51 protein-coding genes (2 of these 51 cut by a window edge) are annotated in these 57,671 nt (G+C 44.3%); 32 read left to right on the top strand and 19 right to left on the bottom strand.

Annotated elements, in window-relative coordinates; translation table 11 throughout:
* The 3 genes from nrdB to ubiG form a co-directional block, all read right to left on the bottom strand.
* Positions 1 to 236: the start of a class Ia ribonucleoside-diphosphate reductase subunit beta gene (gene nrdB / locus L3V27_RS15660; protein WP_005376818.1), read on the bottom strand. It extends 898 nt beyond the left edge of the window; only the first 236 of its 1,134 coding nucleotides appear in the window; the start codon lies at positions 234 to 236; the stop codon falls past the left edge of the window.
* Positions 237 to 317: 81 nt separating this feature from the next.
* On the bottom strand, positions 318 to 2,600 hold the full coding sequence (gene nrdA, locus L3V27_RS15655; RefSeq protein WP_005394788.1) for a class 1a ribonucleoside-diphosphate reductase subunit alpha: 2,283 nt from the start codon (positions 2,598 to 2,600) through the stop codon (positions 318 to 320).
* A 501-nt stretch (positions 2,601 to 3,101) separates the two neighbouring features.
* Entirely contained in the window at positions 3,102 to 3,809 is a 708-nt protein-coding gene (gene ubiG, locus L3V27_RS15650; protein ID WP_074191519.1) for a bifunctional 2-polyprenyl-6-hydroxyphenol methylase/3-demethylubiquinol 3-O-methyltransferase UbiG, read from the bottom strand.
* A 480-nt stretch (positions 3,810 to 4,289) separates the two neighbouring features.
* On the opposite strand from ubiG, the gene gyrA reads away from it, so the two are divergent.
* The 3 genes from gyrA to L3V27_RS15635 all read left to right on the top strand — a co-directional run bounded on the left by gyrA (position 4,290) and on the right by L3V27_RS15635 (position 8,354).
* Positions 4,290 to 7,010 carry a DNA topoisomerase (ATP-hydrolyzing) subunit A gene (gene gyrA, locus L3V27_RS15645; RefSeq protein WP_005394780.1) on the top strand — a complete coding sequence of 907 codons (2,721 nt, stop codon included), beginning with the start codon at positions 4,290 to 4,292 and terminating at the stop codon, positions 7,008 to 7,010.
* A gap of 123 nt (positions 7,011 to 7,133) precedes the next feature.
* Positions 7,134 to 7,757, top strand: a complete 624-nt coding sequence (locus tag L3V27_RS15640) for a cytochrome c (protein ID WP_006743142.1) — start codon at positions 7,134 to 7,136, stop codon at positions 7,755 to 7,757.
* 42 nt (positions 7,758 to 7,799) lie between these two features.
* Positions 7,800 to 8,354 carry a hypothetical protein gene (locus tag L3V27_RS15635; RefSeq protein WP_012841631.1) on the top strand — a complete coding sequence of 185 codons (555 nt, stop codon included), beginning with the start codon at positions 7,800 to 7,802 and terminating at the stop codon, positions 8,352 to 8,354.
* A gap of 87 nt (positions 8,355 to 8,441) precedes the next feature.
* Here L3V27_RS15635 and nrfA read toward each other — a convergent pair whose 3' ends face one another.
* A complete protein-coding gene (gene nrfA / locus L3V27_RS15630) occupies positions 8,442 to 9,869 on the bottom strand; it encodes an ammonia-forming nitrite reductase cytochrome c552 subunit (protein ID WP_005394777.1) in 1,428 nt (475 codons plus the stop codon).
* A 449-nt stretch (positions 9,870 to 10,318) separates the two neighbouring features.
* On the opposite strand from nrfA, the gene nrfB reads away from it, so the two are divergent.
* The 15 genes from nrfB (at position 10,319) to L3V27_RS15555 (ending at position 24,774) form a co-directional block, all read left to right on the top strand.
* Positions 10,319 to 10,921, top strand: a complete 603-nt coding sequence (nrfB, locus tag L3V27_RS15625; RefSeq protein WP_237312268.1) for a cytochrome c nitrite reductase pentaheme subunit — start codon at positions 10,319 to 10,321, stop codon at positions 10,919 to 10,921.
* 1 nt (position 10,922) lies between these two features.
* The gene (gene nrfC, locus L3V27_RS15620) at positions 10,923 to 11,609 is read left to right on the top strand and encodes a cytochrome c nitrite reductase Fe-S protein (RefSeq protein WP_203343299.1); all 687 of its coding nucleotides are present in this window, start codon (positions 10,923 to 10,925) and stop codon (positions 11,607 to 11,609) included.
* On the top strand, positions 11,606 to 12,577 hold the full coding sequence (nrfD, locus tag L3V27_RS15615) for a cytochrome c nitrite reductase subunit NrfD (RefSeq protein WP_237312266.1): 972 nt from the start codon (positions 11,606 to 11,608) through the stop codon (positions 12,575 to 12,577). The genes nrfC and nrfD overlap by 4 nt, the downstream gene beginning before the upstream one ends.
* Positions 12,578 to 12,586: 9 nt before the next feature.
* Entirely contained in the window at positions 12,587 to 14,491 is a 1,905-nt protein-coding gene (gene nrfE, locus L3V27_RS15610) for a heme lyase NrfEFG subunit NrfE (protein ID WP_237312264.1), read from the top strand.
* Positions 14,469 to 15,002, top strand: a complete 534-nt coding sequence (locus tag L3V27_RS15605) for a DsbE family thiol:disulfide interchange protein (RefSeq protein ID WP_237312262.1) — start codon at positions 14,469 to 14,471, stop codon at positions 15,000 to 15,002. Before nrfE ends, L3V27_RS15605 begins: the two co-directional genes overlap by 23 nt.
* Complete coding sequence (locus L3V27_RS15600; protein WP_237312260.1) at positions 14,989 to 15,399, top strand: cytochrome c-type biogenesis protein CcmH; 411 nt, start codon at positions 14,989 to 14,991, stop codon at positions 15,397 to 15,399. The genes L3V27_RS15605 and L3V27_RS15600 overlap by 14 nt, the downstream gene beginning before the upstream one ends.
* 146 nt (positions 15,400 to 15,545) lie before the next feature.
* The gene (locus tag L3V27_RS15595; protein WP_005394761.1) at positions 15,546 to 15,722 is read left to right on the top strand and encodes a hypothetical protein; all 177 of its coding nucleotides are present in this window, start codon (positions 15,546 to 15,548) and stop codon (positions 15,720 to 15,722) included.
* A 216-nt stretch (positions 15,723 to 15,938) separates the two neighbouring features.
* On the top strand, positions 15,939 to 16,595 hold the full coding sequence (gene ribA / locus L3V27_RS15590) for a GTP cyclohydrolase II (RefSeq protein WP_005394759.1): 657 nt from the start codon (positions 15,939 to 15,941) through the stop codon (positions 16,593 to 16,595).
* A 175-nt stretch (positions 16,596 to 16,770) separates the two neighbouring features.
* Entirely contained in the window at positions 16,771 to 18,033 is a 1,263-nt protein-coding gene (locus L3V27_RS15585) for an imelysin family protein (RefSeq protein ID WP_047009973.1), read from the top strand.
* 97 nt (positions 18,034 to 18,130) lie between these two features.
* Entirely contained in the window at positions 18,131 to 19,513 is a 1,383-nt protein-coding gene (locus L3V27_RS15580) for a di-heme oxidoredictase family protein (RefSeq protein ID WP_237312259.1), read from the top strand.
* 10 nt (positions 19,514 to 19,523) lie between these two features.
* Positions 19,524 to 20,561, top strand: a complete 1,038-nt coding sequence (locus L3V27_RS15575; protein ID WP_237312258.1) for an imelysin family protein — start codon at positions 19,524 to 19,526, stop codon at positions 20,559 to 20,561.
* Positions 20,542 to 21,624: a DUF1513 domain-containing protein gene (locus tag L3V27_RS15570; RefSeq protein WP_237312257.1), complete on the top strand. Its 1,083-nt coding sequence runs from the start codon at positions 20,542 to 20,544 to the stop codon at positions 21,622 to 21,624. The genes L3V27_RS15575 and L3V27_RS15570 overlap by 20 nt, the downstream gene beginning before the upstream one ends.
* A gap of 141 nt (positions 21,625 to 21,765) precedes the next feature.
* Positions 21,766 to 23,307: a L,D-transpeptidase family protein gene (locus L3V27_RS15565; protein ID WP_237312256.1), complete on the top strand. Its 1,542-nt coding sequence runs from the start codon at positions 21,766 to 21,768 to the stop codon at positions 23,305 to 23,307.
* 166 nt (positions 23,308 to 23,473) lie between these two features.
* Complete coding sequence (locus L3V27_RS15560) at positions 23,474 to 24,022, top strand: DUF882 domain-containing protein (RefSeq protein ID WP_031780420.1); 549 nt, start codon at positions 23,474 to 23,476, stop codon at positions 24,020 to 24,022.
* A 95-nt stretch (positions 24,023 to 24,117) separates the two neighbouring features.
* Positions 24,118 to 24,774, top strand: coding sequence for an MBL fold metallo-hydrolase (locus tag L3V27_RS15555; RefSeq protein WP_048625699.1), 657 nt, complete (start codon positions 24,118 to 24,120; stop codon positions 24,772 to 24,774).
* A gap of 18 nt (positions 24,775 to 24,792) precedes the next feature.
* On the opposite strand, the gene L3V27_RS15550 is transcribed toward L3V27_RS15555, so the two are convergent.
* Positions 24,793 to 25,458, bottom strand: coding sequence for a DUF2982 domain-containing protein (locus L3V27_RS15550; protein WP_012841641.1), 666 nt, complete (start codon positions 25,456 to 25,458; stop codon positions 24,793 to 24,795).
* Between the two features lie 273 nt (positions 25,459 to 25,731).
* On the opposite strand from L3V27_RS15550, the gene L3V27_RS15545 reads away from it, so the two are divergent.
* The 6 genes from L3V27_RS15545 to L3V27_RS15520 all read left to right on the top strand — a co-directional run bounded on the left by L3V27_RS15545 (position 25,732) and on the right by L3V27_RS15520 (position 31,734).
* Positions 25,732 to 26,136 (top strand): hypothetical protein, encoded by a 405-nt coding sequence (locus L3V27_RS15545; protein ID WP_005394736.1) that lies wholly within the window; start codon positions 25,732 to 25,734, stop codon positions 26,134 to 26,136.
* Positions 26,137 to 26,550: 414 nt separating this feature from the next.
* Entirely contained in the window at positions 26,551 to 27,642 is a 1,092-nt protein-coding gene (locus L3V27_RS15540; RefSeq protein WP_005394734.1) for a TRAP transporter substrate-binding protein, read from the top strand.
* 115 nt (positions 27,643 to 27,757) lie between these two features.
* On the top strand, positions 27,758 to 28,297 hold the full coding sequence (locus tag L3V27_RS15535; RefSeq protein WP_047009966.1) for a TRAP transporter small permease subunit: 540 nt from the start codon (positions 27,758 to 27,760) through the stop codon (positions 28,295 to 28,297).
* A gap of 12 nt (positions 28,298 to 28,309) precedes the next feature.
* Entirely contained in the window at positions 28,310 to 29,596 is a 1,287-nt protein-coding gene (locus L3V27_RS15530) for a TRAP transporter large permease subunit (RefSeq protein WP_237312255.1), read from the top strand.
* Positions 29,597 to 29,747: 151 nt separating this feature from the next.
* A complete protein-coding gene (locus L3V27_RS15525) occupies positions 29,748 to 31,103 on the top strand; it encodes a cache domain-containing protein (RefSeq protein ID WP_005394729.1) in 1,356 nt (451 codons plus the stop codon).
* Positions 31,096 to 31,734, top strand: coding sequence for a response regulator transcription factor (locus L3V27_RS15520; protein ID WP_161442258.1), 639 nt, complete (start codon positions 31,096 to 31,098; stop codon positions 31,732 to 31,734). Before L3V27_RS15525 ends, L3V27_RS15520 begins: the two co-directional genes overlap by 8 nt.
* A 40-nt stretch (positions 31,735 to 31,774) precedes the next feature.
* Here the strand turns inward: L3V27_RS15520 and L3V27_RS15515 are convergent, their stop codons facing one another.
* Positions 31,775 to 32,251 carry a MarR family transcriptional regulator gene (locus L3V27_RS15515; RefSeq protein WP_031780419.1) on the bottom strand — a complete coding sequence of 159 codons (477 nt, stop codon included), beginning with the start codon at positions 32,249 to 32,251 and terminating at the stop codon, positions 31,775 to 31,777.
* A gap of 387 nt (positions 32,252 to 32,638) precedes the next feature.
* On the opposite strand from L3V27_RS15515, the gene L3V27_RS15510 reads away from it, so the two are divergent.
* Together L3V27_RS15510 and L3V27_RS15505 are read left to right on the top strand one after the other, a co-directional pair.
* Entirely contained in the window at positions 32,639 to 34,210 is a 1,572-nt protein-coding gene (locus L3V27_RS15510; RefSeq protein WP_176319976.1) for a BCCT family transporter, read from the top strand.
* 230 nt (positions 34,211 to 34,440) lie between these two features.
* Positions 34,441 to 36,324, top strand: a complete 1,884-nt coding sequence (locus L3V27_RS15505) for a methyl-accepting chemotaxis protein (RefSeq protein ID WP_012841645.1) — start codon at positions 34,441 to 34,443, stop codon at positions 36,322 to 36,324.
* A 69-nt stretch (positions 36,325 to 36,393) separates the two neighbouring features.
* On the opposite strand, the gene L3V27_RS15500 is transcribed toward L3V27_RS15505, so the two are convergent.
* Positions 36,394 to 37,113, bottom strand: coding sequence for a 3'-5' exonuclease (locus L3V27_RS15500; RefSeq protein ID WP_237312254.1), 720 nt, complete (start codon positions 37,111 to 37,113; stop codon positions 36,394 to 36,396).
* Positions 37,114 to 37,121: 8 nt separating this feature from the next.
* On the bottom strand, positions 37,122 to 39,011 hold the full coding sequence (locus L3V27_RS15495; protein ID WP_005396868.1) for a DUF294 nucleotidyltransferase-like domain-containing protein: 1,890 nt from the start codon (positions 39,009 to 39,011) through the stop codon (positions 37,122 to 37,124).
* 318 nt (positions 39,012 to 39,329) lie between these two features.
* Between L3V27_RS15495 and L3V27_RS15490 the strand changes: the two genes are divergently transcribed.
* Positions 39,330 to 39,971 (top strand): outer membrane beta-barrel protein, encoded by a 642-nt coding sequence (locus tag L3V27_RS15490; RefSeq protein ID WP_237312253.1) that lies wholly within the window; start codon positions 39,330 to 39,332, stop codon positions 39,969 to 39,971.
* An 87-nt stretch (positions 39,972 to 40,058) separates the two neighbouring features.
* Here L3V27_RS15490 and L3V27_RS15485 read toward each other — a convergent pair whose 3' ends face one another.
* The 3 genes from L3V27_RS15485 to L3V27_RS15475 all read right to left on the bottom strand — a co-directional run bounded on the left by L3V27_RS15485 (position 40,059) and on the right by L3V27_RS15475 (position 42,356).
* Positions 40,059 to 41,249, bottom strand: a complete 1,191-nt coding sequence (locus L3V27_RS15485) for an amino acid aminotransferase (RefSeq protein WP_012841647.1) — start codon at positions 41,247 to 41,249, stop codon at positions 40,059 to 40,061.
* Positions 41,250 to 41,580: 331 nt separating this feature from the next.
* Positions 41,581 to 41,880, bottom strand: coding sequence for a hypothetical protein (locus L3V27_RS15480; RefSeq protein WP_005396873.1), 300 nt, complete (start codon positions 41,878 to 41,880; stop codon positions 41,581 to 41,583).
* 245 nt (positions 41,881 to 42,125) lie between these two features.
* Positions 42,126 to 42,356: a hypothetical protein gene (locus tag L3V27_RS15475; RefSeq protein WP_237312251.1), complete on the bottom strand. Its 231-nt coding sequence runs from the start codon at positions 42,354 to 42,356 to the stop codon at positions 42,126 to 42,128.
* Between the two features lie 259 nt (positions 42,357 to 42,615).
* Between L3V27_RS15475 and L3V27_RS15470 the strand changes: the two genes are divergently transcribed.
* Positions 42,616 to 44,037 (top strand): PLP-dependent aminotransferase family protein, encoded by a 1,422-nt coding sequence (locus tag L3V27_RS15470; protein WP_237312249.1) that lies wholly within the window; start codon positions 42,616 to 42,618, stop codon positions 44,035 to 44,037.
* Between the two features lie 106 nt (positions 44,038 to 44,143).
* Positions 44,144 to 44,326, top strand: coding sequence for a hypothetical protein (locus L3V27_RS15465; RefSeq protein ID WP_237312248.1), 183 nt, complete (start codon positions 44,144 to 44,146; stop codon positions 44,324 to 44,326).
* A gap of 140 nt (positions 44,327 to 44,466) precedes the next feature.
* Here L3V27_RS15465 and asnS read toward each other — a convergent pair whose 3' ends face one another.
* Both asnS and L3V27_RS15455 read right to left on the bottom strand, forming a co-directional pair.
* A complete protein-coding gene (gene asnS, locus L3V27_RS15460) occupies positions 44,467 to 45,867 on the bottom strand; it encodes an asparagine--tRNA ligase (RefSeq protein ID WP_046876186.1) in 1,401 nt (466 codons plus the stop codon).
* Between the two features lie 188 nt (positions 45,868 to 46,055).
* Positions 46,056 to 47,681 carry a methyl-accepting chemotaxis protein gene (locus tag L3V27_RS15455; RefSeq protein WP_164666494.1) on the bottom strand — a complete coding sequence of 542 codons (1,626 nt, stop codon included), beginning with the start codon at positions 47,679 to 47,681 and terminating at the stop codon, positions 46,056 to 46,058.
* 292 nt (positions 47,682 to 47,973) lie between these two features.
* Between L3V27_RS15455 and queD the strand changes: the two genes are divergently transcribed.
* The gene (gene queD / locus L3V27_RS15450; RefSeq protein WP_005376896.1) at positions 47,974 to 48,336 is read left to right on the top strand and encodes a 6-carboxytetrahydropterin synthase QueD; all 363 of its coding nucleotides are present in this window, start codon (positions 47,974 to 47,976) and stop codon (positions 48,334 to 48,336) included.
* Between the two features lie 90 nt (positions 48,337 to 48,426).
* Here the strand turns inward: queD and L3V27_RS15445 are convergent, their stop codons facing one another.
* The 5 genes from L3V27_RS15445 to L3V27_RS15425 form a co-directional block, all read right to left on the bottom strand.
* Positions 48,427 to 48,894 (bottom strand): GNAT family N-acetyltransferase, encoded by a 468-nt coding sequence (locus L3V27_RS15445; RefSeq protein WP_074191495.1) that lies wholly within the window; start codon positions 48,892 to 48,894, stop codon positions 48,427 to 48,429.
* Positions 48,895 to 48,988: 94 nt separating this feature from the next.
* Entirely contained in the window at positions 48,989 to 50,704 is a 1,716-nt protein-coding gene (locus tag L3V27_RS15440) for an EAL domain-containing protein (RefSeq protein WP_237312247.1), read from the bottom strand.
* 210 nt (positions 50,705 to 50,914) lie between these two features.
* Positions 50,915 to 52,276, bottom strand: coding sequence for an L-serine ammonia-lyase (locus L3V27_RS15435; protein WP_005396900.1), 1,362 nt, complete (start codon positions 52,274 to 52,276; stop codon positions 50,915 to 50,917).
* Between the two features lie 98 nt (positions 52,277 to 52,374).
* On the bottom strand, positions 52,375 to 53,628 hold the full coding sequence (locus tag L3V27_RS15430) for an aromatic amino acid transport family protein (protein WP_005396901.1): 1,254 nt from the start codon (positions 53,626 to 53,628) through the stop codon (positions 52,375 to 52,377).
* A gap of 344 nt (positions 53,629 to 53,972) precedes the next feature.
* Positions 53,973 to 54,572, bottom strand: coding sequence for a CoA pyrophosphatase (locus L3V27_RS15425; protein WP_005396902.1), 600 nt, complete (start codon positions 54,570 to 54,572; stop codon positions 53,973 to 53,975).
* A 223-nt stretch (positions 54,573 to 54,795) separates the two neighbouring features.
* Here L3V27_RS15425 and L3V27_RS15420 point away from each other — a divergent pair, with 223 nt between their 5' ends.
* Positions 54,796 to 55,335 carry a heme NO-binding domain-containing protein gene (locus tag L3V27_RS15420; RefSeq protein ID WP_012841652.1) on the top strand — a complete coding sequence of 180 codons (540 nt, stop codon included), beginning with the start codon at positions 54,796 to 54,798 and terminating at the stop codon, positions 55,333 to 55,335.
* 7 nt (positions 55,336 to 55,342) lie between these two features.
* The gene (locus L3V27_RS15415; RefSeq protein ID WP_237312246.1) at positions 55,343 to 57,043 is read left to right on the top strand and encodes an ATP-binding protein; all 1,701 of its coding nucleotides are present in this window, start codon (positions 55,343 to 55,345) and stop codon (positions 57,041 to 57,043) included.
* Between the two features lie 369 nt (positions 57,044 to 57,412).
* Here the strand turns inward: L3V27_RS15415 and pabB are convergent, their stop codons facing one another.
* Positions 57,413 to 57,671, bottom strand: partial view of an aminodeoxychorismate synthase component I gene (gene pabB / locus L3V27_RS15410; protein WP_237312245.1) — the end only. 1,103 nt of this gene lie beyond the right edge of the window; 259 of the gene's 1,362 nt are visible here — the last part of the coding sequence; the start codon falls outside the window, past its right edge; the stop codon is at positions 57,413 to 57,415.

Genomic DNA, 57,671 nt, shown 5'->3' with positions numbered 1-57,671 from the left:
TTCAAGTTAGAGATGAAGATGTGCTTCTCGTGATCTGGCAGTTTGTTGTAATCGATACGGTCGCTAGATACGTCTACTTCTTCTGGACGCCAGAAGAAAGAAAGTTGTTTCTCGATAAGCTTTTCGAAAATCTCAAACTTTTGTTGGTCGTAGCGTGCAACGTTTACTGATTGACCTAGGAACATTGGTTCCTTCAATTGGTCATTCTTTTTTTGGTTAAAAGTACTGTAAGCCATAATGCCTCAATTCCTTTTAAACCTCCCCATAAGGGGAGGTTATCGATAGTCTGTCTTTACGGAGTGTTAGGTGCGGGTAGATTAAATCTTACAACCGCCGCCAGCACAATCGTCATCTTGTGGTTGAACAGCGTCTTTCTGTTCATCTTTTGCGCCATCACGAGTGTTATGGTAGTAAAGCGTTTTCACACCAAACTTGTACGCTGTTAGCAGGTCTTGAAGTAGTTTCTTCATTGGTACCTTGCCAGTCTCGTAACGTGACGGGTCGTAGTTAGTATTAGCAGAGATAGCTTGGTCAACAAACTTCTGCATAATACCCACAAGATGTAGGTAACCGTCGTTCGAACCGATGTTCCAAAGCAGTTCATAGTTGTCTTTAAGTTCAGTGAACTCAGGTACAACTTGCTTCAGAATACCGTCTTTCGAAGCTTTTACTGAAACATAACCACGTGGTGGCTCAATACCGTTAGTTGCGTTTGAAATCTGAGAAGAGGTCTCAGAAGGCATTAGCGCAGTCAGTGTTGAGTTACGTAGGCCGTGCTCCATAATTTCTTTACGTAGGCTGTCCCAGTCGTAGTGCAGCGCTTCGTCACAAATTAGGTCGATATCTTTCTTGTACGTATCAATCGGCAGTAAGCCTTTCGCGTAGTTCGTTTCGTCGAATGAAGGGCACTTGCCTTGCTCTTTCGCCAGTTCTACCGATGCTTTTAGTAGGTAGTACTGCATTGCTTCGAACGTACGGTGAGTCAGGCCATTTGCGCTACCGTCAGAGTATTTCACGCCATGCTTCGCTAAGTAGTAAGCGAAGTTGATCACACCAACACCTAGCGTACGACGGTTCATCGTCGATTTGTATGCCGCTGGTAGAGGGTAATCTTGATAATCAAGCAGTGCATCTAGCGCACGAACAACAAGATCAGATAGCTCTTCGAAATCATCTAGAGACTTGATAGCACCAAGGTTGAAGGCAGAAAGCGTACATAGTGCGATCTCGCCCGAGTCATCTTCAACGTTAGTTAATGGCTTCGTTGGCAGTGCGATTTCTAGACATAGGTTCGATTGACGAACTGGCGCTACTTCAGAATCAAATGGGCTGTGAGTATTACAGTGGTCCACGTTCTGAATGTAGATACGACCTGTTGATGCACGCTCTTGCATTAGCAGAGTGAACATTTCAATCGCTTTAACCGTTTCTTTCTTGATTGAAGGATCGTTCTCGTACTTCACGTATAGACGCTCAAACTCTTCTTGGTTTTCGAAGAATGCGTCGTATAGACCCGGTACGTCTGAAGGTGAGAATAGTGTGATGTTGCCACCCTCAACTAAACGTTGGTACATCAGTTTGTTTAACTGAACACCGTAGTCCATGTGACGAACACGGTTCTCTTCAACACCACGGTTGTTTTTAAGCACCATTAGAGAGCGAGCTTCGCCGTGCCACATTGGGTAGAATACAGTCGCTGCGCCACCACGAACACCACCTTGCGAACAACATTTTACTGCGGTTTGGAAGTATTTGTAGAACGGGATACAGCCAGTGTGGAACGCTTCACCACCGCGAATCTCTGAACCTAATGCACGGATACGACCAGCGTTGATACCAATACCAGCGCGCTGAGATACGTAACGAACAATCGAGCTTGCTGTTGCGTTGATAGAATCAAGACTGTCGCCACACTCGATCAGAACACATGAGCTGAACTGGCGAGTAGGGGTGCGCACGCCAGACATAATTGGCGTAGGTAGAGAAATCTTAAATGTCGATGTCGCATCGTAGAAACGCTTGATGTAATCAAGACGCGTTGCTTTTGGATATTTCGCAAATAGGCACGCTGCTACAAGGATATATAAGAACTGAGCACTTTCGTAAATTTGGCCCGTTACACGGTTTTGTACGAAGTACTTGCCCTCTAGCTGCTTAACTGCCGCGTATGAGAAGTTTAGGTCGCGTTTATGGTCGATGTACGCATCAAGTTCGTCGAGTTCTGCTTTTGTGTAGTCTTCTAGAATATGTTGATCGTACTTACCCATATCGACGAGGCGAGACACGTGATCATAAAGCGTTGGTGGCTCGTATTGGCCATACGCTTTTTTACGCAGATGGAATACCGCTAGGCGAGCAGCTAGGTATTGGTAATCCGGAGTCTCTTCAGAGATCAGGTCTGCCGCAGACTTGATGATTGTCTCGTGAATATCTGTCGTTGTGATGCCGTCGTAAAACTGGATGTGAGCGCGAAGTTCTACTTGAGAAACCGAAACATTATCTAGACCTTCTGCAGCCCAAGTGATAACGCGGTGGATTTTATCCAGATCGATACTTTCTTTACGGCCATCACGCTTGGTGACGGTAAGTTGTTGGTTCATTCTGCTTTATTTCCCTAAGAAAACTGATAAAAGCCGTATTTTTGTTTGTTTATGTGCAATATGAGTAAAGCTTGCGGCGGCTTTGTGATCAAAGTCTATCTATATATTGTCGCTTAAACACAACATATAGGGGTTCATTTGTTTGCGGGTTACAAGATAGTGCTATTACACTGATTTATCAAGGTACAGATCGGGGATGACTTGTGGATAACTGACAAAATGAAAAAAATCAGTAAGTGAACACTAACCGATGAGAAAAGGGCAGACTTGAATGGTTAAAAGCACGGTTTTGAGATCGGTTTAGAAATAACCGCATGCAAAAATATTTTCCTTGATCTTTGGCCGTTTTTATCTACGAAAAATAGGTTGGTTAAAATGGAATCTAGAGCACGAATTTTAGGCATAAAAAGACAAAAAAAGCGGCAACTTTGTGCTACCGCTTTCGATTCATTTTCTACAAAAAATGTCAATTACAAAACGCATTTTTTAACATAACGGCGTTCAGTATTTTTTAGTATGAACGATGTAGTTTACATCTACATTACGGCCGAGTTTGTAACTGTCATTAAGAGGGTTGTAATGCAGGCCTGTAATGCCCATTTCTGTTAGGTCTGTTTGGTCTATCATCTTCATCATTTCGGCAGGCTTGATAAACTTCTCGTGCTCGTGAGTCCCCTCAGGAACAATCTTAAGAAGCTTCTCTGCACCGACAATAGCAAACAAGTATGACTTGATGTTTCGGTTCAAGGTTGAGAAAAACACGTGACCACCAGGTTTTACTAGCGCAGCACAAGAGCGGATAACGGAGAGAGGATCTGGAACGTGTTCAAGCATCTCCATACAAGTCACGACATCGTAAGTCCCTGCGTTTTCTATAGCGTGGTCTTCTATTGTGCTCTGAATGTAGGTCAGTTGAGTACCTGTTTCTAATGCATGTAGTCGTGCGACTTCTAAAGGTTCTTTGCCCATATCAAGTCCAGTCACAATAGCGCCTTCTTTCGCCATGCTTTCAGCAAGAATGCCACCACCACAGCCGACATCAAGTGTGCGCTTGCCAAACAAGCCATTTGCTTTTTCAAGTACATAGTTCAAACGAAGTGGGTTAATTTGATGAAGTGGCTTAAACTCGCCTTCTAAATCCCACCATCGAGAAGCCATGTCCTCGAATTTCTTAATTTCACTTGGGTCGACGTTTTGTGCTTTAGTCATAATTGGTTTTATTGCATTCAATCTGAGTCCTTTAGAGGGCGTCAGTATACTCCAACGTTTTATAACCAAACAACCTCGACGTGCTTAGTGAAGGGACAATGACAGAGTTCACTGGTGCGGCAACAACAGGCTCCTGTAACTTTGAAAGGGCTTGCATGTTTTTGGTTCATCCTTGAACTAGTGCCAGTGACAATACTCTAAAACCGGCATTTTTGACGTTGTGTGGATATATTGGGATTAACGATTTCAACTAAGTTCCATACGTACAGAGTCCGATTTTGCTCAATATTGACCGAAATATAACCACTAATCAGAAAGATATGGGATGAGTGTGCAAATTCTCGACATTTGATTCATAACCAAGCTCACAACCTGATAAAAGGAGAGGGAAAGTGATGCCGAAGTGATGAATTGTGTGTTATATTTTTGCACCTTACACGTATCGTAATTACGATCAGATAATAGAGGGATAATGGCTCTATGAGCGATTTAGCTAAAGAGATCACGCCCGTAAACATTGAAGATGAGCTTAGAGGTTCATATCTAGACTATGCGATGTCAGTCATCGTGGGTCGTGCTCTTCCAGATGTGCGTGATGGCCTAAAACCAGTACACCGCCGCGTTTTATTCGCGATGAACGTACTAGGCAACGATTGGAACAAACCATATAAAAAATCAGCCCGTGTTGTCGGCGACGTAATCGGTAAATATCACCCACACGGTGATAGTGCTGTGTACGACACAATCGTACGTATGGCTCAACCGTTCTCGCTTCGTTACATGCTGGTCGATGGTCAAGGTAACTTTGGCTCTATCGATGGCGACTCTGCTGCGGCAATGCGTTACACCGAAGTTCGAATGGCAAAAATTGCCCACGAACTATTGGCTGACCTAGACAAAGAGACCGTAGACTACGTACCAAACTACGACGGTACTGAGCAGATCCCAGCGGTTCTTCCAACTAAAATTCCAAACCTATTGGTTAACGGTGCTTCTGGTATCGCAGTAGGTATGGCAACCAACATCCCGCCTCATAACCTTGGCGAAGTGATCGATGGCTGTCTTGCATACATCAATAATGAAGAAATCACTATTGATGAACTAATGGATTACATTCCTGGTCCTGATTTCCCAACGGCGGCGCTGATCAGCGGTCGTAAAGGCATTGTAGACGCGTACAAAACAGGTCGCGGCAAAATCTACATGCGTTCGAAAGCGGACATCGAAGTGGAGAAGAATGGTAAAGAAACCATCATCGTCACTGAGATCCCATACCAGGTAAACAAAGCTCGCTTGATCGAAAAGATCGCTGAGCTAGTTAAAGATAAGAAAGTTGAAGGCATCAGTGCACTGCGCGACGAGTCAGATAAAGATGGTATGCGTATTGTTATTGAATGTAAGCGCGACGCCGTGGGCGAAGTGGTTCTAAACAACCTATACGCTCAGACTCAGTTGCAAACCACTTTCGGTATCAACATGGTGGCCCTAAACAATGGCCAACCACAGCTATTCAACCTGAAAGATATGTTGAAGTGCTTCGTTGATCACCGTCGTGAAGTTGTGACTCGTCGTACTATTTTCGAACTACGTAAAGCGCGTGAACGTGCCCACATCCTTGAAGGTTTAGCGCTAGCGCTTGCCAACATTGATGAAATCATTGAGCTTATCCGTAAGGCGCCAACACCGGCTGAAGCAAAAGCGGGTCTTATTGCTCGTGGTTGGGATTTAGGCAACGTTTCAGCAATGCTAGAGCGTGCAGGTACTGATGCAGCACGCCCTGAGTGGCTAGAGCCTCAATATGGTATCCGCGATGGTCAGTACTTCCTGACTGAGCAACAAGCACAAGCAATTCTAGATCTACGTTTACATAAACTAACAGGTCTAGAACACGAGAAGATTCTTGGCGAATACAAAACACTTCTAGAAGAAATCGCTGAACTCATGCATATCCTTGCAAGCACTGAGCGTTTGATGGAAGTGATCCGCGAAGAACTTGAAGCGGTTCGTGACGGCTTTGGTGATGCTCGTCGTACAGAAATCACAGCTGCGAGCCATGATATCGACATGGAAGAGCTGATCGCACGTGAAGACGTTGTGGTTACTCTATCGCACGGTGGTTACGTTAAGTACCAAGTGCTGAGCGACTACGAGTCACAGCGCCGTGGTGGTAAAGGTAAGAGTGCGACCAAGATGAAAGATGAAGACCATATCGAGCGTCTTCTAGTGGCGAATACCCACGATAACATCTTGTGTTTCTCTACTCGCGGTAAAACATACCGTCTGAAAGTTTACCAATTGCCTCTAGCGAGCCGCACTGCTCGTGGTAAGCCAATTGTGAACATCCTTCCACTAGAAGAAGGTGAGCGTATTACCGCGATTCTGCGTGTTGATGAATTCTCTGAAGACAAATTCATCTTCATGGCAACAGGTGACGGTACGGTTAAGAAAACGCCGTTGAACCAGTTTGCAAATGTTCGTTCAAATGGTCTGATTGCGGTAAACCTACGTGAAGACGATTCGTTAATCGGTGTGGATATCACTAACGGCGAAAACGAAATCATGCTGTTCTCTAAAGCGGGTAAAGTGGTTCGCTTTAAAGAAGCAGAAGAAATTCCAGTACTTGACGAAAATGGTAAGCCAGTTCTTGATGAGAATGGTCAGCCAGAGATCAAGTTTAAAGGTGTTCGTCCTATGGGTCGTACCGCCTCTGGTGTGCGTGGTATGAAACTGGCTGAAAATGACCAAGTTGTATCACTTATCGTTCCTTCACACGAAGGCGACATCCTAACAGTTACAGAAAACGGTTACGGTAAACGTACAGCGCTGAGTGAGTACCCGACAAAAGGTCGAGGCACTCAAGGTGTCGTTTCTATCAAAGTTTCTGAGCGAAACGGCCCGGTAGTTGGTGCTATCCAGGTTGTTGAAGGTGATGAAATGATGATGATCACCGACGCTGGTACACTAGTACGTACTCGTGTGGGTGAAGTTAGCCAGGTTGGTCGTAACACGCAAGGTGTAACGCTTATCCGTACTGCGGAAGACGAATCTGTTGTTGGTTTGCAACGTATTGAAGAAGTTGATGACGAAGAGCTGCCTGCTGGTGAAGAAGCAGAAGCGTTAGAGTCAACAGACGAAAATACGCAGCAAGATACTCCAGAAGCGCCAGCCGCTGATGATGCAGAGGAAGGTAACGAAGAGTAATCTTTCGTCACTATTCTAATGTAAAAAGCCGAGCCTCAGTTGCTCGGCTTTTTTGTACCTCTATCAACGCAATACAAGCATTAAACCAGTACACTAATACTCAGTTTGTCTAGGGAGCGCGTTATGTCTGTTTGGTTTTTCATTGCCATCACTTTGATGGGATTATTCGTCGTCGTATTATCGCTCAGCGCTTCAAGAGTAAGAGCGGCACAATGGTTCGGTTTTTGTGCTTTGGTACTAGTGTTAACCAGCGCTAGCTTCTTATTGTTGCGTCAATCTCCTCCACAACCTATTCAAGCTGAAGTCTCTCGAATGATGACTGCTCGCGATATCATGCAGGAAATTCAAGACCAATTGCGTGAAGACCCAAACAATGCCGAATTGTGGTTTCAGCTAGGGCAGGGCTACCTGCTAGAGGGAGAATTGGATGGCGCACTGATTTGTTTTGATTACGCCATCCAACTGACTGAGCCAGTCGGTGCCACGCAACTTGCTGCGAAAGCGACGACCTTATACTACATTCACCAGCAATCAATGACGCAAGAAGTCAGTTTGCTTCTAGAACAAGCTTTGCAGATAGAACCGCACAATGAAGCGGCTTTGTCTTTGATCGCCAATGATCATTTTTTGTCATTCCGCTTTCAGGAAGCCATTGATACTTGGGTGCTATTGCTCGACTCGAACGATCCAAGCTTGGATCGAGTACAAATTATTAACTCGATCAATAAAGCTAAAGAGCTGTTGTAGGAGTAGACTCTAATAAGTAGTAGAAGAAAGGTGGGGGGACGAATGAAGAATAAAGCGTTCGGAATATTGGTGGTGCTGTGCGGCTCCGTGTTAGTGGGTTGTAGCTCTTCCGAACATTCTGGCACCTCATCTGCGGTTTATTACTCTTCCGGTTATTACGACCCTTGGTGGTACGATCATGACGACTACTGGATTTACTACTATCCGGGTTGTTGCGACAACGACGATGAATACAAAGAGAAACTAGAAGAGTGGTGGAATGGCTTGGATGAAGAGCAACAGCAATCCATCAAAGACAAAGTCGAAGATTGGAAAGACGATGATATGTCCGCCAATATCGATAACATGAAGCGACAGCTTGACGATCATTGGCAATCGCTGCCTGACGAGCAAAAGCAGGAGATTCAAACCAAGTGGGAGAACCGCCCCAAGCGCATCGAGCCTATGGCTTTACAAGATAAAGCGGTGAAAGAAAAGGTTCAACAAAGAAAAGCATTGCCGGAAACGAAGATCCAGCGCCCAGTTACACGCCCAAATGTGCAGATGCCTAAAACACGTCCACATATTCAGCCTAGGCCGAGACTTCCTCGTCGCTAATCTGTTTTCCTATGCCTTCTATCAAACAAAAAGGGCGCAACGTGCGCCCTTCGTTTTATCCATTTAACCTAGTGTAATCGATACTGATCAGTACGTTGCTTCGCGCTCAGCAGCTGCTTTATCCCATTCTGGTGCCACCGTTTCTAGGAAGTGTTTCTTATCTGCGTTCATCTTTTCCATATCCATACCTAGTGCTTGTTGCGCTTTTGCTTTGGTCGAGATATCTGGAATTTGAACTGGGTCAGTAATACCTTTTGTTGCCAGTAAACGAACTAACTTAGTACGAGCGTCAGCAGCGCGATCAACTGCGGTACCGAGTACTTCAAGTGCTACCTCAGGAGCATGCATGTGAACACCGTGAGAAGCAATCGCGTAGTCCCAACGCCATTGTGCATGGCGAATATCTTGTAGGATAGGTTGCATCTCTTCTTCTGTTGCCCCTGCTTCCCATGCTGCACCAGCTTCAAAGTGTGCTGCCACAATTTGCTTCTCGGCGGTTAGCTTCATGTTTAGTACTTGCGCTTTGCGAGTCGAAACGATGCCTTGTAGTTGCTCTTTGGTTTGAGTATGGCATTGCGCACAGGTGTCTTCAAAACGATCAAACGGGTTACCCACTTTGTGGTCGGTGTATACCGTACCGTCTTCTTTGGTTACTTTAGGCATGTGACAGTCCACACACACCACTTTGTTTTTGCCATGAATACCCGCTCTCCAAGTTTCGAAACCTGGGTGTTGTGCCTTGAGCATTGGTGCTTTAGAAACGGCGTGCGTCCAATCTTTAAAGTTCAACGCGTCGTAGTATTTCTCCATATCAGCGACGTTGGTCCCCATGTCCCATGGGAATTTGACTGCTTTAGTCGGACCTGTGAAGTAGTACTCGACATGACATTGAGCGCAGACTGACGCTTGTTTATCTAAGCGAGATTGTTGGTCAAAATTTTTGCCGATGGTGTCAAAAGCACGCTCGACGTATGGGCGAGTCAGTGCCAGTGCGGGTTCGCCTTTCTTGAAGGCTTCAGAACCCGTATTGTGACAGTCGGAACAACCGATAGGGTTGACGATTTCTGAGCCCAAGCGCGCCCATTTACCTTCAAAATAGCCGTCTTCACCGCGCTCTTCAATTACGCGGGCGACATCTGGGCTTTTACAACTCCAACAAGCCATCGGCATTGGCCCGGAGTTTTCGTCTGCTGGTGCGCCAGTTCTGAGGGTTTGCCTCACATCATCAAGCGCGTAAAAGTGACCGCGCGCTTTGTTGTAGTCTTTAGCAAAACCATAACCAGCCCACAAGATCACCATGTTTGGGTCTTCACTTAAGGCATCTTCAATATGCTCGCTTTCCGATGTGGCTTTCCAAGAGTGATATTGGTCAGGATGGTTTTGTTCAAAGGTATCATTGCGAGGCTCTATGAGACCAGTATCCTCTGCCGCCAAAGGAGCACCAACCAAAAATAATTGGCTGGCGAATAAGGTCGCAACCGCGATAGGTGCGCTCATCCAGTGTTTTATGCTCACGGTGTTATCTCCATATTCGTTTTTATTAGCAGCGTTGTGAGGAGCTATTCCAAATAAGAATCGGAGATCTATCGTTAATATTAATAGTGAATTGAATAGATGAAATAGTGACCGAAATTGGCCTTGTTTTAGATCAATTTATGCTAGTGATCTTAATCATGTTTAAGTTTATATACCCCTAAAGTGGTATGTTGTAATCCCCTTTAATCACAGCGTGTTATGGGTATAACCATTCTAAAAATAAGGTGATTAAGGTCGCTTTTTGAACATGTGATTCTACCTCTTAGGAATTATAGAGGTATTATAAATACAGGTTTAGCGTTGTGGCTTTCCAAAATAAGAATTGATGTCATTTGAAGGTGTAAAAATATCTTCAGAGGAAATTAATTGTTGCTCAAATAATAGTTGATAAGAGTTATCAATTATTATCGAGCTAAGGAAAGAAAAATATGGGCAATATAAAATTGACCATAGAGACAATGCTGAAATTTCTCTTCATCTTTGCCATCTATGGTTTTTTCACCGCCGCCCATGCGACTTCTTCAGAGCCAGTTGAAGGTGCTCAAGCTGAGCGTCATCAAGTCGAGTTGATCCGTGACCGAGACTATAAATGTCTTCAATGTCATAAGGATGCTAAAGATACTCTGAATCTATCGCATGATTCGCAAGCGTTATTGAGTCAAGGTAAGCAGCTCAATTGCACTAACTGTCACAGCAACATCGGCCCTGATCACCGTGAAGGTGCACCCGATGTGATTAAGTTTTCTGCTGCGCAATCGAAAGCGGTGCACGACAAAGTGTCCCTTGACCCAAGCTTGATTCTCAAAGCTAATAGCCAGTGTGTGGATTGTCACGCGCCACTTAAGTTAAGAGAAAAGCATTGGACGCACGATGTGCACGCCAAAAACCTCACTTGTTCAAATTGCCACGATGTACACGTAGCGAAAACCAAAGCGTTGTCGTACGACAGAAAACAACTGATCAAGCAGTGTGTGGATTGTCACTCTGAATTTGCCGTCGAACCTGAACTTGCCAAAGAAGAGGAGAGATAGCATGAAATGTTCGAGAAGAAACTTTTTAGCTAGCAGCGGTGCGTTGATTTTAACTACAGGCGTTGCGGGCACTTCCGTTGTTAGCTCCTCTCTTTATGCCAGCAACAGTGAACAAGCGAAGCGCATGGGTATGGTTCATGATGAAAATGCCTGCATTGGCTGTACCGCTTGTACCGATGCTTGTCGCGAAGTAAATAAAGTCCCTGAAGGCGTGACGCGACTTAAAATTCATCGCAGTGAACCGATTGGCGAATTCCCAGATGTGGAATACCAGTTTACTCGCGAATCCTGTCAGCACTGTGATAATCCACCATGTGTCTATGTGTGCCCAACAGGCGCAGCATACAAAGATGAAGCGACGGGCATTGTGGATGTACACAAAGAGAAATGTGTCGGATGTGGTTATTGCCTTGCCGCTTGCCCTTACCAAGTGCGCTTCTTTAATCCAGTCGATCACTCTGCGGATAAATGTAACTTCTGCCGTGATACCAATCTAGCGCAAGGTAAGCAGCCAGCTTGCGTGGAGTCTTGCCCAACAAAAGCACTTATCTTTGGTGATTTAAATGACCCAACTAGCGAGGTGAGCAAAGCTATCGAAAGCCATGTTGTCTATCGCGATAAATCGCATTTAGGTACGCAACCTAAACTGTACAAAATTCCGCATAGCAAAGGGGAGGTGTCATCATGAACGGCTTCGAAAGTGCATTCCACTTTGACTCGTTAGTCTGGGATTGGATCATCGCGATTTACTTATTCCTTGCTGGGATGTCAGCAGGTGCGGTGATGATTTCTATCTATTTAAAACGCAAAGTGATTGAAGGTGATCCCGCAAACAACGGCATCATGAAAGCGATGGCTTGGCTCGCACCATTTGGCATCATTGCAGGGTTGGTAATTTTGATTTTCCATTTAACCAAGCCTTTAGAGTTTTGGAAGATCATGATCTACTACAACCCAACGTCGGTAATGTCGATGGGCGTGATCTTGTTCCAAGTGTACATGCTAGTCCTGTTTGTTTGGATCGGCGTTATCTTCCGCCATCAAATCATCAGCTTTTGTGAAGGGAAGTTACCAAGCAAACTGCTGGATTTTGCTGATGGCATTTTGATTAAGGCGGGGAAAGCCAACAACGCAATTGAATTATTCTTGGGCTTCTTAGCCATCGTGCTTGCGGCATACACCGGCTTTTTATTGTCTGCATTGAAGACTTACCCAATGCTAAACAATCCAGTACTGCCAATCTTATTCCTATTCTCTAGTTTGTCATCTGGCGCAGCAGCATGTTTGATGTTCGGCATCTTGGTGTTTAAAGAGTCGACCAGCAGCCCAAGTGTGTCTTGGGTACACGGATTTGAACGCCCAGTAGTATTGTTTGAGCTGTTTGTCTTAGTGACATTCTTTACTGGGCTTATCTTTAGTGGCGGGCAAAATGAAGCCGCGGCTTGGAATGCCATTTCGAGTGGGTTCTGGGCTCAGTGGTTCTGGGTTGGGGTGGTGCTCATCGGAATGATCACACCGTTGACACTAAACTGGCTAACGCCTTCTGAAGTTCGTCATAGGAGAAGTTACGTTTTTGCGGTCACAACGTTGAGTTTGGTTGGCGTACTCATGCTGCGTACTTTCATTCTCTATGCTGGTCAAATGACCATCGTGTAAGGAGGCAAAATGGAGGCTGAGCTCGGTTTCTTTTTGTTGATATTGGTGGCTGTCGCATCGACATGTGCGACGCTGCTGCATTGGGTTTGCTTTACGCTGAGTAAGAAGGGAGTGTTGCCACACCAAACCGCAACGTCTCATATTATCAGCTTAGCCTCCTTAGTTTGTTTGGCGCTTTTGATAGTCTGTTTTATTCAGGATAATTTTGCGCTTGAGTATGTGGTTACACACTCGAACAGCCAGTTACCTATCGCGTTTAAGATTGCAGCTGCTTGGGGCGGCCATCAAGGGTCTATGTTGTTTTGGGTGGTTACGTTGAGCTTATGGGCGTCTTTTATTGCTATCAAGTCGCCAGTTTGCACTCAATATACAGGCGATTGCTTGGGTATCATGAACTTACTTATTGCTATTTTCGCTTGGTTTACCCTCACCACGTCCAATCCTTTTGAGTATGCTCAGACACTAGCGTTGGAGGGACGAGATCTCAATCCGATGTTGCAAGATATCGGGCTTATTATTCATCCACCGCTGTTGTATTTGGGTTACGTTGGTTATGCCGCGATACTGGCGTTCGCCTTAGCTGCGTTATTAGCGAAACGACCTATAAATGAATGGTATGGTGTTGCCCGTAGTGCCGCTTTCTTTGCTTGGGGTACGCTAACAATTGGAATTTTGATCGGTGCTTGGTGGGCATACAATGAGTTAGGTTGGGGCGGGTGGTGGTTTTGGGACCCGGTAGAAAACGCGTCTTTGCTGCCTTGGTTAATGGGTACCGCACTACTGCATAGCGGTGTGTTGTCGAAGCGTAATAAAGGAGCAATTTGGAGCACCTACGCATTGGCTTTTGCGACGTTCAGTTTGAGTATTCTCGGCACATTTGTGGTGAGATCGGGTGTATTAACCTCAGTACACGCGTTTGCGGTTGATCCAACCAAAGGTGTAGTACTTCTTGCTGTTCTCAGCATTTTGGTGATTGTCACCTTTGGTGTGCTCATTATGCGAGGGCTACATATTCCTCGTTTTACGCTCGATTCGTTAATAAGTCGTGCCTACATGGTATACATCGCTATTGGACTTCTCGTTGTTTGTATGGCGATTGTTTTCCTCGGTACCTTTTACCCAATGCTTTATCAACTGCTTGGCTTGGGTAATATATCCGTTGGGGCACCTTACTTTAACAGCCTCGTTTTTCCCCTTACATTACTTGCTCTGACCTTTCTCGCCTTTATGCCCGTGTTGAAGTGGACGAAAGGAGCCAGTCCTCATGCCGTTAAAACCATTGGGTTTGTCGGTATTCATGTTATTGCGGTTAGTACTATTTTCGTTTTTACTACAAAAGAGCTTCATATAACGACTTTGATTACTCTGGTATTAGCGACGTGGGTAGTGGTTTCTCATTTGCTTTTGCTGTTTTATGCAGAAAACAAGAGCAAATTAATGCCTATGCTTCTTGCTCATATTGGCTTTGCGTTGGCTGCAAGCGGAGCAGTATTTAATAGTGACTATTCGTATGAATACAACTTACGGGCAGAGCCTGGTAGCTCGTATCAAAAAGCGGGTATCACCGTTGATTATCATGGAATTGAATGGTTAGTTGGGCCGAACTACACCGCAGAACAGGGAAGTGTTGATCTTTATTTGGAGAGCGGTAAGGCGTTGAACTTTCAACCCGAGAAACGGCATTACCCTGTACGCGTGATGAATATGACCGAGCCCGCTATTCGATCACTATGGCATGGAGACTACTACATCACTTTGGGTGACAAGCTCGACAACAGCGCCTACGCAATTAAAGTGCAATATCGCGCGGGCATATGGTGGATATGGTTTGGTGGCGCTTTAATCGTAATAAGTGCTTTTGGGAGTATGATGAATCTAAGGGGAAAAGGTAATGAGATCGAAAAATACGCTTAAACTGATCGTTCTCATATTGCTAGTTGCGATTTTTTTTGTCACCGCGACATTGGCATTATCCGATAGACCAAACGTAGAAATACAACAAAATCGTGTGTTATCTATCCCGGATTTTACCGCTTACTCACTCATTTCAGGCAATCGAATCACCGATGCAGTACTAGAAAATCAAGGTTATGTGCTATTGAATGTTTGGGCGTCTTGGTGTGGGGTTTGTCAACAAGAACATGATGATTTGCTCAACTTAGCTCGACAAGGTGTGCCCATCGTTGGTCTTAACTATCGAGATAAAGAGAGCGCGGCTAAACGCTATTTGAGCTCTTCACACAATCCATATACCGAAGTTATATCCGATCCTAATGGGCAACTGGCGGTTGAACTTGGTGTAATAGGAACACCTGAAACTTACTTAATTGATCAAAATGGCAATGTTTTGATCAAATATAGAGGTAAGTTAACAATAGACAAATGGAACTCGTTATTTTCGGGGTATTTTAATGTCTCACTTTAAATATGCTTACTTCATTATTGTTTTGTTTTCTTTGTGTTCTTCTTGGGTCAAAGCAGAGCAAATTACGCAGCATGTTGATCTGTTTGAATTTCATTCCGTTGAACTGCAACAAAGAGCAAATGCATTAGCCAAGGCTTTGCGATGCCCACAATGTCAAAACCAAAACCTTGTTGAATCTAATGCACAAGCCGCTAAAGATTTAAGACTGAAAGTGTACTCGATGGTAAACGAAGGAAGCACGGATCAAGAGGTAAAAGATTATTTGGTTCAGAGATATGGGAATATCGTTTTGTATCAGCCACCATTTAATTATTCGACAGCGGCGTTGTGGATCTTTCCTCTATTAGTTTTGATCTTTTTTATCCTATTTTCGATCAAAATGATAAAGCGTCAATAATGTGACCACTATTCCACTATGGGAAATAAATCGTGCAGATAACAAACAGAATGTTATCATTTTTCCGAATTTATGAAGATTCCAGTATAAAGAAAATCAACGATTTGAGCTGGAGAAGTAATAAAAGAACTAAGTAGGTGCACGCAGTGGATTCAGTTATATTACAGTTAAAAAAAGACTTTTATTCGCAGATTCGTGCATTGCAAACCTCGAAACTGCCTCAAGTTACATCGTCTCTTGCCGTATTAACCGAAGAAGAAATTCAAGAACTCGAAGCGGTATGGATAGAGCTTACTGTTTGGAAACGTAGCCAAACACATTAAATCATCACCCCTACATGCAACTCTTTATCAACCCCAGACAAAATTTGTCTGGGGTTTTTTATTGTAGTTTTTCAAAATTGTTATACTATAACAATTCGTCAGCGCGGGGAGTTGTTCTCTTTGGCTGTCTTTAGGGGATAACTGCTCTCAATTGTGATCTCTATATTGAAAAATGCGGTATCAATCCCCATAGTTGAAGAGCAATGAGTGAATCCCATGAATGCAATAACGAAAACGCATCAAGCGCATCAAGCAATAAATCGAGTGAGTATAGATATGGCGGAAGTACGTGCCAGAGTAGATTTTAAAGTCGGGGCTAAAAGTAATATCGATGCTGAAATCCTGTCTTTTCGTGGCCTGAAGACAGATAAAGAGCATGTGGCAGTTATCTTTAGGCAAGCGGATCAAACGCAAGAAACGCCTTTGGTGCGTATGCATTCAGAATGTCTTACTGGTGATGTTTTTCACTCATCCCGCTGTGATTGCGGCGAGCAATTAGAAGAAACCATTCAACGCATGGGCGAATCTGGCGGTATTATTTTATACCTACGTCAGGAAGGTCGTGGTATTGGTCTATACAATAAGATTGATGCGTACCGTTTGCAAAGCCAAGGTATGAACACCTATGAAGCAAACAACCATTTGGGTTTTGACGATGACCTTCGTGATTTCACTGAAGCAGCGCAAATGCTCGAAGCATTAGGTGTAAGTAAAATTCGCCTTGTGACCAACAACCCTAAGAAAATCCGTGAATTAGCAGAATACGGCATCGAGATTGTTGAGGTTGTCAATACATCTGCACATATTAAAGATGGTAATGAAAGCTACCTAAAAGCAAAAGTTTCTCATGGTAAGCACAATCTAAAGTTCTGATTTATTTATTAAATTATCAGTTTTGCATGTTAAAAGCCTCACAATGATGAGGCTTTTTTTGTATCTAGAGTTGAAAATAAATTGTAAATTTGTATTATCTCGTGACTAATAGTGCAAATAAGAATAATTAGCACTACGAATAAAACAAATAAATTGCTCAACAAGGATGCTTCAGATGAATGCAAAAACAGTTTTAGTCCAATCTATTGCTGCATCACTCCTCATTGCCAGTGGTTCTACCGTTGCTGCCCAAGTAACGAAACAACAAGTCGTTGAACATTATGCAGACGTTGCACATGCAGTCTTTGCTGACTCAGTGACAACGGCGAAAACGCTCGACGTAAAAATCGACGAATTCCTAAAATCGCCATCAGCGGATAAGCTTGAAGAAGTAAAACAAGCGTGGCTAGACTCTCGCGTTCCGTACCAACAATCTGAAGTATTCCGTTTTGGTAACGCGATTGTTGATGACTGGGAAGGGCAGTTAAATGCATGGCCACTTGATGAAGGCCTAATTGACTACGTAGCGACAGATTACCAATATGAACTCGGTAACGAAGGCGCTGCTGCAAACATCATCGCAAACACCAGTTTACAGATTGGTGCTTCTAAACTAGACGTTTCAAAAATTACTCCAGAATTGCTAGCGGATCTCAACGAAGTAGGTGGTTCTGAGGCAAACGTTGCGTCAGGTTACCACGCGATTGAATTCTTACTTTGGGGTCAAGACCTAAACGGCACAAACGCAGGCGCAGGTCAGCGCGCTTACACAGACTTCGTTGTCGGTTCTGAGTGTACGAATGGTCACTGTGACCGTCGTGGTGAGTACCTAAAAGCGGCAGCCGATCTACTGGTTCAAGACCTTGAATGGATGGAAAAACAGTGGTCTGCGGAAGTGAAAGGCAACTACCGTGAAACGCTTCTTAATGATTCTGCGGATAATGGCCTACGTAAAATGTTGTTCGGCATGGGTTCATTGTCTTTAGGTGAGCTTGCTGGTGAGCGCATGAAGGTGGCGTTGGAAGCAAACTCGACAGAAGATGAGCACGATTGTTTCTCAGACAATACGCACAACTCTCATTACTACAACGAGCAGGGCATCTATAACGTTTACACAGGTCTTTACAAGCGTGAAGACGGCACATTGCTTTCTGGTCCGAGTATTGCTGACCTAGTGGCTCAAAAAGACAAACAAGCAGCTAAAGAGATCCAGAAGCAGTTTGATGTTACGCGTAACCAAGTTGGTAAATTGGTTACGTCTGCGGAGAAGAACAACCAACACTTCGACCAGTTAATTGCAGCGGGTAATGCACAAGGCAACACGTTAGTGAATGACACCATCATGTCATTGGTTGCTCAAACCGGTTCAATTGAGCGTGCTGCGGGTATCATTGGCATTGATAGCCTAAGCCCTGATACTGCTGACCACGAGTTTTAATCAAAGTACAAAAAATAATTGAAAGGGCTCGTTTGAGCCCTTTACCGTTTTAACTCGCTGTTATCCCACTCCTCTTGTTGTGTTTTAGAGCAATGATATGAAGCCTTACTTAATTTCGGCCTTGGCCGTGATCTTTTCTTCTACTGCTATCGCGTATGATGTGAAATCTGGTGGACAAACGAGCGTCAAAAAAGAAGGCGCCAACGCGTATTCTCTTCCTGCCGCGAACCTTCCTATGAGTAAACGCCTTGATTTTAGCGTGGGCAATAGTTTTTTCCGCAACCCTTGGGTACAAGCGCCAGCGTCTACCGATGCCAGAGATGGTTTGGGACCTCTTTTCAATACAAATGGTTGTCAAAACTGCCACATCAAAGATGGTCGTGGTCATCCTCCAGAGCAAAATGATTTGCATGCGGTGTCCATGTTAGTGCGTTTGAGCATCCCTGCGATGACGTCAGAACAAAAAACAGCGTACATCAGAGACGGCGTTATACCTGAGCCGACTTATGGCGGCCAGCTCCAAGACTTTGCCCTGCAAGATCAAACGCCAGAAGGAAAAATCGAAATCACGTACACCGATGTGCCAGTGAAGTTTAAAGACGGTACGACGGTGACACTAAGAAAACCTCATTTGAATATTACCGATCTAGGTTACGGAGATATGCACCCTGATACGGAATTTTCAGCGCGTGTTGCACCGCCAATGATCGGCCTTGGTTTGTTAGAGAGTATTCCTGACGAAACGCTACTTGGATGGGCTGATGCACAAGATGCAAATAAAGACGGTATCTCAGGTAAAGTAAACAAGGTTTGGGATATTGAGAAGGACGACTTCTCGATTGGTCGTTTTGGCTGGAAAGCCGGACAACCGACGTTAATGCAGCAAAATGCAGCAGCATTCAATGGTGATGTGGGTCTGACGAGCCATTTATTCCCCAATGAAAACTGTACCTCGAAACAAAGTATTTGTGACGACATGCCAAATGGCGGCAAACCAGAAGTGATTGAAAATATTCTCGACTTCGTTGAGTTTTACAGCCAGCACTTAGCCGTACCTATTCGCCGAAATGTGAACGATCCTAGCGTGAAACTCGGTCAGAAAATCTTTGCGGCTTCTGGCTGTGAAAGCTGCCATAAGACCAGTGTCAAAACGGCGAAGCGACCAGAGTTACCAGCGCTTTCTGAGCAGCTTATCCATCCATATACAGACATGCTTCTGCATGACATGGGTGAAGGTTTAGCCGATAACCGTCCTGAGTACTTAGCAAACGGCCGTGAATGGCGAACGGCACCCCTATGGGGCATTGGTTATACCGAAGAAGTAAACGGGCATAGTTACTTCTTACATGATGGCCGCGCCCGTAATCTGATGGAAGCGGTATTGTGGCACGGCGGTGAAGCGGAAACGGCCAAACAAAACGTGCTAGCACTGAACAAAAAAGAACGTGATGCATTGATTGCGTTTCTGAATTCTCTATAAGGAAGCAACCATGAAAAAAACACTGTTAGTGAGTGCGATTGCCGCAACGTTCAGTTTGGTTGGTTGCCAATCGACAGTCGGTTCTCGCTCTGCCAAGCCTGAGAGTACAAGTCATATTTCTCAAGCGGTCTATGAAGTTGAGTTTCAATCTGCGCAGACGTTTTTAGCGCAAACCACAGAACTTGAACAAAGCTTCGCGGATTACTGCTCATCAGAGACGAAAGATGATGCGCAAGTAAAACAGCAATGGCACCAAACGATGCTGACGTGGATGGCATTACAAGGTCAAGAGCGTGGCCCTGCTACGGCGTTGGAGCAAAGTTGGAATGTCCAGTTTTGGCCAGATAAAAAGAACACCACTGGCCGAAAAATGTCTGTGCTGACGAAATCTGACCAAGTTTGGAGTGCGGAAAAGATCTCCACGCAAAGTGTTACTGTGCAAGGCCTAGGTGCACTAGAATGGCTGCTTTACGATAAAGCGTCGACCTTATCTAGCAACAGCAATACCTGTGCGACAGGTGTTGCAATTGCTGAAAACCTAGAGAACAAAGCGCAGATCATCGCAGATTCTTGGGCACAAAATCCTTGGAGGTCGTTAGAGATGATGGAATGGAAATCCGAGTACATTTCGCTGCTCTCTAATCAGCTTGACTACAGCATGAAAAAGCTGAGCAGACCGTTAGCTAAAATTGGTCAGCCTCGTCCTTACTTTTCTGAATCTTGGCGTTCAGAGACGTCGCTTTCAAACTTAAAAGCAAACCTTGAAGCAATGGAAGCGCTGTATCTTGCCAACGGTAATGGTCTAGATGCGCTACTAAGAGAGCAAGGCCATGCAGGTCTCGCAGACCGTGTTGTTCACCAGTTTGAAATGGCGTTGGAAACATGGCCGGAAGATAAGAGTTTGTTCACGGCTTTACAAAGTAAAGAAGGCTACCGCATGGTACTCGCTCAATACAACAAGCTAGAGCAATTGAAGTACTTGATTCACGAAGAAGTGGCGATCGAGCTTGGCGTGGTTATAGGATTTAATGCAACCGATGGTGACTGATCAAACCCGCCGAACCTTACTGAAAGCCGCTCTATTCGGGGCGGCTACACCAATGATGCCATTTGGTTGTGCTTCAACAAGCTCACGTGAGCCTGCGTTGATCGGCTGCTCTATCATTGGCCGAGATAAATATGCAGCGGTGGTGGCGGATGAGCATGGTATGCCGCTATCTTCATTGCCGATTCCTGAACGTGGTCACGGTGTGGCAACAAACCCACAAGGCCACGCCGTAGTTTTTGGTCGTCGACCAGGTACTTTCTTCATGGTGTTTGATTATCGCTCAGAGCAGATGATCAAACTGCAGCTAGCAAAGCCAAATCGCCATTTCTATGGTCATGGTGTTTACTCCCATGATGGCACGTTGCTATTTGCTACAGAAGGGGAAAGGGGCACAAGCTGTGGGATCATTGGTGTTTATGATGTGCAGAAGCAATATCAAAAAATCGATGAGTTAACGGGTTTTGGTCTAGGTCCTCATGAAGTGATCATGATGCCTGATGGCGCATTAGCGATTGGCGTCGGTGGCGTACACACCAACGGGCGTGAACCGCTCAATCTTGATAGCATGAGACCAAGCCTGAGTTACCTTTCACAAGAAGGTGAGCTGTTGGATCAAGTCTCTTTACCAGATCATAAGTTGAGCATCCGTCATTTAGCGCATGATGGTGCAGAGACGGTACTGTGTGGTCAGCAATATCGTGGAGAGCCGGATGAATACCCAGCTTTACTTGCGATGCACACTCGTGGAGGCGTGATGCAATCTTTGCATGCGGAACCCGAAGAGTGGGCGAGATTTAATCACTATGTCGCGAGTATCGCGGCGACGGATGAATGGATCCTTGCGACTTCTCCTCCGGGCAGTTGTTATGGGATATGGTCCAAAGCTACAGGTAAGTTGGTTGAGTTAAGTGCTTTGCCAGATGCATCGGGAGTAGTGACGTATGGAAAGGAATTCAGGGTCAGCTCTGGTGCTGGCAAAGTGGTTGAGCAAAGGCCAACAACACATAAAAGCGCTTCTTTTAGTGGTGTTCAATGGGATAACCATTGGTCAAAGATTGTTTGAACCCAAATAGATAAAGAAACTTGATGTTAATTTCGACATCAGATTCTTAATTTTAAACCTGCAAGCTGTGAGATATTTGCCATACTTTTCATTATGGCAAGTAGCGCAAGGATCGTTTCAGTGTTTGCTAGGGTTTTAATCATGACGGCACTTATGGTGCCGTTTTTCAGCTTTTCTACCGTCGTTTCTCTCGAAGCTTCTGCACAAACAGAGCAAGAGGGAGCGGTACAAAAGCTGTCTGTCGAAAAAATGATCCATTATCCAGAGGTGATTGACCAGCTTTATCAAAGTACCAATTACCGTTTGAACTGGGAAAATGAAAGCGATATTGAGCAGTTTCTTTTTCAAGTAAACTTGCTTGCTCTTGCTGGCGTCACGGACGAATTCGAGAATCAACTCCATCGTATAAACCAAGTTCGATGGCAGGGAGATAACCTCGACTTTGATTTGGTGATGACAGATTCACTGTTGATGTATCTCAGCTATCTCGAGCAGCTCCCTGAAGAAGGTATCAATTGGTTATTTGCTAACAAAGCCCACGTGATTTTACCTGCTCCTAGCATCGATACTTTGTCCGTACTGAGTAACGAAATTACGGTTGGCAAACTTAGTCAATTCTTAGCAAGCCTTCGCTCTCCTTTACAAACGGACGAAGCTTTTTATTCCGCTTACTCCTCTTTATCCGAGCACGCTCAGTATCAATATCCAATCTATGAACAAACGGGCCTTGCCCGTGTCGGTGACCAATTAGAAAATAAACCGCTTCTGATTGAGCGTATGGAAGTGGTCGGTGTGGATGTATCGTATTTAGATATCACGACCCAACAGTATGATGAAGAATTAGAGTTAGCGGTGAAAGAGTTTCAGCGTATTCATGGCTTGAAAGAGGATGGGGTGATTGGCCCGAATACCATTCGATGGATCAACTTTTCTCCTCAAGAACGATTGCATCTATTGGCGCTGAACTCAGAACGTTCAAGGATTTGGTCCAAAGACAGAGATAATGTTGTCTTTGTAAATGTACCTGGATACGAAGTAACGTATTGGCACGATGGTCAACCGTTGTTCGAGTCTAAAGTTGTGGTTGGCAGAGCCTCAAGAAAAACACCAATCATGTCGGGGACTCTTGACTCCGTCATTCTCAACCCCACATGGAATGTGCCATGGACCATAATGGTGAAAGACATCATTCCTAAAGTGAAACGTAATCCGATGTATTTGATTAACCACAACATTCAAATCATCCGGTCTTGGACTTCAAACGAAATTATTGACCCTACAACCATCAATTGGGTGACGGTGAATCCGAGAACATTTCCTTATCGTATGCGACAGGCATCGGGCTTACACAATGCATTGGGATTGTATAAGTTTAATATGCCAAACCCCCAAGCTATCTATTTGCATGATACGCCAAGTAAAAACTTGTTCGAACGAGATAGACGCGCATTCAGTTCCGGGTGTGTCCGCGTTGAACATGCCGACCAACTGGCGGAGCTCTTATTCAAAACTCAGGGACTAGAAGAGCGCTTAGCGAAAAAACGGGAAAGTACGCGTCGCTCTAACACGTCGGTTCCTTTAGGAGAACGCATCCAAGTGCACATTATTTATCAAACCGCATGGCTAGAAGAGGGAACACTTTACTACCGAGATGATATCTATAAATACGATCACCGTAGTTGAAATCTTTAAGTAAAATTTACAAAACTAAGAATCTTCTGTTTGTTCAATAATTAAGCGTTAATCACCACATCTTAAAATTAGGGTGGAGCAATTTATGCATTTGACGTGACAAATGTGTTTGGGTAATGTCCGCGACTTGTTTAGTTGTTGAGCATTGTTTTTTGAAATGGTAAGTCGTAATTTTTCCCGCCGAGATTTCCTTAAAATGACCGCTGGTGGCGTAGTATTGGCATCTGCCTTGCCATCGATTTCATGGGCTTCATTCCCTGACGAGCCACGTGAGTTGGCAATGAACAACCTTAATACTGGAGAGCTCCTCGAAACATGCTATTTCGATGGTAGACGCTATCTTGATGATGAACTAAAAAAGCTGAATGAGTTTTGTCGTGATCACCGTCGAAACGAAGTTCATCCGATGGATCGACGCTTGTTCGATCAAATCAGCCAGATTCAAAAGCTGATCGGTACAGATGCAGAAGTCATTGTAATTTCTGGTTACCGTTCGCCTTTGACCAATGCGTCCCTGCGCAAAGGGGCTAGCGGAGTGGCAAAGAAAAGTCTTCATATGGAAGGTAAGGCCATAGACTTCCGTCTTGATGGAGTGAAATTGTCTGCTGTACGCGATGCAGCAATTAGCTTGAAAGCTGGTGGTGTTGGGTATTATCCAAGTAGTAACTTCGTCCATATCGATACAGGTGTTGTGCGTTCTTGGTAAGTCAATAGCAAGCCTCAGCAAGTCTTGAAGTCGCAAGGGGTTAGTGTCATAGTTGCGCCAGTTTTAACGCAAATTTATTTGGTAATAGGTTTTCTATGGCTCTGAAATACCAAGTTGTCCCAGTGACATCTTTTTCTCAAAACTGTTCTATCGTGTGGTGTGATGAAACGATGAAAGGCATCGTTATTGACCCTGGCGGTGACGAAAAGCAACTTGCTATGCTCATTAAAGAGCTTGGCATCGAGATCGTCAACTTGGTGCTAACCCATGGTCACCTAGACCATGTTGGCGGAACAGAGCCGCTGGCTGCAATGCTTGGTGGTACTGAGATCATTGGTCCTCATAAAGCGGATAATTTTTGGCTACAAGGTCTAGAAGGGCAAAGCCAAATGTTTGGTTTCCCATTGACTGAAGCCTTTGAACCGCATCAATGGTTAAATGAGGGTGACACTGTCACATTTGGTAATCAAGTATTAAAGGTATTCCACACACCAGGTCATACCCCTGGTCACGTTGTTCTTTATAGTGAAGAAGCGCGATTGGCGTTTGTGGGCGACGTATTGTTTAACGGTAGCATTGGCCGAACTGACTTCCCACAAGGTGATTTCAATACCTTGATTAGCTCTATCAAAGAGAAATTGTGGCCTTTAGGCAATGATGTCACATTTGTCCCTGGTCACGGCCCTCAATCGACTTTCGGTCACGAACGTAAAACTAACCCGTTCGTTGCTGACGAGATGCCGCTTTACTAAAAGCGCGTGTAGTAAGCATTATTCTGGCTCGGCGGCAGCTAAGTATCGCCGAGTCAGTCCCACAAAATCCTCTGCTTCACGATCTAGGTCACTGGCTGATATAAACAGATCGTAGCCGTAAAATCCTCTTTGATATTTCATACGGTTGGCGAGCATCGCCAGTAAGCCTTTATACTCAATCCCATTGCTGTTTATATATGGCTTAGGATCAAGCACCATATCTTCAAACTTTTCTTCACACTGATTCTGCTTCGCACCTAAATAAAGTAGTGCGCGTTGGCTAAGGAGAATTTCTGTCGCTATACGAGGGCAGATCGAATCCAAATAAGGTGAGTAGTGTTTTAGACGAATACCAATCCAAGGTAGCGGCTGATGCCACCCTTCCTGCTGGTAGCTACAAATCCCTATTGACTCAATATTTCGCCATCGGACGACCCATCCGCCTTTAAAAAGATGTTGTTGGAAGTGAGAAGCTGTCAGCGTAAAAGTGACTTGGCTTTTTTTGATCATCAAGATGGCGAAACCAACAATTGCAGACATCAAAATGACCGACAACATGGCTTGCTTCCATCCCGGAGAAATGACAACCAAAAACAGGGTTATCAGTGCAACGAGCAACAAAAGTATTCTGTTGATAGGGGAGTCGGGTTTGAAATGTGAATTTGTTAGGTGCAGCGTTTCCATGCTTATAACCTCATCGAATACTTGATCAAAAATGCGTGGATGACTAAATGTGCATTGACTTGCATTTGAAATAAAAGAAACCTCTGTTTTTATACCCAGTATTCAATAAATCCGTTCATAAAATATCTGATTAAATAGTAGACGTTCTATGCTTTGAGCGCATTTTTCATCGCGTTTCGCCGCTAAAACCTACAAATTGCTTGTGAATTTTGGTATAAAACGCGCTTCAAATTTTCATCCCTGCTGAGATGCAGTGAACTGGAGAAATATTCAATGAGACTTGCTCATAAGCGTAAAGTGCAGATGAAACTGCAAAAACGCATTAAAGCGACAGTAGCAAACTTAGCTGCAGCACCTAAAGCAGTGAAGCCTGTTGCCGAAAAAGCAGTAGCACCTTCTGTTGCTGAAAAAGCTGTTGCGGAGAAAGTAGTAGCTGAGAAAAAAGTAGCTGCAGTGAAAACAGTTGATGTTGCCCTTACTCCTAAGCAACAACAAGTATTAGACATCGTTGTAGCAAATGCTGAAGGTATTAACCCTAAAGGCATTGGTCTAGCTGCAGGTCAAGAAGATACTAAAGCGGCATCATGGGCTACTGGCGCACTGAAGAAGCTTCTTGAAGAAAACCTAGTTCAAAAAGAGCAGTTAGCAGGTAACAAAGTTATCTACAAAGCAGTTTAATTACCGCTACCGTTCTAGCTTGAATACCTCGGCCAATGCCGAGGTATTTTTTTATCTTCGTATTGAAAATAATCCATTAGGTATTGATTTTAACGCTGCCAATAAGTGCTTTGTCACATTTTCTTAAATACTATGTAAATTTTTTGGCAGAGAAGTACGTACGTATCATTTTTCTTTTTGCATCGTTAAGGGAAAAGTAACTCATTAATTTTATGATAGTTAAACTTGTTGTATAACGGCTATCCTACGTAGTTATACGTAATACCTAAGGCTAATGTCTTATTGATGAATTACTCGCTTCCGTGTTCATGCCCATTTCGCATTCGACAACATTGTTACATCTTTTATACCGAATACAGCCAATCCTAATGAAATGGATGACAACAATAACCTTGGTGATAAAGGACGTGAACGATGAGTCTAATCCAAAAATCTTTAAAACGAGTGCTCAAAACAACCGCTGTCGTTGCCGCGATGACATTCGTTGTGACTTCTGCAAATGCTGCTGAAAAAGTCTATCGTTTAAAGCTTGCTGAAACTTGGGGACCTAACTTCCCGATTTTTGGTGATGCGACAAAAAACATGGCAAAAATGGCAGAGGAGATGTCCAACGGGCGTCTGCAAATCCGTATTGATTCCGCAAACAAGCACAAAGCGCCTTTTGGGGTGTTTGATATGGTTAAGTCTGGTCAATACGACATGGGCCACTCGGCGTCTTACTACTGGAAGGGCAAGGTTCCAAACACACTTTACTTCACTTCTATGCCTTTCGGTATGTTACCAACTGAGCAGTATGCGTGGTTTTACTACGGCGGTGGTATGGAGCTGATGGAGAAGGTGTACTCTCCACATAATTTGATGTCTTTCCCTGGCGGTAATACCGATACTCAGATGGGCGGGTGGTTCCAGAAAGAGATCAAGTCCGTCGAGGATTTGCAGGGTTTGAAAATGCGTATCCCAGGTTTTGCTGGTGAGATTTTGGCAGAGTTAGGTGCAAAACCAACGAATATTGCCCCTGGTGAGCTATATACCTCTCTAGAGCGTCGCACAATTGATGCCTTGGAGTGGGTTGGTCCATCATTGGACTTGCGCATGGGCTTCCACAAAATCGCGCCATACTACTACACAGGTTGGCATGAGCCAGCAACTGAGCTTCAGTTCCTTGTTAATAAGCGTACTTGGAACCGTCTACCTGATGATCTAAAAGCGATTTTACAAGTAGCAATGAAAACCGCCGCTTACGATATGTACACGCAATCGAAACACGAAAGTGGCAAAAACTGGGCATCTATCAAATCTGAATACCCAAATGTTGAAGTCAAAGACTTCCCGCCTGAAGTAGTGGCTGCGTTGCGAGAAGCAAACGATCGTTTGTTGAAAGAGCACGCAGAAAAAGATGCTTTGGCGAAAGAGATTCAAGAGTCGCAAGCGAACTACATGAATCAAGTTCGACCTTGGTCAGACATTTCACACCGAGCTTACTTAAACAGTCAAGCTCAACAATAACGTTATGACGCAGGCGACGCCGAGAGGTTTAGCCTGCGAACGAAGCCCAAGAAAACTTCATAATGAATGCTCCGCACCATAGCGGAGCGTATCCAAACGTTCCACGGAGTTCGGAATGAGAAGTCTTATTTATATTGAGCGATTATTTAACCGCTTTAGCGATTTCCTCGGATGGTTGTCCAGCATCTTGTTTATTTTATTGTTGGTGAATGTGGTTTACGACGTTGTGATGCGATATGTATTCAACGATGTATCCATTGCATTCCAAGAAATGGAATGGCATCTATTCTCCGCCGTATTTCTGCTTGGTGTGCCTTACGCGATTAAGTCTGGTGGTCATGTTCGCGTCGACATTTTTTATGAACGCTTATCTTACAAAGCACAATCCATCATCGACATCATAGGCACGCTATTTTTCTTATTCCCTTTTTGCCTACTGGTGGCTTGGTTTGGTGTTGATTTCGCCAAAGAAAGTTACGCGCTAGGCGAGACGTCTGGTGACCCAGGCGGATTGCCATATCGTTGGATCATCAAGGCGATGATTCCGCTGTCATTTTTCTTTATGGCAGTCAGTGGCATTGGACTGCTGCTGCATTCGATCAACAAGATTGTTAACCCTCATCTTATCTATGCCGGTAATAACGGTAAGTCGTAAAAGGAAGTCATTATGATCGGTATAGTGATGTTTTTTGTCGCGCTCTTTGCGCTTTTGTTGGGATTCCCCGTTGCCTTTACTTTTGGCGGTATTGCACTGATTTTTGGTGTTTGGGCTGAAGGCATCGAGATGTTTGCTTTCATGCCATATCGTATCCAATCCATTATGGAAAATACGGTGCTAATGGCCGTACCATTGTTTGTCTTCATGGGACTAGTACTTCAGAAGACGAAGCTTGCAGAGCAACTGCTTGAGTCGATGGGACGTCTGTTTGGCGGCGTCCGTGGTGGTATTGCTATTTCGACAGTCTTAGTTGGCGCATTACTTGCCGCGTCAACGGGCGTAGTCGGCGCATCGGTTGTTGCTATGGGGTTGATCTCATTGCCTGTGATGCTTAAATACAATTACGACAAAGGCTTGGCGTGCGGGACTATTTGTGCGTCTGGTACCTTGGGACAAATTATCCCGCCTTCTATCGTGTTGATCTTGTTAGGGGATGTACTCGGCGTTCCGGTCGGGGACTTATTCCAAGCTGCAATCTGGCCCGGTATCACGCTCGTCGGCACCTATGTTATCTACATTCTTATTTACGCGAAGTTGAATCCTCAAGCCGCACAGGCGATAGAGCGCGATGAGTCGATCAGTCGAAAGCAAGAAGTGTTCACCGCGCTGAAAGCCGTTTTACCGCCACTAGCACTGATCATTGTGGTATTGGGCTCAATCTTTGCTGGGATTGCAACGCCAACAGAGTCAGCGGCTCTGGGCGGCGCTGGTGCGATAGTTCTGTCGTTACTGTATAAGCAGTTTAGTTGGTCGATGATTTATGATGCATCGAAAGAAACCGTTAAAGTAACCGCAATGGTCTTTGCTATTTTGCTAGGGGCAACCGCCTTCTCAATGGCATTTACCTACACTGGCGGTGATTATCTAGTCGAAGAGTGGATGCTAGAACTGCCTGGAGAAAAGTGGGGCTTTCTCATCATAACCATGGTGGTGATTCTGATTTTAGGCTTCTTTATCGACTTCGTTGAAATCTGTTTTATCATCGTGCCAATTATTGCGCCGGTCGCTGAGTTGATGGGTATCAACATGACGTGGTTTGCGATTCTTATCGCAATGAACTTACAGACATCATTCCTAACACCGCCATTTGGTTTTAGTTTGTTCTATCTAAAAGGCGTCGCACCAGCAGGTGTCACTACGCGAGATATTTACAAAGGTGTGATGCCGTTTATCGCGATTCAAATTGTCGTGTTAGCTTCTTTGCTGTTTTTCCCAGGCTTTTATGGCATGAGTTGATCACTCGATAATAAAAGAGATTTTGTGAAGTGAGAGTTTTTACCTTTTGAGACAAGTTGTTAAGCTGCTATTTATGTCTAGGCGGACGAAGTCGAGTTATTTGTGCTGCTAAGATAGTGAGCTGTAAAGCAGCGTTTCATGGAGGAAAGGGATGCCTCTCAAAGCAAAGTTAATTCTGCTGACATTGATACCCGTGGTATTGGTGTCAGCGAGTATCAGTTGGATTTCTATCTATCAAACCAAGACTCTTGGCAAAAGGGAGGTAGAGATCTTTCATCAAAACCTGATCCAATCAAAAGAGGCGGCGTTGAAAGATACGGTCGACGTCGCCTTTGACTCCATTTCTTATATCTACAACGATCCAACCTTAGAAGAGAGCGTTGCTAAAACACGCGTGAAAGCGATTTTAAACCGTTTAAGCTACGGAGCAGACGGCTACTTTTTCGCTTACGATAAATACGGTACCAACCTTGTACATCCTGTTCTTCCAGAGCTAGTCGGGGAGAACTTACTCTATCTTGAAGACGAGAATGGCGATCGTCTAATTGAAGCTTTGTTGTATCAAGCTCAATCAGGTGGTGGGTTTCATCAATACCTGTGGCAAAAGCCATCTACGGGTGAGGTCGTCCCAAAGCTTAGCTACGCCGCATGGCTCGATAAGTGGGAATGGATGATAGGGACAGGGCTCTATATTGAGGACGTAAGCCAAGAAGTTGCCAATATGCGTGCTGCGGTGAACAAAAATATCGAAACGACTTTTTTCTCGGTCGTCGTGATCTTAGCGGTGACCGTTGCTGTAATTATCGTTCTCACTTTAGCGATCAATCTGCATGAACACCGTCTTGCCGATAAAAACCTTAAAGAGTTGGCACATAAAACCGTCATGTTTCAAGAGGATGAGAAAAAGCATCTAGCGAGAGAGTTGCATGATGGAATCAACCAGCTGTTAGTTTCTAGTAAATGTCATTTGGATTTAATGAGTCATAGACTGGAAGACGAAAAACTCAAATCCCACTTAGATAAATCGCAACGCTCATTGGTCACCGCGATAAATGAAGTAAGGCATATTTCTCATCAACTTCGCCCTAGCGCCCTTGATGATATCGGCTTAGAGGCGGCACTGACCACTTTACTGCAAGACTTTCACTCTCACTCTGGGATTGATATCGAGAGTAATTTTGATACTCAGCAGTACAAACTGACGTCGGAGGTCGCGACGACCTTGTATCGTGTTGCTCAAGAGTCTTTGAACAACATCGAAAAACACGCAAGAGCGAAAAAAGTGACGGTTACTTTGCAAAAAATGGGCAATATGCTGCAATTACTCATACGTGACGACGGTGTTGGCTTTGTGGTTAACCAAGCAGTGCACCAACAAGGGATTGGGTTAAGGAACATGCAAGAGCGTGTAGAGTTCATTGGTGGTGAGTTTGAACTGATGAGTGAGCTTGGTTTAGGAACAGAGATTACCGTGCTGCTTAATTTGGATGAATTAGTTTATGGATAAACCGATTAGTGTGGTGATTGTTGATGATCATCAAGTGGTCTTAGATGGCTTCATGGCTCGCTTGGAGTTAGAGCCTGACATTGAAGTGGTCGGTACGGCAAGCAATGGGCTGGAAGCGATTGAAGTCGCAAAGCACCTTCAGCCTGATGTTATCTTGATGGACATTAGCATGCCGATAATGAACGGTATTGAAGCGACTGGGGTAATTAAAGAAGAGCGACCAGAAAGCAAAATACTTATGCTGACCATGCACGATAACCGTGAGTACATCATGAAGGTCATGCAAGCTGGCGCAGTAGGGTACATGCTCAAGGAAATCTCGGCCGAGAAAATGGTGCAAGCAATAAAAACGGTGAATCAAGGTTCAACGTATTTCTGCGAGTCTGTCACACAAACGCTTTTTACCCAAGAGGTGGTGCCAGTCACTCAAAAAACGAATCCACTTAGCCGCAGGGAAGAAGCGGTGCTTAAATTAGTCGCTCAAGGAAACAGCAGTAAGAAAATCGCCACACTACTTAACATTAGCTACCGAACGGTAGAGACGCATCGCCACAACATTAAGCACAAGTTGGATTTACATTCGACGGCGGAGCTAGCGAAATATGCGTTTGAAACAGGGTTAACGGAGTAGGAGAGTAGTGCCCGCAAAAAGCGAGCACGTGAGAGCGAAATTAATCGACTTTTGTAATGCTGCCAAGCTCGAGCATTGGAGCGACATCGATATCCTCTGCATTCATCATTGTTGAGATGCGTTGAACGGAAGATAGCAGCAGAGACTGCTCCCATTCTTCCAATTTTTGGAATCGATTAATGAAGTGTTCCTGCAATGGCGTTGGTGCTTGCTTTAGGGCTTCTTGGCCTTTGCTCGTAAGTACAGCATGCACTTTACGCTTGTCTTGAACACTGCGTTGACGCTCAACAAACTGGCCTCGTTCTAGTCTATCTAGAATGGTCGTTGCGGTCGCTTGGCTCATGTTAGTGTGGCTAGACAACTGTTTAATCGTTACGTTATCTAACTCATTGATAGCACGCATCAAAATCAACTGTGGAGCGGTCAATCCAGACTCTTTGCTCAGCTTTTTAGAATGTAAATCAATAGCGCGGATGATCTGACGAATCGAGACCAATACTTCTTCGTACTTTTCCAATTTATTCATCCAGTCTGTAGGGAACATTTATCGAGGCGACACTAACTTAAATGCGCCCTTATTTAAAGGGGTGGAATCAAAAATTACCACTACAATTTTAAGTAGTGTCTCCAATTTCATTTTGTCGCGTCGTGTAGACAAAATAAGAAGACCTAAAATTATTATAGCAATAAATGTTTGTGGTCTAACTATTGCGGTAGTGGTTTATCCTTTTAAAGGCGGAAATTGCTGAGTGAAAAGTAAGTTATTGGATTTTTTCATAGCAAAAAGATAGACAAAAACGTGTCAAATGATAGGATCTTGCGCCTTCACGGAATGTAAAACGTATCGTGTTCGAAAGATTTTTTTGTTTGGTACGTAAAAACAGTACAAAAATAGAGAGGAACGATGACAAAGGGTATAGATAAGTACAGTATCGATAGTACCGACTATACGGTAGGTCAAGACAACGTTCAAAAATGGGGTTTTGATGTTCATAACCCAGTTTTTGGTATTAGTGCAGGTTTAATTGCGCTCTTTCTTGTCGCTGCATTAGTTCTAGATGCACATACCGCAAAGACGGCACTTGATGGGCTGAAATGGAAGATCATTGGTTCATTCGATTGGTTGTTCATTATTGCAGGTAATATTTTCGTTATTTTCTGTTTGGCACTTATCGTTTCGCCAATGGGTAAAATCCGCTTAGGTGGTAAAGACGCTGTTGCCGATTACTCGTTCATGTCATGGCTTGCAATGCTATTTGCGGCTGGTATGGGTATCGGTTTAATGTTCTGGAGTGTCGCAGAACCTGTCGCTTACTTCACTGGTTGGTATGAAACGCCACTCGGTGTTGAAGCAAATACACCAGAAGCAGCGAGATTGGCACTGGGTGCGACGATGTTCCACTGGGGTCTTCACCCATGGGCAATTTACGGTGTTGTAGCACTTTCTTTAGCATTCTTTGCCTACAACAAAGGATTACCGCTGTCTATGCGCTCGATCTTCTACCCGCTTCTGGGTGATCGCGCGTGGGGTTGGGCTGGTCATATCGTGGATATCTTGGCCGTTCTTGCGACCTTGTTTGGTCTTGCAACGTCACTGGGCTTAGGTGCACAACAAGCGGCAAGTGGTATTCATCACGTATTTGGTGTTGAGCCAGGCCTGGGCCTACAAATCGTCGTCATTACCGTTGTAACTTTGCTTGCTGTTGTTTCAGTCGTACGTGGTATTGATGGTGGCGTTAAAGTCATTAGTAACATCAACATGGTTGTGGCGTTCTTGCTACTGATTCTTGTTGGTCTTATCGGTTGGGCGGCGAGTTTAGGCTCGATTCCAACCACACTTATGGCATACGTAGAGAATATTATTCCGCTAAGTAACCCGTTTGGTCGTACAGATGAGGCATGGTTCCAAGGCTGGACAGTATTCTACTGGGCTTGGTGGATTTCATGGTCACCATTCGTAGGTATGTTCATTGCGCGTGTTTCTCGCGGTCGTACCGTTCGTGAATTCATAACAGCCGTTCTACTGGTTCCAACCGCTGTTACTGTTATTTGGATGTCAGTATTTGGTGGTCTAGCGATCGAGCAAGTTGTTGATAAAGTAGGTGAGTTGGGCACGAATGGTTTGACTGACGTTTCACTTGCTATGTTCCAAATGTTCGATGTTCTTCCATTTGGTAGCATGCTTTCAATCATTGCTGTTGTGTTGGTACTTGTGTTCTTCATCACGTCTTCTGACTCTGGTTCACTTGTTATCGACAGCATCACAGCGGGCGGTAAAGTCGACGCTCCTGTACTTCAACGTGTTTTCTGGGCATTTATGGAAGGTGCAATTGCGGTTGCTCTACTGTGGATTGGTGGCTCAGAAGCAGTTCAAGCGCTTCAGGCAGGTGCAATTTCTACAGCACTACCGTTTACCTTCATTCTGCTTGCAATGTGTGTGAGCTTATTGATGGGTATGAGAACAGAACGTCAATAACTCAGGCATTTTATAAATCTGTCTGAGTAACAAGTAATCAAAAGGCCAGCATTTTGCTGGCTTTTTTTGTGCGGTTTTTATGACGGTTAGACAAAAAAATGACACATGAAAGTTCATATTTTACAAAGAGTTAATGTGCTATTTTGTTTTTTAAAAATTAGTGAATAGTCGTGAAAAAGTGTGTAATATTCACACACCTTAACTGTTCTCCCAACTCAAAAACTATAAATATGAAATTATCATTAAAACAAAAGCTTATTGGCGCAAGCCTTTCTGCTGTTGTTGTGATGGCAACAGCACTTACTTGGTTGTCGGCTGGTCAATTATTTGATCAGACTCGTTCAGGTGTCTATTCACGTGCGCAAAGTCTAAGTACTACTGCGTCAGAAGGAATTTCTGATTGGGTCAATATCCGTAAAGATATTGCTACCGCATTCAACGACTACTCGACAGAGCAAGACGTTGTCCCTTTCCTACAACAAGCTCGCAAGGCTGGTGGCTTTGATGACATCTTCCTTGGTACACCAAACGGTGATATGTATCGCTCTCACCCTGAGCGTAACCGTGCTGATTACGACCCTCGTACTCGTCCTTGGTACAAAGATGCTAACGCCGCAGGTAAGCAGATCATCACAGCTGCATATCAAGATGCAATCACTAACGCGCTGCTTGTAACCATTGCTGAGCCAGTAATGAAAAATGGTCAGTTTGTTGGTGTTGTTGGTGCAGATGTACTGATCGATCAGCTCATCAGCGACGTGATTAACCTAGATGCAGGTGAAAATGCGCATGCGATGTTAATCGATATGAACGAAGGTACGTTCCTAGCGCATCCAGATAAAAGCTTAACGCTTAAGCCTATCACCAGTGTTCTAAAAGACTTTTCAGAAGAGGCAATCGAGCGCGCTGCAGATGAAGGTCGTATCGAAGATACTGTAATCAAAGGCAAAGAGAAGCTTTACTACTTTAATAAAGTACCTGGCACGCATTGGATGTTCGCGATTGAAATGGATCGCGCAACGGAAGAAGCAGGGCATGCGGTATTGCTACGTGACCTATTGATCACTGCAGTGATGATCACCATTGTGGTTATTCTTGCGGTATCTTGGTTGGTTGGTTTCTTGTTCCGTGACTTGAGCCGCGTATCAAATGCACTTGAGGAAATTGCATCTGGTGAAGGTGACTTAACGCAACGACTAGAACCACGCAGTGATGATGAAGTCGGTAAATTGGCTGAAAACTTCAACCGCTTTGTTGGTAACATGCACACGATGGTGACCAAGCTTAGCCACGTATCATCTGCGCTTTCAGAGCAAGCACGCACGACGGCACAGCAAGCTGAAGAGCGCAGTCAGCGTATCTCTTACCAGCAAGATGAGATCAACATGGTTGCGACGGCTGTGAACGAAATGGCAGCAGCGACACAAGAAATTGCAGGTAATGCAGATAGCACGGCAAGTAACTCAGAGGAAGCGGTTCAAGCTTGTTCACACGGTTCTAGCCAAGTGACTCAGACGCAAGGTTCTATCCAGAACTTAGCGCAAGAAGTTCAAGTTGCCACTGATGTGATTCAAGAGCTAGAAGCACACGGAAATAGCATCAATACGATTCTATCAACGATTCAAGGTATTGCTGAGCAAACTAACCTACTTGCACTTAACGCGGCAATTGAAGCGGCACGTGCAGGTGAACAAGGCCGTGGCTTTGCTGTGGTTGCGGATGAAGTTCGCGTATTGAGCCAACGCACTCATGCTTCAACGCAAGAGATTCAAGAAACTATCGAGATGCTACAGGGCACAACAGCGAAAGCGGTTGGCATCATGGGTGATAGCCGTCGTCTGGCTGACACCAGTGTTGATGATGCAAACGCGGCAGCAGCGAGCTTGACGCAAATCCATACTGCTGTTGAGCGCATCAGTGACATGGCAACGCAGATTGCATCGGCGGCAGAAGAGCAAGCATCGGTAACCACTGAGATCACTCGTAACACTGAAGGTATTCGTGACGTGTCTAACGAGTTGTCAGTCGAAGCTCATCAAGCAGCAGAACAAGCTGCTCACCTGTCTGAGCTATCACACGAACTTGAACAAGAGATTCAACGCTTTAAGCTGTAATCTTGTCTCAACCTAAGTAAAAAGGAGCCATCTGGCTCCTTTTTTGATCGCTATTAAGCGTGAAGTATATTACAGCCAGAACTCACTGATCGGTTGCTCTTCGCTATAATGATGGGCGATTTGCGCTTGTAGCAGTTCTGCCGTAGCAATTGCATCGGTTAATGCATGGTGAGGGGTATAGTCTGGCAGACCATAACGGCGTCGAGATTGCGCTAGCCGAACCGATTCTGGCTTTTTCCCTTTTAAACGCTCCCAGAGTGAGCCAGAGCGTTTCTGTTGAATGGTTTCTTCAAGATGCAGCGTATCTATCACTGGAAATTCAATTCCTTCCCCTAAACGGCTTTTGAGTGCTTTATCCAGAAATTCTCTCTCGATACGACGATAATGCACAACAATGATTTTTCCACTTAAGCATGGTAGTAGCTCGCTTAAGATGTCGCCCAAGTCAGGTGCATCGATCAATTCACTGTGAGTAATACCATGTATGATTACCGAGTCTTCATCGAGTGCTCGCTGCGGGCGAACTTTCCAATGACGTGAATTGCGCAAAAAAATCCGTTTCAAGTTAAACGGCACTAAACCAATGGTAATGATGTCATGTTTCTCGGGGTTCAACCCCGTCGTTTCGAAATCTAGTGCCACGAACTCGACCTCAGACAGGGGGGTCTCTGGTGCAGGTGGTTTATTGCTATAAAACGCAATTAAATTCTCATCTTTAGCCATCTCCAACTTGTGTTCAAATTTCGTTGGCCACTGAATGGTTGGCTTCTGAAAGAGCTTTTTGATCATGTTCAACCTCACTTAAAGCTCTTATTCGCTTGGTAGCGGAACTTAAGGAAGTTCTGACCATTGCTTAGGATTTGGAAAGCATCTTTTAGGTTGCGACGTTCAAATTCAGAGAGATTTTCTGGTTCGATATTGTTATCTGGGTCAATGCCTAATTCCACGTCCGTCGCTTGGTGACGAATACGCACCATGGAAATAAACTCTAGTGCGTCTTTTAAGTCTTGTGCGCGACCTTTTGGCAAAATGCCAGCATCAATGATGTCGTCGAGACGCTCAAACGAATTCTGTGCGCGTGAGCCAACCGCCAGAGAGTGAACGCGAATTAAGTCGACCAGAGGAGCCGTACCACGACGTTTGAGGTTGATGGAGTTGTTGTGTCTGCCATCTTTCTCCATCACAAAGTCTTTAAAGAAGCCAAGTGGCGGCGTTCGGTTAAGTGCGTTGCGAGCCAGACAGGCTAAGAAGCGATTGTTTTTACGCGCACGACGAACAATAAAGCTGGTTAATTGTTCTGCCCATTTTAAGCGACCGTAAACGCCATCCAAATCGAAAAAGATGGACGCGTTGAGTAGCGCTTTCGGGTTCGGGTTATCAATCCAGTCAGCGAAGCACTCTTCCCACTCTGAACGAGTCATGCGCCATAATGGGTTGGTTGCCATAATATCGCCCGTACAATACTTGTAGCCACAGGCATCTAATCCATCACTGACGTATTTCGCTAAAGCTTCGAAGTACTTACCATGTTTCTCTTCTTGGTAGGTCTCATCTAGAATGATGGCGTTATCTTGGTCAGTCACCAACAGTTGCTCATCACGTCCCATTGAGCCAAGTGCAAGGAAACAATAAGGAATTGGTGGTGGGCCAAGCTCTTCTTCAGCCATTTCTAACAGACGCTGTTTGAAGCTTCGACCAATCACGGACATCGCACTGCCCACCATGTGTGAGTTGGCATCTTCGTTGACCAGGCGTACAAAGCTGCTTTTTACTTCTTCAGCAACAACTGCCAAATCTTCGATGGTCTGTTGTTGGAAAATGCTGCTCACCAATAAGAGCGAGTTTTGTGATTCATAACGAACAATGTCGGTTGTTTCGATAATACCAATAGGCAATTGGTTTTTAACCACAGGCAGATGGTGCACGTTGTAACGCAGCATGGTTAACATTGCTTCATAGATGTAGGCATTGTGATCAAGAGACATGACTTCAGTGGTCATCACACTTGATACATCGTCCTGTGGAGACAAGCCTTCGGCCAACACACGGGTACACAAGTCACGGTCAGTAATAATACCAAGTACCGGAGATTGTGGGTCATCTTCGTCACGAACGAAATCTGGATCGACGATAAGTAGAGCAGATACGTTGTCATTCGCCATCTGCTGCGCGGCTTGCTGGATTGTCTGTCCTCGATCAATCGTATGAGCATCGCCAGTCAGCAAGGTTTTCACTTTCGATGTCGTCAGGTCATTGGCATCTTTGTTTTCTGAAATGGCTTGGCGTAAACGAGCACTATTTTCCACTTCGACAAAGTCTGCAAAGGAATCAAAGTTGTCGTATATTTCTTGGAAAACGTCACCAGGAATACAGTAGAGCAGAGTATCTTCAATGGCTTTTACCGGGAAGCGTACTTTGTTGTTGGTTAGCATTCCCATCTGGCCAAATAGGTCACCTTCATCAAGACGGTTATAAAGCTCTCCTTTGCGTCGATAAACTTCTACGACCCCGCTTCGCACCACGTAGAGATCTTGGATATAGTCTCCAAAATGGATGATTGGGGTATCTTCTCGGTAGTACGAGATCTCGACACTCTCTGTCACCTTGTTTAGTGTTTCTTCAGGAAGTTCATTGAACGGGGGGTACTTGGCGAGAAAGTTATAAATCTCGAGAAGTTCTGCATCCATCGAAGGTGCCTTTTAGTTCGCAAATAATAAAGTAATCTTAACTTAGTTTTAAAACAGAGTCTTATCTGAACCGTGATTTTCGTACTCAGTCATAAGATTCTGACATATCGCACGATAAGGAATCGGCATTTCTACTACTATATAGTCACTTAAAAGGTGAGCGGACGTGGTCGATATATTTTGGGCCAATGCTTGATTTAGAGGCATAGCAGATTTCAAATCGTTACCGCGTCTGTAAACTAAGTTATTTTTGTTGAACTAAGCCACTCAAGGTGATTTGGGGGCAGTGTTTAAATAATTCTCATGAAAGGAAGTCGAATGGTGAGAAGTTTATTGCTTGCGTCTTTAGCTGCTTTGCCAGCAGTAACTAGCGCGGCGGTCATGGACCAAGCAGAAAAATTTGGGTATGAACACATTCACTTGGATGTGGGTGCCGGAACCACAAATGAAGAGTGGTTAGATAATTCGAACGCGACCACAATTGGACTCGGTGGTAATTACTTATTTACTGAGAACTGGTTGTTTAATGTCGATTACTCGGCGCAGTTTTTCCATCCGGACGACTTTACTCTTCGCATTGACCGTTTGTTGTTTGGTGGTGGTTATCGTTATGGGATTACGGAGCAATTCGATATCTACGGTAAATATGGAATAGGTGCAATCAAAGCGAAAGCGACGGACGACAAAACGGATAATACGTTATCTTCAGATAGCGAATTGCTTCAAGCCGTCACCGTTGGGGTGAATTACTTATTCAGTGAAAAACTTATTGCGACGGCCGAGGTGGAAGTTAACCGCAGTGATATCGTCGATGAGAACAATTTTAAGATAGGTTTTAACTACCAATGGCATGATGTTATTGGTACTGGTCTTTTTTATCAGTTTAGAGATACCGATTACAGCGGTGAGAGCTCTGATTATGTCAATGAAGTGGGGCTGAGTTTGAAGTTTGTCTACTAGCGGACTGGTTCATTTATTGGCAATAAATAAAAACAAAAAGGTCAGCTTATGCTGACCTTTCCTTTTAATAAAGTATGCGACTATCGATTATAAAACCGCTGCAATGCCTTTACATAGAGGACCCATATTTGACTTCGTCATACCAGCAACACTGATTCGGCCTGAACCGACGATGTAAATACCGAACTCTTCTTTCAGACGGTTTACTTGCTCTTTAGATAGGCCAGAGAAAGAGAACATACCATTTTGACGTTCGATGAAGCTAAAGTCTGCGTCCACACCTTCTGATTTTAGTGTCGCTACAAATAGTTCACGCATCTCTTGGATACGGTCACGCATTTCTGCTACTTCAGCTTCCCATTCCGCACGCATTTCGGCATTGCCAAGAATGTGAGTCACGACCGCGCTGCCGTGCGCTGGTGGGTTAGAGTAGATAGAGCGAATAATGGCTTTAACCTGCGAGAATGCGGTTGTTGCGACTTCTTCTGATTCCGCTACTAACGTGAAGGCACCAACGCGTTCGTTGTATAGGCCAAAGTTTTTCGAGAAAGAGCTCGCGACTAGGATTTCTTTGTTGTACTTAGCAAAAGTACGAAGACCCGCCGCATCCTCTTCCACACCTTTAGCAAAGCCTTGGTATGCGAAGTCAAATAGAGGAAGCAATTTCTTCTCTGCGACTAGTTTCGCCAATGTTTCCCATTCTTCAGCAGTTGGGTCGATACCTGTAGGGTTGTGGCAGCAGCCGTGTAGAAGCACGATGTCACCTTCAGATGCAGATTGCAGATCGTTTAGCATTGCATCGAAGTCTTTGTCTTTTGTTTCAGCGTTGTAGTAGCTGTATTGTGCCGTTTCGATACCAGCAGCAGTAAATACGCCGTTGTGGTTTGCCCAAGTAGGGTTGCTGATCCAGATTTTTACATCGCCAAGTTGGCGTTTAATGAACTCCCCAGCAACACGTAATGCACCGGTACCACCTGGAGCTTGAGCTGTTTTAGCGCGTTTTTCGTTTACAATTTCCGCATCAGAGCCGAAAAGCAGTTTTTGTACTGCAATGCCGTACTCTGCTGTGCCTTCGATAGTTAGGTAAGACTTGGTTTTTTCAGTTTCAACAAGCGCTGCTTCAGCTTTCTTTACTGTTGCAAGAACGGGAGTTTCGCCTTGCTCGTTTTTGTAAATACCTACGCCAAGGTTAATTTTGTCTGCGCGAGTATCTTTTTTAAACTCTTCAGTAAGGCCAAGAATAGGGTCAGCCGGAGCGGCAACTACTTTTTCAAACATAATCTTCATCCATGTTAATCGAAGGGGTGTGCTAACATTTATACCTTTCAGCAATATTGGTTACAACCGTTACTGAAAAGAAAACCTAAAAAAGTTGCGATTTGAAACAGAATTCTAACATAACTAAAGTTTTTGCCATGAAAACGTTTGGTAGGCACAGAGTTTGAAGGGGATTTATACCATGATTGATGAAGTTTTGTTCACGTACCAATCGTTTGACTTCAGTGCTTTGCATTAGTGATTTACGTGGAGTGGCGGTTACTAGTTGAGACAAAAACGCCCCACTAAAGGTGGAGCGTTTGCTTGTAAGAAGTATAGATGTCGGCTGATGTTATTTCTTCAGATCGATTTCAGACTCAACCGCATTGGTTTCGATGTCTGGGTTAGAAGAAAGCTTCTCAGTCGCCCAGTCGTTCATATGCTTTAAGATTGCTTTTAACGCGTGCTTCTCTGTTGGGACTTCCGCTTTTTCGACTTCAAGCTTTTGTTTCGGGTGTGTGCCCGTCGCATCTTCCGCTACGTGTAGCCAATCTGGGTGCCAATAATAAGGTTGGCCGGAAGGTGAACTCCAAGAATGTACGCCGTTGGATTCACCTTTGTATTTAATGTCTTCTTCGTTGTATTTCGCCATTATTGTTTTCTCTCATAATCCATGAGTTGAGGTGTGCATCACCATTACTATCTAAATGTAACAGATGTAATGAAAATTAATGTGATAACTATCGACTTATTTTGTCATTCGATAGCTACAGACGATGCGTACTTCTCATTCAGAAGAATTTACTATTTGGCAGGTTTTGGCTTTATATGCGTTTAAAGCATACGACGATGGATTCGCCTACCTAACGCTATTCTTGAACGGTGATAGAGCCTAAACTACTCGTCATTCAAGTGTTTGAGAATCGCCGCTTTTGCATGCTCTTCTGTTGCGGCCTCTCCGTCAGGGACTTCAAGGTCAGCCTTTTTGTGTTCACCCAAAGTATCTTCAGCGATATGCAACCAATCAGGATGCCAGTAATAAGGGGTTGTGCCGCCAGGATGGTCCCAGCTATGTACACCTTTATGTTTCCCGCGATAAGAGAGATCGTCCATTGTAAATACTTTCATCGCTTCCTCCCGGCTTAAAAGATAGATGTCTAAGTGGATTTAACACTCTCAGTCCCGTGAAATGCCTTGCTTTTCAGACAAGGCAAAGATTTAAGACCACTCGGACGTATCAGTAAAAGTATGGAACATAAATTCTCACTTCGTCGTCGAAATTGCTATTAACAAGCTTGATAAATTACGTTGCTAAATTGACTACTGCCATATCAGAATGCTGGCGCGAAGTATGCTATGGTGCAGCTGCAAGTGAAATGAGGGATACATGAATCGATACCGTCAATTGGCCGAATTGTTTAAGGCACAAATTCAGCAAGATACTTGGAGAGCAGGGGAGAAGCTGCCTTCAATACGCGTCACCAGCCGCAATCATTCCGTAAGTGCAGGTACGGTATTACAAGCCTATCAATTGCTAGAGGCGCAAGGTTGGGTGATAGCAAAGCCTCAATCTGGTTACTATGTGACTGCCGATCTTGAACGTCTCACCAATACGAATGGAATTAAAAGCAATAATACGCCATGCACTAAGTTGAATGATGAGTTGTATTCGTTTTTGAAGCACCAAGCAACATCGGATGTTGTTCATTTAGGCTCGGCGTTTCCGGATCCGTGTTTGTTTCCTTTGGAGTCGCTTAACCGTAATTTGGCCAGCTCGGGACGAAAAATGGGGCCGGATAAGTTGCTAGACAACCTACCTCCTGGTGCCGAGTCGTTAAGGCGACTCGTCGCTCAGAGGTATATTCATCATGGGATATCACTAACCCATGATGATGTGGTTATTACTTCCGGTGCGCTAGAAGCATTGAACTTGAGTTTGCAAGCGGTCACCCGACCAGGTGATACCGTCGTTGTCGAATCCCCAACGTTTTATGGCGCACTTCAAGCGGTAGAACGGTTAGGTCTCAAGGCTATTGAAATCAGTGTCGATGATGAGAGTGGGCATTCGCTTGAACAAATCGAAGCAGCTTTTGCCAATGAAGATGTTCGGGCTTGTTGGTTAATGACGAACTTTCATAATCCAACCGGGGCTTCTTTGTCTGATGAACACAAACGATACATTGTTGAGTTAGCCAATCGATATGATGTGTATCTCATCGAAGACGATGTGTACTCTGAGCTGTATTTTTCTGACAAAAGGCCGAACTCATTAAAGAGCTTTGATGAGCAAGAGCGTGTCCTTCATTGTGGTTCTTTTTCTAAGAGTTTATGCCCTGGATATCGCTTGGGTTGGGTGGTGAATAAGCGTTTTAACGAGACTATTCAAAAGCTCCAGTTAATATCGACATTGTCTGGGAGTGCCCCTATTCAGCAGGGGGTTGCACATTACTTACAAAACTACAGTTACGACAACCACCTGAGAAAGCTGCGTAAGACACTGCAACACCGTCAAGCTGACTTCGTGGATTTACTCGCAAAGCACATACCTAAAGAGGTTACCTATCAACGTCCTGATGGTGGTTACTTTCTTTGGCTGAAATTGCCAGATGTAATATCAAGTAAAGCGGTATATCAAGCACTATTGTCTGAGCAGGTTACTGTCGCTTATGGCAAACTCTTTTCGATAAGTGATCAATACGAAAACTATTTAAGACTGAATACATCGCTTCCTTTAGAAACGAGTTTAGAACTTGCTATCAAAAGGTTAGGTGATTTGCTTCGCGAATTACTCAGAATTGAAACTCATTAAACTGCTTAGTGTTTTTTTGCTCCAACTGTATCAGCGCCATTTTTGCAAATTGTGCTTCAATCATTATTCAGGTCGAAAGACCTTGGATTATTAAGCAGGATTTAAGATGAAAAAGCAGTTGGTTAAGCATGAGTTAAGGTTAATCGCCGTTGCTATTTTTAGTGCGTTTTTACTGATATTTGCGCATCTCATTTTGGCGAAATCTTTCTCTCATATGGCATGGACAGAGTACACCGCGGCCGTGATCCCTTTCGTAATGTTTGGCTTATGTATTGTGGGCGTAAAGTAAGCTGAAAAAGCGGACAGAGATAAGGAAGAAGACTAACTCAAGCTTGAGTTGCTTGGCAGATAGTATTGACGGTTGAGCACAAAATAAAAGACCTCCACTAGGGAGGTCTTTTCTAATTCTGTCTCATCACTAAAAAGTGATTAGAAGTTCGCAGAGCGAGGCGTACGTGGGAATGGGATCACGTCACGAACGTTGCCCATGCCTGTTACGTAAGATACTAGACGCTCAAAGCCTAGACCAAAGCCTGCGTGTGGCACTGTGCCGTAACGACGCAAGTCGCGGTACCAGCTCATGTGCTCAGGGTCGATACCCATTTCGCGCATACGTGCATCCAGTACGTCTAGACGCTCTTCACGCTGAGAACCACCGATGATTTCACCGATGCCAGGTGCTAGAACGTCCATTGCCGCTACCGTCTTACCATCATCGTTCATACGCATGTAGAATGCTTTGATGTCTTTCGGGTAGTTCTTAACGATTACCGGCGCTTTGAAGTGCTCTTCCGCTAGGAAACGCTCGTGCTCAGATGACATATCGATACCCCACTCAACTGGGAATTCGAACTCACGGCCAGAATCTAGCAGGATTTGGATCGCGTCAGTGTAGTCAACTTGTGCGAAGTCAGAAGAAACAAAGTTCTCTAGACGGCTAACGGCTTCTTTGTCGATGCGCTGAGCAAAGAACTCAAGGTCATCGCGACGCTCTTCAAGTACTGCTTTGAATACGTACTTAAGCATGTCTTCAGCCAGTTTCGCAACGTCGTCCAGTTCTGCAAACGCAACTTCAGGCTCAACCATCCAGAACTCTGCTAGGTGGCGGCTTGTGTTTGAGTTTTCAGCACGGAAAGTAGGGCCGAAAGTGTAAACCTTACTTAGTGCACAAGCGTAAGCTTCCGCGTTTAGCTGACCAGATACCGTAAGGAAAGTTTCTTTACCGAAGAAGTCTTCGTTGTAATCTACTTTGCCAGCGTCTGTACGAGGCAGGTTTTCCATGTCTAGCGTAGAAACGCGGAACATTTCACCAGCGCCTTCAGCATCTGAGGCAGTGATCAAAGGCGCAGATACCCAGAAGTAACCTTGCTCGTGGTAGAAGCGGTGGATCGCTTGAGATAGGCAGTTACGTACACGAGCTACCGCACCGATTACGTTTGTGCGCGGACGTAGGTGCGCAACTTCACGTAGGTACTCGATAGAGTGACGAGTTTTTGCCATCGGGTAAGTTTCAGCGTCTTCAACCCAGCCAACCACTTTAACGCCAGTGGCAGCAAGTTCGAAGTCTTGGCCCTTTGCAGGAGATTCAACAATCTTACCAGTTACTTCAACAGAGCAGCCAGTCGTTAGCTTTAGTACTTCGTCTTCGTAATTATTAAGATTATTTGGGACCACGGCCTGAATCGGGTCGAAACAAGAGCCGTCATATATGGCAAGGAAAGAGATTCCAGCTTTGGAATCACGACGTGAACGGATCCAGCCACGAACAGTCACTTCGCTGTCTACTGCTAGCTGACCTTTCAATACGTCTGATACAGGCGCGTAAGTCATGTTTTCAATATTCTCCATTGAGGTAAAAATTCAACCCAACACTTATTAAAGTACTTGTCTAATAACATTTTTGTTCAAAAAATAAGCTAAGTGCTGAGTTGGGTAGCATTTTACAGATTCAACGAGACATATTACCTGTCAATTCGCTCGCATCAACCTTTATATTCATTTTGATGGGGAGAATCTCTCTATTTATTCACTCTTTGATGTTCTGAAAGTGTGAATTGGTTAAGTAATTGCTCTAAACGTTCGGATAGATGCTCTAAATCAACACTAATATCACGCGTGTGCGATGCTGATTGCGATGTGTCGTTAGCATGCAGTGTGATCACATCAATTTTGGATTGAATACGCTGACTGACGTCGGATGTGGTTTGCGTCTGGCTTTGAATGTTTTCCGCATGTTTCAGAACTTGATGCATTTCATCGACAACGTTATGCATCGTGACTGAAAGTGTCTCGACATCGACGGAACGTTGGTGAGCAAACTGGCAGACAGTATCCACAGAGGCTAAGGACTCTTCACTCCCTTGCTGGAATTGAGAAATGATATGCTCAATGTTGCCTGTGGCTTCGGCGGTCCGAGAAGCTAGGTTACGCACTTCCTCCGCGACGACGGCAAAACCGCGTCCTTGCTCTCCGGCTCGGGCGGCTTCAATTGCAGCATTCAACGCGAGCAGGTTGGTTTGTTCTGCAATGCCTTTAATGACCCCAAGAATGGATGATACTTCTTCGGTTCTTTGGTTTAACGAACTGATTTTTTCCCGTACGCCGTCAATATTGCTCACCAAGTGTTTGATGTCTTCGCTCACGCTGTGTGCTTGGCTTGCGCTGTGAGTGGCAACATCAACGGTATGGTTGACTAGAGCTGTGGCGTTATTGGTCGAGTCTTCAACGGCGGTTTGTTGTTGCAACATGTCGGTGATGTTGCTTTGTACGTCACTGGTTTCCAATTGTTGATTATTGGCCGCTTTGTCTGTTGATTGTGCAACATCCGTTAACTGACTGGCTGAATTGGCAAGAGAGTGGGAGGTGTCTTGTACACGCTCTAAACTCTCGGATACCGTATCCATAAACGAATTAATCGCGGTAGAAAGTTGGCCTACCTCATCTTTTTGGTGATGAACAAGTCGTTGAGATAGATCTTTACTATGGCTCACATTCGCCATGAATTGCGACGTTTTTTGTATTGGGCGAACAATGATCTTACGAATCAAACTCATCGTTATAATAAAACCAACAAACGCGATAACGGCCATTATTCCCATCGCAAACATTGCCTGTTTATTGATCATTGAATTGACGTGGTTCATGTTGTATTCCAAACGAATCGCGCCCAATACTTCGCCTTCTGGTGCTACATGGCAAGAAACGCAGTTGGTGCCACGATAATTTTCGCTTGATTTCATTGGTAGCGCGACAACTAGTCCGTTCCCCCAATTGGCTGAAATTGGCTCAATGACCAGTTCGCCATTTAAAGCTCGTTGGTCAATATCATCGACCGGTTGTTGGTTTGCTTGTCCTGGTCCGTAAAGCTTGGTTACGGTATCGGCCCGCAACACGCGAACTTCTTCAATCCCTTCTTGAGCGAGTGCTTTTTTTCGCAAAGTTTCTTTTTGCGACATTGTGCCTGTTAGCATCATCATGTTTAGGCTATCGAAGTAATTACTGGCCTTATCATGAAGCTGTTCACTGAGAACATCATTGATTAAGGTTTTTTGTTGATGGTATTGATAAGCCGTAGAGGCAGCCAGAACACAGCTGAAGACGGCAATTAACGCGAGCAAGAGCTTAAAAGTGATAGTTGAGCGCATAAATTTATAAGTGTAATTGGAACGAACTGCACAATCTTAATGTGCACAAATGCGCACTGCGAACAACGAAATGAATGATTGTGACCCCACTCATGTTGGGGATATGTAATTGTGATGTGAGTGCTGTGTAATCAAATGTTTGGCGCATGACAGAAATACGACGATCAGGACAAAGGTTTAATTATTTTCGCTGAGAACAAACGGCGTTTTGCTACGCTTGTATTGAGTAGCACTTGTCTGTTGGCAGTGAATTCCTTAGTATTGCGTGTCTTTTTAAAGCCTGAGAATCAAGATGAAAACAGAATTGTACAAAGAGTTTATGTTCGAAGCGGCACATCACTTGCCACATGTACCTGAAGGCCATAAGTGTGGTCGTTTGCATGGACACTCTTTCTTAGTTCGTCTTTATGTAGAAGGTGAGGTAGACCCGCATACTGGTTGGGTAGTGGATTTCGCTGAAATCAAAGCGGCATTCAAACCAATTTACAATCGTTTAGACCATTATTACCTGAACGACATTGAAGGTTTGGAGAATCCGACGAGCGAAGTGCTAGCAAAATGGATTTGGCAACAGCTTAAGCCAAGTTTACCGTTGCTAAGCAAAGTAGAAATCAAAGAAACGTGCACAGCCGGTTGTATTTACAAAGGTGAATAAGTCACTTTTTATTGAGCATTGAAGACAAAGGCAAGCCATGAGCTTGCCTTTGTTGTATCTGGATATTCCCTATTTTTTATACTTTTCTTGCTAACTCAGTGGATGACGTAAAATCCACTCTTTTTCGTTCTCACCAAACGTTGTTTTCTCTGTATTGATGAATCCACACGCATCAAGAAAACTGATAGCGTATTGCTGACTCTGTGGCACAGTGACGCAAAGAGAGGTGCTTTCAGGATCAATGGTATACGCATAAACGAACAGTTTGCGTAACGCTTCACTCCCAACCCCTTGGCGTTGGAAACATTGATCAACCATCAAGTACTTGAGCCCCAGTTCGTGCCTTTTGGCAAAGGGCGCATGTTGGGAGAAGCCTTTATCGATAACAAGATAGCCAACTAATAGATCGTCAGAATAAATCGTAAAGAACGCTTCAGACTTATTGCGTTTTTGATAAGCCACTTCAAACGGCGTAGAAAATCCTTTCTGCTCTTCCTGCACATCCAATTGCATCAAACTCGAAAAATCTTTCAGTTTGGTGGGTTTAATAGCAATCATCGTTCAACCACAAATTGGCGGCATATCCTCATGCCGCCACGAACTTTAATAGAGTATTCCCTCTAGTTTAAGTAACTCACGAGGTTAAGAAAAGCTAGAAATGCAGAGGATAATAATAACCTTGGTGAATATAGGCACCTAATGTTGTGAGTAAGTGAGCGCTATCGGCGGTTTCTACGCCTTCGACAATGACTGTACAGCGATACGTATTTCCCATGGCGATTAACTGACGCAACGTTTCCACTTTCTTATCGTCCGACTTTAAACCAATCACAAACTCCCGATCTATTTTCAAATAATCTGGATTGATTTTACTGATGAGCGACACGTTGTTGTTGCCAGTGCCAAAGTCATCGATACTGATTTTACAATCCAGTGCTTTTAGTTTCGCGACATTGCCATAAATCTCGGAGGTATAGTACATCGATGCATTTTCCGTGATTTCAATCGTCAGCAAACGACAATCTCGGTTAGATAGTTCTCTGTGTAGGATTGAAAAGTTGCGTCCTCGCAGCAAAGAAGGACAAACATTAATGCTGATAGGAATAGGCAAGGCTTTGTGCTTAGTATAGATGGACTCTATCACCATTAAGGTATGAGTTAGGAGCAGCCCATTGCGGATCAGTGTCTCAATAAACCGTTGCGTATTTTTTACCTTAAACCGCGAGAGCGCTTCGTAATGCACAATCTTTTGCGCTGAAGTGTCATAAATCGGCTCCAGTTTGATTTTAAATTGTCGAATTGCGCACAAATAAGCCATAAAGGCTTGTAGAGAGCGATGGCGCAGTATTATGAGAAACAGCAAGCTTAATAAAATGATGCTTTGAAACGGTCCAGAGATGTAATACACCTCTTTATAGCCGCTGTTCTTCACGTGATAGTTGAAAAAGCGTTCATTGGTGTTACCAATTTCTAAAGAGGTCCCTGTATTGGTTGATAGCTTCATGCCGGAAAGAAAAAAACGCGAAATATGATTTTCAACGTTGTCGGATAAGTTAATGTTTTTGACACGAACCAAAACGGTCGCGTTATTCAAGTCAAATGATTGGGTCGTATAATTGCTATTATTACTCCACTCTTCAAATGCTTTTTTGCTGACAGGGACAACGGTTTCGGGGGTGACTAAACACCGGATATTGAAACGGTCCAGCATCATGCTCGATTCGACCAGCTTTACATTATCAAAGAGCGACTTCAATTCTCTTTCATCAGCAAAGCAGCTCTTTTGGGAAAGGTTCTCTGCAATTTCGAAGGCGTTATCCAGATAATTATGTTTCACAATGCTGTTTATCGCGTAGTAACAGATGGCAAAGAAAATGATCGCTGTGAGCAACACGACCCACAGTGTATCTGAATAGATCTTTTTATTACGCAGACAAATACGAAGGGCTTTGCCAAGGCTGTTTGTTGTGTATTGATTGATCTTGTGTTGATGGTCGATGCCATTCTGATGGTTGTTTTGCATAGTAAAAGGGATGAAGTATCCGGTCCGGTGAATATTTTCGATAATATTTTTTTTTGTGGTTACGTGTTCTTCCGTGAGCTTGCGAAATTTCTTTCTTAGAGCGGCCACCGCGTTTTTAAAGCCATTTTCAGGCAGTGTCATTTTGTATTGTTGAGTGATTTTGCTTTCTATCAATCGCTGGCTAATTGGCGTATTTAAGCTGCCGTATTTGGCGATGGTTGACAGAATGGCGTACTCATTTGGGTTGACAGGAATGGAGTGGTGGAGTGATTGATTGAGCTCTAAAGATATTTCGTTTTCGGACAAGCAAACGCAGATTTGGTTTCCAATTTCAAACCTAATCATGTGTTGGTGTGCTCCAAGTTTAATTTTTGGCTACGTTATCAATAAAGCTAGGAGAGGGATGTGATTTTTTACGGGGATATCCATAATAATTGGATATATTCAAGGTTTTAGGTTTTTTTATGCTGGGCGTAGCAACCCATTATTCATAGTTAATGAGGTATAAAAAACCCGAGCAGCGGCTCGGGTTTCGTCGATATTCAGCAAGGCTTATTAACAGATAACTTTTACTGCTAGGCCGCCTTGAGAAGTCTCACGGTATTTCGCGTTCATGTCTTTACCTGTCTCTAGCATGGTTTCGATAACTTTATCTAGAGAAACAGTAGGAGCAGAAGAACGACGCAGTGCCATACGAGTTGAGTTGATTGCTTTTACAGCTGCAATACCATTACGCTCGATACATGGAACCTGAACCTGACCTGCAACCGGGTCACAAGTTAGACCTAGGTTGTGCTCCATCGCGATTTCTGCCGCCATACATACTTGCTCTGGGCTACCACCCATAAGCTCAGCAAGGCCAGCTGCCGCCATAGAACATGCCACGCCAACTTCGCCCTGACAGCCAACTTCTGCACCAGAGATAGACGCGTTGCGCTTGTAAAGGCCGCCAATTGCACCAGAAGCTGCGAAGTAACGGATGTAGTCTTTCTCAGTTACGGTTTGGATAAACTTGTCATAGTAAGCCAGTACCGCAGGGATGATGCCACATGCACCGTTAGTCGGCGCAGTTACAACACGACCACCTGCTGCGTTTTCTTCGTTTACTGCAAAAGCAAACATGTTTACCCAGTCAACAACAGACATTGGATCGTTCGTTGTTTTTTCAGAAGTAAGCAGTTGCTGACGAAGTGCTGCCGCACGACGAGGTACACGCAGTGGACCAGGCAGAATGCCTTCTTCGTTCATACCGCGATCCATACATTCGCGCATTGTGCGCCAGATGTTTGCGAAGTAAGTACGAGTTTCTTCGTCAGAATGAAGCGCATGTTCATTTTTCATGGTTAGCGCACTGATAGACAGGCCGCTTTCATGACATTGCTTTACAAGCTCTTCTGCCGTTGTAAACGGGTAAGGAACTTTTACTGGGTTCTCAACTTCTTTACCGAAGTTTTCTTCATCAACGATGAAACCACCGCCGATAGAGTAGTAAGTTTTTGAGTACGCTTTTTCGTCATCAATCCAAGCGTGGATTTGCATGCCGTTTTCGTGTAACTCAAGGTTTGTTTTGTGGAAGTTCATTCCACCTTCACGTGGGAACGATACTGTGTGACAGTGCATGCCAACAGGAAGGCGTTCAGTTTCTTCTACGCGAGCGATAAAGCCCGGGATAGAATCGATATCAACTTTCTCAGGAGTGTTGCCTGCAAGACCCATGATGATAGCAATATCTGTGTGGTGACCTTTCCCTGTCAGTGATAGTGATCCATAAACGTCAACGGTGATTTTAGTGATGTCGCGCAGTTTTCCCATTGCACGAAGGTCATCAATAAACTCTTTACCCGCTTTCATTGGGCCTACAGTGTGTGAGCTTGAAGGTCCAACACCGATTTTATAGATATCAAAAACACTAATCATATCGATTACCTCAGAAGAAAGCCTCCCAAGGGGAGTTGGGAGGCTTAATTTTATCGTTATATTTTTGGATTAATCATACCGTGCTAGGGCTGGGATGATTAAAGAGCGCCGTAGATTACAGAACTAATGGCAGCAAGACCACAGATTGCTGTGAAAATTTGCACAGGTGCTGAAGTTTTGTACTTAGCCATTGCTGGAACTTTTTGCATTGCGAAGATAGGCATCAAGAATAGGATTGCCGCAATCATCGGTGCGCCCATTGTTTCAATCATACCTAGGATGCTTGGGTTAACGATAGCAACGATCCAAGTTGTGATTACGATGAAGATAAGAGACATCTTCTCGATCTTGCTTACTGGTGATTTTGAACGAGATTTCACTAGACCAACTAGACCTTCATGTGCACCTAGGAAGTGGCCGAAGTAGCTAGAAGTGATAGCCGCGAAAGCAACCAGTGGACCTAAGTAAGAGATCAGTGGAGACTCATGAACGTTTGCTAGGTAAGAAAGAACAGAGATGTTTTGCTCTTGTGCTGTTGCTAGTTGCTCTGGAGACAGAGAAAGTACAACAGAGAAAACGAAGAACATTACAAAGCCCATTAGCATCATCGCTGCGCCACCAGTGATAGCGTCAGTTTTCTTAACTGCGTCATCACCGTATACACGACGTTGTTCTTTAGAGAACTGAGAAATGATTGGGCTGTGGTTGAAAGAGAACACGATAACAGGGATTGCTAGCCATACGATAGCTGGCATTGCACCCCAGTCAGGTGATACTTCCATCATTGAAGTGTTCCAACCAGGAATTAGGTACACAGACAGCGCTAGTAGGATGAACACTAGAGGGTAAACCATCGCTGAAGTTGCTTTCAGCATAAGCTCTTTACCGAACACTACGCCCGCTGTCATTGCAGCGATAAGTGCACCGGAAAGTAGCCAGCGAGGAATAGATTCCATACCCATTTGGTTAACTAGGAAAGAGTCAACCGTGTTTGTGATACCAACACCGTAGATAAGTACGATTGGGTAGATAGCGAAGAAGTAAGCGAACGTAATAAGGTTTGCGCCAGTCTTACCAAAGTGCTCTTCTACTGTGTCAGTGATGTCCGCTTCTGGATTTTTCGCAGAAAGAACGAAGCGAGCTAAAGATTTGTGTGCGAACCAAGTCATTGGTGCTGCGATTAGGGCTAGGATTACTAATGGCCAAAAGCCACCTGCACCTGCTTTAATAGGAAGGAATAGTACACCGGCACCTACTGCCGTACCAAAAAGGGACAGACACCAGGTAAAGTCTTTGTAAGAAAACTTACTAGACGATTGTGCGGTAGAAACCGCAGAAGTAGTTGTATTCATTTTTTAGTTACTCATTTTGGGAACAGGAAATAAGTCGGGAGTAATTTTGCAAGATTTTACACTAGGAAAATTAGATCTAAATCATTTATTGCTTACGCTTATTGAATGATATGTCAAAAACCTGCTTTTTATCACGAAAATGATGTGCTACTCGTGATTTCTGCTAATGAGTAAAATTAGAAAAACTTATCGATAGGGCTGTTTGTATAAATTTATTTCACCGCAAGCGTTTGCGGTGAAAACGGCAAATTAATCTAATGTGAATGAATGTTTATGAAGCAACGTTTTATTAATATTGATGCGCATGATGATCGCATCCATAAAAATACCGATATCAGAAGTTTTTAATGTGAAATGATATGTTTTTGCATTGATTCGATGATTTGTGCGGTCATGCCCCAGATGAAATGCTGTCTATATGGGATAGCAAATACACGATGACTGCTGTTTTTTAGGTCAAACTTGGTGCTGTACAACTTTTTCGGATTCAGAATGTGGTTGGCAGGAACTTCAAAAACGGACTCCACCTCATTTGGGTCAATATGCGTTTTATACTCAGGAGAAATAAAGGCCAAAAACGGTGTCACATTAAACTGACTAATCGTTGGCAATGTTGGAAGCTGACCAAATACATGAATATGTTCATCTTCTATACCGATCTCTTCTTTGGTTTCTCTTAATGCCGTATTGATTAGATGATGATCTTCCTGCTCAAACTTACCGCCGGGGAAACTGATTTGTCCCGGATGATGACGCAAGTGCGCTGCTCGCTTTGTCAAAATGACCTGTAGCCCCTCCGGGCGTTCTACAAAACCAATTAAGACCGCTGCGTCTCGCAGTGATTTTCCTTTCATCCATTTCAGTCGCGCGAGGGACTCTTTGTGGTAACCCGTTGGAAGCCGAAATTGAAAGTTTTGCAGTAATTGAGTTTTGTCGATAACCAAACCAAATCCTTATTTATTGTGCCTAACCACTATTTATTATACTCAATGGCCGCAAGAGGCGCGGTGCTATCGCCGTTGGTACGGCAATACCAAAGCATGTCCATTGGTTCTTTCCCTGCTTTGTGTCATGTGTCTCACTCTGCTTGGGTATAATAATTTGAAACTTATAAGGTTATAAACCATTCTTTATTTTAAGACGTCACTATGGGGCAAGTATTGACTAATGAAAGGGATTATTTTCACCGAGTTCATGGAGCTAGTGGAAGAGAAGTTTGGTCTCGATGTGTTAGACCAAGTGCTCGACCTTTCTAATGACGAAGGGATTTATACGGCGGTTGGTAGTTACGATCATAAAGACTTGGTTAAATTGATTGTGAATCTCAGTAAAGTATCTGGCATTCCACCTGAACAACTGCAAGAAGTATTTGGAGAGTGCGTTTTTTTGAATTTACTTCGCTCGATTCCTAGTCATGCCAGTTTGCAGCAGTGTGAAACGACATTTCAATTTGTTCGCCATGTTGAAGATTTTATTCATGTCGAGGTCAAAAAGCTCTACCCAGATGCTAATCCTCCTCAGTTTGATTTTATCAGCGAGACTCAATCAAACATGGTGTTTGATTATCGAAGTGCGCGGTGCATGTCTCACGTATGTTTAGGTCTAATAAAAGGTTGCGCGGCACACTTTGGTGAAGTTATTCATATCAAACACCAAAACCAGTCAGAAGATGGTAGCCAGGTTCGCTTTTGGTTAGAGGCACAATAAGAACGATATGACAGGAAGTTCCTCGCTAGAAAGGAAACTCAAACGAGAAATCGAATCAAGAAAAGCAGCTGAGCGTTTATTGGAGCAGAAGAGCTTCGAACTTTATGAATCTACTCAACAGCTAAGTGTTGCTTTGAAAAAGCTTGAGTTGAAATCAAAAAAGGATTTACGCAAGTTTGAGTTTGAAGAGAAAGTTGACGCGACGCTGATTAAGTTTGGTCGAACTTTTTTGTCGAGCACGTTTGATGAAGCCATGATTGCTAGTTTTATTGAGCAGCTCACTTCGAACTCAGTCATTTCTGCGGCTTACTTACATCTTGATTCCACAAAACTTTCTTCTTTGCGCCGACATCATTTTGGTCATTTACAGCTTCGCCATGAGAATACGATTAAGACTGTCCCCAATTGGCAAGGGGAGAACTTGCATTTGCCTATCATCATTGACAAGCAAACAGTAGGGGAGTTGATCTTCTCTGTTCAGTTGGATCAAATCGATCAGTCTTTTATTTCCAAACAGATGGAGCTGGTATCGGATTTGGTTCATGGGGTCATTGGCCGTCATTTGAGTTTAGAGCGAGAAGTGGAGCTGCGAAAGCGGGCAGAGGAATCGGAAAAAGCGACGAAAGAGTTTGTCGCCATGATTAACCACGAGTTGCGTACACCTCTTAATGGCGTATTAGGTAGTGCTGAACTACTAAGTCGAACACAGTTAGGTGAAGAGCAACGCCATTACCTAAACAACCTGACTCAATCGGGAGACTTGTTGAGGGTCATCATTAACGATCTTCTCGACTTCAGCAAGATGAATGCCGGTATGATGGAAATCATCGATAAGGTCTTTGCTTGGGAAGAGCTTGAAAAAGCCATCATGGGCGTATTTTCAGCTAAAGCAGCAGAAAAGCGAATTCATTTCTCCATCGATAAAAAGCTCGGTATTCCCGAGTTTTTAGTTGGTGACTTAGAGCGAATTACACAGATCTTGGTCAACTTGGTGGGAAATGCTATTAAGTTTACTCATTTGGGTGGGGTGGTGCTGCGAGTGGAGTGGATAAACGGTATTGCGCATTTTGAGGTTGAAGACACGGGTATTGGCATCCCGATAGAAGCACAGCCCTCATTATTTGACCCATTTGTGCAAGTAGATCGCTCGGCGAAGCGCAGTTTTGAAGGCTCAGGTTTGGGCCTTGCGATTTGTAAAAATCTAGTGGATTTGATGCAGGGCGAGATTAGCTTTGAAAGTGAAGAACGCAAAGGTACCACCTTCAAAGTCTCTATTCCTCTAAAGGAGGGGCAAGCCCCAGGCGCAGCAGAGGGGGAATTAGCTACCATAGAGCGAAGTGATTTGGCAGGACGCTCAATATTGGTGGTTGATGACATCAGAATGAACCAAGTGATAGTTACTCAAATGCTGAAAAAACTCGACATTACACCTGATTTAAAAGCCAATGGGAAAGAAGCTTTAGAAGCGGTGAAAAACAAAGATTACGAACTGATATTTATGGACTGCCGAATGCCAGAAATGGATGGTTATGAGGCGACGATGTATCTGAGAGAGCGTGGCTTTACTCATCCTATTATCGCATTAACCGCTGGCACTACCATCGAAGAGCGTCAAAAGTGCATTGATTCAGGCATGGACGACATCCTCACTAAGCCGTACACCGCAACCGATATTGAACAGATCATGTGTAAGTGGCTTGAGCAGTAGACGCTGCCTCTTAAAAAACGGATTCTTGTTAGCCAACGGCTAAAAGCCAAAGTACCTGTAAATAAAACACACAAAAAACGCTCCACACTGGATAATGCCGATCGCTTAACGATGTTTCTTGTGTCATTCCAGCGAGCTTTGGCGAGACTAGGAATCTAATAGCGCATGCTGAGCGGCTAATGAAACAAATTTGACCATAAAGTGCTCGGATAGAAAAGCCTACATCACGCTCCTTCATCGCTGTACAGGATGACGAGATACAGAAATATGCCCACTCGCTGTTAAACGAGCGGCATTATCCGTACTGGAGGCGTTTTTGCTTGTTTTCGTTAGCAGGATTCATAGGCCGTTGCCATTTGGCGAAACCTACTATTGCAGCGCTGGCAAAATCTTTGAAAGCTTATCCAACGTTTCTTGATATTCAGAGGCACAATCGCTATCTGCAACGACGCCGCCGCCAGCCCAAGCGTACAGTTTGTGATTTTCCGCTACGAGAGTGCGGATGGTGATGCTGGTATCCATACGACCATGGCGAGAAATGTAGCCAATACTGCCGCAATACGCGCTGCGTCGATGCGGCTCCAACTCTTCAATGATCTGCATTGCGCGAACTTTAGGTGCGCCAGTA

Origin of the sequence: Vibrio sp. J2-3(2022) (assembly GCF_021725735.1) — a bacterium.
GTDB classification, from domain to species: Bacteria; Pseudomonadota; Gammaproteobacteria; order Enterobacterales; family Vibrionaceae; genus Vibrio; species Vibrio diabolicus.
This window is presented reverse-complemented; position numbering and strand designations above follow the sequence as displayed.

Bases quoted from the DNA above. Each gene is read 5' to 3' on its own strand.
- nrdA (WP_005394788.1), bottom strand. From the start codon at position 2,600: ATGAACCAACAACTTACCGTCACCAAGCGTGATGGCCGTAAAGAAAGT.
- ubiG (WP_074191519.1), bottom strand. From the start codon at position 3,809: ATGACTAAAGCACAAAACGTCGACCCAAGTGAAATTAAGAAATTCGAG.
- gyrA (WP_005394780.1), top strand. From the start codon at position 4,290: ATGAGCGATTTAGCTAAAGAGATCACGCCCGTAAACATTGAAGATGAG.
- L3V27_RS15640 (WP_006743142.1), top strand. From the start codon at position 7,134: ATGTCTGTTTGGTTTTTCATTGCCATCACTTTGATGGGATTATTCGTC.
- L3V27_RS15635 (WP_012841631.1), top strand. From the start codon at position 7,800: ATGAAGAATAAAGCGTTCGGAATATTGGTGGTGCTGTGCGGCTCCGTG.
- nrfB (WP_237312268.1), top strand. From the start codon at position 10,319: ATGGGCAATATAAAATTGACCATAGAGACAATGCTGAAATTTCTCTTC.
- nrfC (WP_203343299.1), top strand. From the start codon at position 10,923: ATGAAATGTTCGAGAAGAAACTTTTTAGCTAGCAGCGGTGCGTTGATT.
- nrfD (WP_237312266.1), top strand. From the start codon at position 11,606: ATGAACGGCTTCGAAAGTGCATTCCACTTTGACTCGTTAGTCTGGGAT.
- nrfE (WP_237312264.1), top strand. From the start codon at position 12,587: ATGGAGGCTGAGCTCGGTTTCTTTTTGTTGATATTGGTGGCTGTCGCA.
- L3V27_RS15605 (WP_237312262.1), top strand. From the start codon at position 14,469: ATGAGATCGAAAAATACGCTTAAACTGATCGTTCTCATATTGCTAGTT.
- L3V27_RS15600 (WP_237312260.1), top strand. From the start codon at position 14,989: ATGTCTCACTTTAAATATGCTTACTTCATTATTGTTTTGTTTTCTTTG.
- ribA (WP_005394759.1), top strand. From the start codon at position 15,939: ATGAATGCAATAACGAAAACGCATCAAGCGCATCAAGCAATAAATCGA.
- L3V27_RS15585 (WP_047009973.1), top strand. From the start codon at position 16,771: ATGAATGCAAAAACAGTTTTAGTCCAATCTATTGCTGCATCACTCCTC.
- L3V27_RS15580 (WP_237312259.1), top strand. From the start codon at position 18,131: ATGAAGCCTTACTTAATTTCGGCCTTGGCCGTGATCTTTTCTTCTACT.
- L3V27_RS15575 (WP_237312258.1), top strand. From the start codon at position 19,524: ATGAAAAAAACACTGTTAGTGAGTGCGATTGCCGCAACGTTCAGTTTG.
- L3V27_RS15570 (WP_237312257.1), top strand. From the start codon at position 20,542: ATGCAACCGATGGTGACTGATCAAACCCGCCGAACCTTACTGAAAGCC.
- L3V27_RS15565 (WP_237312256.1), top strand. From the start codon at position 21,766: ATGACGGCACTTATGGTGCCGTTTTTCAGCTTTTCTACCGTCGTTTCT.
- L3V27_RS15560 (WP_031780420.1), top strand. From the start codon at position 23,474: ATGGTAAGTCGTAATTTTTCCCGCCGAGATTTCCTTAAAATGACCGCT.
- L3V27_RS15555 (WP_048625699.1), top strand. From the start codon at position 24,118: ATGGCTCTGAAATACCAAGTTGTCCCAGTGACATCTTTTTCTCAAAAC.
- L3V27_RS15550 (WP_012841641.1), bottom strand. From the start codon at position 25,458: ATGGAAACGCTGCACCTAACAAATTCACATTTCAAACCCGACTCCCCT.
- L3V27_RS15545 (WP_005394736.1), top strand. From the start codon at position 25,732: ATGAGACTTGCTCATAAGCGTAAAGTGCAGATGAAACTGCAAAAACGC.
- L3V27_RS15540 (WP_005394734.1), top strand. From the start codon at position 26,551: ATGAGTCTAATCCAAAAATCTTTAAAACGAGTGCTCAAAACAACCGCT.
- L3V27_RS15535 (WP_047009966.1), top strand. From the start codon at position 27,758: ATGAGAAGTCTTATTTATATTGAGCGATTATTTAACCGCTTTAGCGAT.
- L3V27_RS15530 (WP_237312255.1), top strand. From the start codon at position 28,310: ATGATCGGTATAGTGATGTTTTTTGTCGCGCTCTTTGCGCTTTTGTTG.
- L3V27_RS15525 (WP_005394729.1), top strand. From the start codon at position 29,748: ATGCCTCTCAAAGCAAAGTTAATTCTGCTGACATTGATACCCGTGGTA.
- L3V27_RS15520 (WP_161442258.1), top strand. From the start codon at position 31,096: ATGGATAAACCGATTAGTGTGGTGATTGTTGATGATCATCAAGTGGTC.
- L3V27_RS15510 (WP_176319976.1), top strand. From the start codon at position 32,639: ATGACAAAGGGTATAGATAAGTACAGTATCGATAGTACCGACTATACG.
- L3V27_RS15505 (WP_012841645.1), top strand. From the start codon at position 34,441: ATGAAATTATCATTAAAACAAAAGCTTATTGGCGCAAGCCTTTCTGCT.
- L3V27_RS15500 (WP_237312254.1), bottom strand. From the start codon at position 37,113: ATGATCAAAAAGCTCTTTCAGAAGCCAACCATTCAGTGGCCAACGAAA.
- L3V27_RS15495 (WP_005396868.1), bottom strand. From the start codon at position 39,011: ATGGATGCAGAACTTCTCGAGATTTATAACTTTCTCGCCAAGTACCCC.
- L3V27_RS15490 (WP_237312253.1), top strand. From the start codon at position 39,330: ATGGTGAGAAGTTTATTGCTTGCGTCTTTAGCTGCTTTGCCAGCAGTA.
- L3V27_RS15485 (WP_012841647.1), bottom strand. From the start codon at position 41,249: ATGTTTGAAAAAGTAGTTGCCGCTCCGGCTGACCCTATTCTTGGCCTT.
- L3V27_RS15480 (WP_005396873.1), bottom strand. From the start codon at position 41,880: ATGGCGAAATACAACGAAGAAGACATTAAATACAAAGGTGAATCCAAC.
- L3V27_RS15475 (WP_237312251.1), bottom strand. From the start codon at position 42,356: ATGAAAGTATTTACAATGGACGATCTCTCTTATCGCGGGAAACATAAA.
- L3V27_RS15470 (WP_237312249.1), top strand. From the start codon at position 42,616: ATGAATCGATACCGTCAATTGGCCGAATTGTTTAAGGCACAAATTCAG.
- L3V27_RS15465 (WP_237312248.1), top strand. From the start codon at position 44,144: ATGAAAAAGCAGTTGGTTAAGCATGAGTTAAGGTTAATCGCCGTTGCT.
- asnS (WP_046876186.1), bottom strand. From the start codon at position 45,867: ATGACTTACGCGCCTGTATCAGACGTATTGAAAGGTCAGCTAGCAGTA.
- L3V27_RS15455 (WP_164666494.1), bottom strand. From the start codon at position 47,681: ATGCGCTCAACTATCACTTTTAAGCTCTTGCTCGCGTTAATTGCCGTC.
- queD (WP_005376896.1), top strand. From the start codon at position 47,974: ATGAAAACAGAATTGTACAAAGAGTTTATGTTCGAAGCGGCACATCAC.
- L3V27_RS15445 (WP_074191495.1), bottom strand. From the start codon at position 48,894: ATGATTGCTATTAAACCCACCAAACTGAAAGATTTTTCGAGTTTGATG.
- L3V27_RS15440 (WP_237312247.1), bottom strand. From the start codon at position 50,704: ATGATTAGGTTTGAAATTGGAAACCAAATCTGCGTTTGCTTGTCCGAA.
- L3V27_RS15435 (WP_005396900.1), bottom strand. From the start codon at position 52,276: ATGATTAGTGTTTTTGATATCTATAAAATCGGTGTTGGACCTTCAAGC.
- L3V27_RS15430 (WP_005396901.1), bottom strand. From the start codon at position 53,628: ATGAATACAACTACTTCTGCGGTTTCTACCGCACAATCGTCTAGTAAG.
- L3V27_RS15420 (WP_012841652.1), top strand. From the start codon at position 54,796: ATGAAAGGGATTATTTTCACCGAGTTCATGGAGCTAGTGGAAGAGAAG.
- L3V27_RS15415 (WP_237312246.1), top strand. From the start codon at position 55,343: ATGACAGGAAGTTCCTCGCTAGAAAGGAAACTCAAACGAGAAATCGAA.